At 37.6% G+C, this 57,671-nt stretch carries 61 protein-coding genes and 2 pseudogenes (2 of these 63 cut by a window edge); 48 read left to right on the top strand and 15 right to left on the bottom strand.

Features of this window, described 5'->3' with window-relative positions; genetic code table 11:
• A protein-coding gene (locus tag BLR36_RS10245) for a DUF47 domain-containing protein (RefSeq protein WP_093061649.1) crosses the window boundary here: on the bottom strand, positions 1-540 show its 5' portion. Its footprint begins 81 nt before the window's first position; 540 of the gene's 621 nt are visible here — the first part of the coding sequence; the start codon lies at positions 538-540; the stop codon falls past the left edge of the window.
• Positions 541-841: 301 nt separating this feature from the next.
• On the opposite strand from BLR36_RS10245, the gene BLR36_RS10240 reads away from it, so the two are divergent.
• The 18 genes and pseudogenes from BLR36_RS10240 (at position 842) to BLR36_RS10155 (ending at position 15,849) form a co-directional block, all read left to right on the top strand.
• Entirely contained in the window at positions 842-1,351 is a 510-nt protein-coding gene (locus tag BLR36_RS10240) for an NfeD family membrane protein (RefSeq protein WP_371326716.1), read from the top strand.
• 18 nt (positions 1,352-1,369) lie between these two features.
• Positions 1,370-2,881, top strand: a complete 1,512-nt coding sequence (locus BLR36_RS10235; protein WP_093061647.1) for a flotillin family protein — start codon at positions 1,370-1,372, stop codon at positions 2,879-2,881.
• A 126-nt stretch (positions 2,882-3,007) separates the two neighbouring features.
• Complete coding sequence (locus tag BLR36_RS10230; protein ID WP_093061646.1) at positions 3,008-3,943, top strand: HD-GYP domain-containing protein; 936 nt, start codon at positions 3,008-3,010, stop codon at positions 3,941-3,943.
• Between the two features lie 14 nt (positions 3,944-3,957).
• A complete protein-coding gene (gene fumC, locus BLR36_RS10225; RefSeq protein ID WP_093061645.1) occupies positions 3,958-5,334 on the top strand; it encodes a class II fumarate hydratase in 1,377 nt (458 codons plus the stop codon).
• A 38-nt stretch (positions 5,335-5,372) separates the two neighbouring features.
• Positions 5,373-5,864, top strand: coding sequence for a PCYCGC motif-containing (lipo)protein (locus BLR36_RS10220; RefSeq protein WP_093061644.1), 492 nt, complete (start codon positions 5,373-5,375; stop codon positions 5,862-5,864).
• A gap of 213 nt (positions 5,865-6,077) precedes the next feature.
• The gene (locus BLR36_RS10215; RefSeq protein WP_093061643.1) at positions 6,078-6,767 is read left to right on the top strand and encodes an ABC transporter ATP-binding protein; all 690 of its coding nucleotides are present in this window, start codon (positions 6,078-6,080) and stop codon (positions 6,765-6,767) included.
• Positions 6,767-8,053 (top strand): ABC transporter permease, encoded by a 1,287-nt coding sequence (locus tag BLR36_RS10210; RefSeq protein ID WP_093061642.1) that lies wholly within the window; start codon positions 6,767-6,769, stop codon positions 8,051-8,053. The genes BLR36_RS10215 and BLR36_RS10210 overlap by 1 nt, the downstream gene beginning before the upstream one ends.
• Before the next feature lie 122 nt (positions 8,054-8,175).
• A pseudogene (locus BLR36_RS10205) lies at positions 8,176-9,867 on the top strand (FAD-dependent oxidoreductase).
• A 41-nt stretch (positions 9,868-9,908) separates the two neighbouring features.
• Entirely contained in the window at positions 9,909-10,940 is a 1,032-nt protein-coding gene (locus BLR36_RS10200) for a TlpA family protein disulfide reductase (RefSeq protein WP_093061641.1), read from the top strand.
• 92 nt (positions 10,941-11,032) lie between these two features.
• The gene (locus BLR36_RS10195) at positions 11,033-11,293 is read left to right on the top strand and encodes a metal-sensitive transcriptional regulator (RefSeq protein WP_093061640.1); all 261 of its coding nucleotides are present in this window, start codon (positions 11,033-11,035) and stop codon (positions 11,291-11,293) included.
• 49 nt (positions 11,294-11,342) lie between these two features.
• Positions 11,343-11,819, top strand: a complete 477-nt coding sequence (locus tag BLR36_RS10190; RefSeq protein ID WP_093061639.1) for a DsrE/DsrF/DrsH-like family protein — start codon at positions 11,343-11,345, stop codon at positions 11,817-11,819.
• Between the two features lie 10 nt (positions 11,820-11,829).
• A complete protein-coding gene (locus BLR36_RS10185; RefSeq protein WP_093061638.1) occupies positions 11,830-12,171 on the top strand; it encodes a rhodanese-like domain-containing protein in 342 nt (113 codons plus the stop codon).
• Positions 12,172-12,184: 13 nt separating this feature from the next.
• Positions 12,185-12,481, top strand: a complete 297-nt coding sequence (locus tag BLR36_RS10180; protein ID WP_093061637.1) for a rhodanese-like domain-containing protein — start codon at positions 12,185-12,187, stop codon at positions 12,479-12,481.
• A gap of 54 nt (positions 12,482-12,535) precedes the next feature.
• On the top strand, positions 12,536-13,096 hold the full coding sequence (locus BLR36_RS10175; RefSeq protein ID WP_093061636.1) for a sulfurtransferase TusA family protein: 561 nt from the start codon (positions 12,536-12,538) through the stop codon (positions 13,094-13,096).
• A gap of 1 nt (position 13,097) precedes the next feature.
• On the top strand, positions 13,098-13,493 hold the full coding sequence (locus tag BLR36_RS10170; RefSeq protein WP_093061635.1) for a DsrE/DsrF/DrsH-like family protein: 396 nt from the start codon (positions 13,098-13,100) through the stop codon (positions 13,491-13,493).
• A gap of 111 nt (positions 13,494-13,604) precedes the next feature.
• Complete coding sequence (locus BLR36_RS10165) at positions 13,605-14,732, top strand: MBL fold metallo-hydrolase (RefSeq protein ID WP_093061634.1); 1,128 nt, start codon at positions 13,605-13,607, stop codon at positions 14,730-14,732.
• A gap of 39 nt (positions 14,733-14,771) precedes the next feature.
• A complete protein-coding gene (locus tag BLR36_RS10160) occupies positions 14,772-14,999 on the top strand; it encodes a sulfurtransferase TusA family protein (RefSeq protein WP_093061633.1) in 228 nt (75 codons plus the stop codon).
• Between the two features lie 70 nt (positions 15,000-15,069).
• On the top strand, positions 15,070-15,849 hold the full coding sequence (locus tag BLR36_RS10155; RefSeq protein ID WP_175454050.1) for a sulfite exporter TauE/SafE family protein: 780 nt from the start codon (positions 15,070-15,072) through the stop codon (positions 15,847-15,849).
• A 64-nt stretch (positions 15,850-15,913) separates the two neighbouring features.
• Here the strand turns inward: BLR36_RS10155 and BLR36_RS10150 are convergent, their stop codons facing one another.
• From BLR36_RS10150 to nhaC, 3 genes are read right to left on the bottom strand one after another with little or no spacing between them, the layout of a single operon-like run.
• Positions 15,914-16,177, bottom strand: a complete 264-nt coding sequence (locus BLR36_RS10150) for a hypothetical protein (RefSeq protein ID WP_093061631.1) — start codon at positions 16,175-16,177, stop codon at positions 15,914-15,916.
• A gap of 36 nt (positions 16,178-16,213) precedes the next feature.
• Positions 16,214-17,377 carry a class I SAM-dependent methyltransferase gene (locus BLR36_RS10145; RefSeq protein WP_093061630.1) on the bottom strand — a complete coding sequence of 388 codons (1,164 nt, stop codon included), beginning with the start codon at positions 17,375-17,377 and terminating at the stop codon, positions 16,214-16,216.
• A 52-nt stretch (positions 17,378-17,429) separates the two neighbouring features.
• On the bottom strand, positions 17,430-18,809 hold the full coding sequence (nhaC, locus tag BLR36_RS10140; RefSeq protein WP_093061629.1) for a Na+/H+ antiporter NhaC: 1,380 nt from the start codon (positions 18,807-18,809) through the stop codon (positions 17,430-17,432).
• Positions 18,810-18,983: 174 nt separating this feature from the next.
• On the opposite strand from nhaC, the gene BLR36_RS10135 reads away from it, so the two are divergent.
• The 4 genes from BLR36_RS10135 to hflX all read left to right on the top strand — a co-directional run bounded on the left by BLR36_RS10135 (position 18,984) and on the right by hflX (position 23,312).
• Entirely contained in the window at positions 18,984-20,615 is a 1,632-nt protein-coding gene (locus tag BLR36_RS10135; protein ID WP_371326715.1) for an AMP-binding protein, read from the top strand.
• A gap of 69 nt (positions 20,616-20,684) precedes the next feature.
• Positions 20,685-21,203, top strand: coding sequence for an RDD family protein (locus tag BLR36_RS10130; protein WP_093061628.1), 519 nt, complete (start codon positions 20,685-20,687; stop codon positions 21,201-21,203).
• Positions 21,204-21,284: 81 nt separating this feature from the next.
• Positions 21,285-22,028, top strand: a complete 744-nt coding sequence (locus BLR36_RS10125) for a VOC family protein (RefSeq protein ID WP_093061627.1) — start codon at positions 21,285-21,287, stop codon at positions 22,026-22,028.
• 12 nt (positions 22,029-22,040) lie between these two features.
• The gene (hflX, locus tag BLR36_RS10120; RefSeq protein ID WP_093061626.1) at positions 22,041-23,312 is read left to right on the top strand and encodes a GTPase HflX; all 1,272 of its coding nucleotides are present in this window, start codon (positions 22,041-22,043) and stop codon (positions 23,310-23,312) included.
• Positions 23,313-23,496: 184 nt separating this feature from the next.
• On the opposite strand, the gene BLR36_RS10115 is transcribed toward hflX, so the two are convergent.
• Positions 23,497-25,215, bottom strand: a complete 1,719-nt coding sequence (locus BLR36_RS10115) for an ABC transporter ATP-binding protein (protein WP_093061625.1) — start codon at positions 25,213-25,215, stop codon at positions 23,497-23,499.
• A gap of 321 nt (positions 25,216-25,536) precedes the next feature.
• Here BLR36_RS10115 and BLR36_RS10110 point away from each other — a divergent pair, with 321 nt between their 5' ends.
• From BLR36_RS10110 to zupT, 10 genes are all read left to right on the top strand, one after another.
• Positions 25,537-27,024, top strand: coding sequence for a peptide MFS transporter (locus tag BLR36_RS10110; RefSeq protein ID WP_093061624.1), 1,488 nt, complete (start codon positions 25,537-25,539; stop codon positions 27,022-27,024).
• Between the two features lie 74 nt (positions 27,025-27,098).
• Entirely contained in the window at positions 27,099-27,944 is an 846-nt protein-coding gene (locus BLR36_RS10105; protein ID WP_139185085.1) for a DUF6612 family protein, read from the top strand.
• Between the two features lie 256 nt (positions 27,945-28,200).
• Positions 28,201-29,151: an ABC transporter permease gene (locus BLR36_RS10100; protein ID WP_093061622.1), complete on the top strand. Its 951-nt coding sequence runs from the start codon at positions 28,201-28,203 to the stop codon at positions 29,149-29,151.
• On the top strand, positions 29,144-30,097 hold the full coding sequence (locus BLR36_RS10095) for an iron chelate uptake ABC transporter family permease subunit (protein WP_093061621.1): 954 nt from the start codon (positions 29,144-29,146) through the stop codon (positions 30,095-30,097). The genes BLR36_RS10100 and BLR36_RS10095 overlap by 8 nt, the downstream gene beginning before the upstream one ends.
• The gene (locus tag BLR36_RS10090; RefSeq protein WP_093061620.1) at positions 30,094-30,855 is read left to right on the top strand and encodes an iron ABC transporter ATP-binding protein; all 762 of its coding nucleotides are present in this window, start codon (positions 30,094-30,096) and stop codon (positions 30,853-30,855) included. The genes BLR36_RS10095 and BLR36_RS10090 overlap by 4 nt, the downstream gene beginning before the upstream one ends.
• 19 nt (positions 30,856-30,874) lie before the next feature.
• Positions 30,875-31,873, top strand: a complete 999-nt coding sequence (locus tag BLR36_RS10085; protein ID WP_093061619.1) for a siderophore ABC transporter substrate-binding protein — start codon at positions 30,875-30,877, stop codon at positions 31,871-31,873.
• 1 nt (position 31,874) lies between these two features.
• On the top strand, positions 31,875-32,183 hold the full coding sequence (locus BLR36_RS10080; RefSeq protein ID WP_093061618.1) for an antibiotic biosynthesis monooxygenase: 309 nt from the start codon (positions 31,875-31,877) through the stop codon (positions 32,181-32,183).
• Positions 32,184-32,334: 151 nt separating this feature from the next.
• The gene (locus tag BLR36_RS10075) at positions 32,335-32,946 is read left to right on the top strand and encodes a phosphatase PAP2 family protein (RefSeq protein ID WP_093061617.1); all 612 of its coding nucleotides are present in this window, start codon (positions 32,335-32,337) and stop codon (positions 32,944-32,946) included.
• Positions 32,947-33,028: 82 nt separating this feature from the next.
• Positions 33,029-33,643, top strand: a complete 615-nt coding sequence (locus BLR36_RS10070; protein WP_254771381.1) for a uracil-DNA glycosylase — start codon at positions 33,029-33,031, stop codon at positions 33,641-33,643.
• 86 nt (positions 33,644-33,729) lie between these two features.
• Positions 33,730-34,542 (top strand): zinc transporter ZupT, encoded by an 813-nt coding sequence (gene zupT, locus BLR36_RS10065; protein WP_093061615.1) that lies wholly within the window; start codon positions 33,730-33,732, stop codon positions 34,540-34,542.
• Positions 34,543-34,695: 153 nt separating this feature from the next.
• Here the strand turns inward: zupT and thrB are convergent, their stop codons facing one another.
• Together thrB and thrC are read right to left on the bottom strand one after the other, a co-directional pair.
• Positions 34,696-35,607 carry a homoserine kinase gene (gene thrB, locus BLR36_RS10060; RefSeq protein ID WP_093061614.1) on the bottom strand — a complete coding sequence of 304 codons (912 nt, stop codon included), beginning with the start codon at positions 35,605-35,607 and terminating at the stop codon, positions 34,696-34,698.
• On the bottom strand, positions 35,607-36,665 hold the full coding sequence (gene thrC, locus BLR36_RS10055) for a threonine synthase (protein WP_093061613.1): 1,059 nt from the start codon (positions 36,663-36,665) through the stop codon (positions 35,607-35,609). The genes thrB and thrC overlap by 1 nt, the downstream gene beginning before the upstream one ends.
• A 182-nt stretch (positions 36,666-36,847) precedes the next feature.
• Between thrC and BLR36_RS10050 the strand changes: the two genes are divergently transcribed.
• The 4 genes from BLR36_RS10050 (at position 36,848) to BLR36_RS10035 (ending at position 40,556) form a co-directional block, all read left to right on the top strand.
• Complete coding sequence (locus BLR36_RS10050; protein WP_093061612.1) at positions 36,848-38,050, top strand: MFS transporter; 1,203 nt, start codon at positions 36,848-36,850, stop codon at positions 38,048-38,050.
• A gap of 94 nt (positions 38,051-38,144) precedes the next feature.
• Complete coding sequence (locus BLR36_RS10045) at positions 38,145-38,702, top strand: DNA topology modulation protein (RefSeq protein WP_093061611.1); 558 nt, start codon at positions 38,145-38,147, stop codon at positions 38,700-38,702.
• Positions 38,699-39,970: an acetyl-CoA hydrolase/transferase family protein gene (locus BLR36_RS10040; protein WP_093061610.1), complete on the top strand. Its 1,272-nt coding sequence runs from the start codon at positions 38,699-38,701 to the stop codon at positions 39,968-39,970. The genes BLR36_RS10045 and BLR36_RS10040 overlap by 4 nt, the downstream gene beginning before the upstream one ends.
• 1 nt (position 39,971) lies before the next feature.
• Entirely contained in the window at positions 39,972-40,556 is a 585-nt protein-coding gene (locus BLR36_RS10035; protein WP_093061810.1) for a DNA-3-methyladenine glycosylase, read from the top strand.
• Positions 40,557-40,590: 34 nt separating this feature from the next.
• Here BLR36_RS10035 and BLR36_RS10030 read toward each other — a convergent pair whose 3' ends face one another.
• Both BLR36_RS10030 and hmpA read right to left on the bottom strand, forming a co-directional pair.
• A complete protein-coding gene (locus BLR36_RS10030; protein ID WP_093061609.1) occupies positions 40,591-41,391 on the bottom strand; it encodes a GNAT family N-acetyltransferase in 801 nt (266 codons plus the stop codon).
• Between the two features lie 467 nt (positions 41,392-41,858).
• Positions 41,859-43,046 (bottom strand): NO-inducible flavohemoprotein, encoded by a 1,188-nt coding sequence (gene hmpA / locus BLR36_RS10025; RefSeq protein ID WP_093061608.1) that lies wholly within the window; start codon positions 43,044-43,046, stop codon positions 41,859-41,861.
• Between the two features lie 155 nt (positions 43,047-43,201).
• Between hmpA and BLR36_RS10020 the strand changes: the two genes are divergently transcribed.
• From BLR36_RS10020 to BLR36_RS10000, 5 genes are all read left to right on the top strand, one after another.
• Positions 43,202-43,651 carry an RrF2 family transcriptional regulator gene (locus BLR36_RS10020; RefSeq protein ID WP_093061607.1) on the top strand — a complete coding sequence of 150 codons (450 nt, stop codon included), beginning with the start codon at positions 43,202-43,204 and terminating at the stop codon, positions 43,649-43,651.
• Positions 43,652-43,690: 39 nt separating this feature from the next.
• Positions 43,691-44,620, top strand: coding sequence for a manganese-dependent inorganic pyrophosphatase (locus BLR36_RS10015; RefSeq protein WP_093061606.1), 930 nt, complete (start codon positions 43,691-43,693; stop codon positions 44,618-44,620).
• A gap of 379 nt (positions 44,621-44,999) precedes the next feature.
• Positions 45,000-45,647, top strand: coding sequence for a DsbA family oxidoreductase (locus tag BLR36_RS10010; RefSeq protein ID WP_093061605.1), 648 nt, complete (start codon positions 45,000-45,002; stop codon positions 45,645-45,647).
• 242 nt (positions 45,648-45,889) lie between these two features.
• On the top strand, positions 45,890-46,255 hold the full coding sequence (locus tag BLR36_RS10005; RefSeq protein WP_093061604.1) for a DUF5412 family protein: 366 nt from the start codon (positions 45,890-45,892) through the stop codon (positions 46,253-46,255).
• A 242-nt stretch (positions 46,256-46,497) separates the two neighbouring features.
• Positions 46,498-46,947 carry a YflT domain-containing protein gene (locus BLR36_RS10000; RefSeq protein WP_093061603.1) on the top strand — a complete coding sequence of 150 codons (450 nt, stop codon included), beginning with the start codon at positions 46,498-46,500 and terminating at the stop codon, positions 46,945-46,947.
• A 159-nt stretch (positions 46,948-47,106) separates the two neighbouring features.
• Here the strand turns inward: BLR36_RS10000 and BLR36_RS09995 are convergent.
• Together BLR36_RS09995 and BLR36_RS09990 are read right to left on the bottom strand one after the other, a co-directional pair.
• Positions 47,107-47,208 (bottom strand): annotated as a pseudogene (locus BLR36_RS09995) (LysE family translocator); the annotation flags it as partial.
• Between the two features lie 12 nt (positions 47,209-47,220).
• Positions 47,221-47,577, bottom strand: a complete 357-nt coding sequence (locus BLR36_RS09990) for a DUF2500 domain-containing protein (protein WP_217631737.1) — start codon at positions 47,575-47,577, stop codon at positions 47,221-47,223.
• A gap of 97 nt (positions 47,578-47,674) precedes the next feature.
• Here BLR36_RS09990 and BLR36_RS09985 point away from each other — a divergent pair, with 97 nt between their 5' ends.
• From BLR36_RS09985 to BLR36_RS09965, 5 genes are all read left to right on the top strand, one after another.
• Positions 47,675-49,216 (top strand): FAD-dependent oxidoreductase, encoded by a 1,542-nt coding sequence (locus tag BLR36_RS09985; protein WP_093061601.1) that lies wholly within the window; start codon positions 47,675-47,677, stop codon positions 49,214-49,216.
• A gap of 131 nt (positions 49,217-49,347) precedes the next feature.
• Positions 49,348-49,809: a PadR family transcriptional regulator gene (locus BLR36_RS09980; RefSeq protein WP_093061600.1), complete on the top strand. Its 462-nt coding sequence runs from the start codon at positions 49,348-49,350 to the stop codon at positions 49,807-49,809.
• A 13-nt stretch (positions 49,810-49,822) separates the two neighbouring features.
• Positions 49,823-51,565, top strand: a complete 1,743-nt coding sequence (locus BLR36_RS09975) for an ABC transporter ATP-binding protein (protein WP_093061599.1) — start codon at positions 49,823-49,825, stop codon at positions 51,563-51,565.
• Between the two features lie 118 nt (positions 51,566-51,683).
• Positions 51,684-53,375 (top strand): ABC transporter ATP-binding protein, encoded by a 1,692-nt coding sequence (locus BLR36_RS09970; protein WP_254771380.1) that lies wholly within the window; start codon positions 51,684-51,686, stop codon positions 53,373-53,375.
• A gap of 141 nt (positions 53,376-53,516) precedes the next feature.
• Positions 53,517-53,822, top strand: a complete 306-nt coding sequence (locus BLR36_RS09965; RefSeq protein WP_093061597.1) for a DUF4288 domain-containing protein — start codon at positions 53,517-53,519, stop codon at positions 53,820-53,822.
• A gap of 59 nt (positions 53,823-53,881) precedes the next feature.
• On the opposite strand, the gene BLR36_RS19150 is transcribed toward BLR36_RS09965, so the two are convergent.
• From BLR36_RS19150 to BLR36_RS09950, 4 genes are all read right to left on the bottom strand, one after another.
• Positions 53,882-54,004, bottom strand: coding sequence for a hypothetical protein (locus BLR36_RS19150; RefSeq protein ID WP_256371027.1), 123 nt, complete (start codon positions 54,002-54,004; stop codon positions 53,882-53,884).
• Positions 54,001-55,287, bottom strand: a complete 1,287-nt coding sequence (locus tag BLR36_RS09960; RefSeq protein ID WP_093061596.1) for a helix-turn-helix domain-containing protein — start codon at positions 55,285-55,287, stop codon at positions 54,001-54,003. Before BLR36_RS09960 ends, BLR36_RS19150 begins: the two co-directional genes overlap by 4 nt.
• A 190-nt stretch (positions 55,288-55,477) precedes the next feature.
• Positions 55,478-55,771, bottom strand: coding sequence for a hypothetical protein (locus BLR36_RS09955; RefSeq protein ID WP_093061595.1), 294 nt, complete (start codon positions 55,769-55,771; stop codon positions 55,478-55,480).
• A 157-nt stretch (positions 55,772-55,928) separates the two neighbouring features.
• Positions 55,929-56,456 (bottom strand): YceI family protein, encoded by a 528-nt coding sequence (locus BLR36_RS09950; protein ID WP_093061594.1) that lies wholly within the window; start codon positions 56,454-56,456, stop codon positions 55,929-55,931.
• A 252-nt stretch (positions 56,457-56,708) separates the two neighbouring features.
• Here BLR36_RS09950 and BLR36_RS09945 point away from each other — a divergent pair, with 252 nt between their 5' ends.
• Complete coding sequence (locus BLR36_RS09945) at positions 56,709-57,014, top strand: winged helix-turn-helix transcriptional regulator (RefSeq protein WP_093061593.1); 306 nt, start codon at positions 56,709-56,711, stop codon at positions 57,012-57,014.
• Between the two features lie 79 nt (positions 57,015-57,093).
• Positions 57,094-57,671: the 5' portion of a UDP-N-acetylmuramate dehydrogenase gene (gene murB, locus BLR36_RS09940; protein WP_093061592.1), read on the top strand. Its footprint extends 340 nt past the window's final position; the window shows 578 of its 918 coding nt (coding positions 1-578); the start codon lies at positions 57,094-57,096; its stop codon lies off the right edge, out of view.

The following is a 57,671-nucleotide window of genomic DNA, read 5'->3' as shown; positions in this document are numbered from 1 at the left end:
AATATCTTTAAATTGAATAATGCGAATCGGGTCTTTCTCGTTTAAAAATAACTGTTTGATTGATGAACGAAGCACTTCATCACATTTTCTTTCGTAGTCTTTAATAAGGATAGAATGTTCGTGCATCTTCAGAAGTTTTTTGCTTGCAAGTAACTCCATTGCCTTAACGATTTCATCTGTACTTTTCACAATATAACCTAAAAATGTGCGCATCGACTCATCAATTTCGATTAATGAAAACATTTCTAAATGCGCAGTGAAATTATCAATTCCGTCCAAAATATCATCCATACGAATCGCAAGCTCAAGGATATCTTCACGTTCAATCGGAGTCATAAAGGATTTGTTTAACATCACGATTAACTCATGTATTAAAGTATCTCCAGCTGTTTCGTAATTTTTTAAATGCACGCTGATCTCTTTTAAATCTGCAACAGTATTGATGCGAAAATCATCGGCGTAGTGAGCTCCATCACGAACGTTTTCGGCAATTTTTAATAGAGATACGAAAAATGGATCTGGTTTTTTTGAACTAATCATAAAAGCCTCCTGGACTTAATTAATGTGTTTACTTTTTCCTAAAATAGCATACCAAAAAATTTACTAAATCAACACAGTTTTTACTTTAGATTTTCAAAATTTACATTCCTGTAACATGAAAGGGCGAATTTGAACGAAATATCGCGTTTTTAGTCGGAAAACATCGCTTTTTGTCAGAATTTAATGAATTATACAGGAAGTGAAACGAAGTTTTTTATTATTTTTATAAAAAAGGAAAAATATGAAACTTTCAGAAAGTATTGCCGTATATATTATTAACACAATTTATTAGTTGAAAGGGGTGAGTGATATAGAGCAAGTATTTTTATATGGGTTAATTGGTATTGGGTTAATCACTATTTTGTATGTGTTGTTTGCAGATGCAATTGATGGGATGGATGGTGGCATTTTCAATCCTACGACCATTCTTTCCTTTCTATTATTTATATGTGCATCTGGATTTATCTTATTAAAGCTAACCGATTGGGACGAAAAAATTATAATTGTTGCAGCACTTTTAATTTCCGGAATTTTAACGTTTCTCTTGTACTTTTTCATATTGGTTCCATTGGCATCTGCAGAGGTTTCCACAGCCTACACAAACGAATCTTTACAAGGTCAAATTGGCAGAGTCATCGTTCCAATACCATCAGATGGATTTGGGGAAATAGTAATTGAAACTGTAAGTGGGGTAATTTCAAAACGAGCAGCAGGCTATGATAAAGAAGAAATTGAGTACGATAAGCAGGTGCTCATAATTGATGTGGAGGATGGAACTTTTTTAGTAAAGGAATACGTACCATTAGTATAGAATGTAGGGGGAATAAAAATGGAAATGTTGGTCGTTATTGGGATAGTAGTGTTTGTGTTAGTCGTCATATTAGCAGTGTTTATAACGAAGTATCGTACAGTTGGTCCAGATGAGGCATTAATCGTAACAGGAAGCTATTTGGGCTCTAAAAATGTACATACAGACGAATCAGGCAATCGAATTAAAATTATTCGTGGTGGAGGTACATTTATCTTTCCGGTATTCCAGCAAGCAGAGCCACTTAGTCTACTTTCTAGTAAATTAGAAGTTACTACGCCTGAGGTATACACGGAACAGGGTGTTCCAGTAATGGCTGATGGAACTGCGATATTTAAAATTGGCGGTTCTATTTCAGAAATCGCTACAGCAGCCGAACAGTTTTTAGGGAAATCAAAGGCGGATCGCGAAAACGAAGCGAAGGAAGTACTAGAAGGTCATCTACGTTCTATCTTAGGCTCCATGACCGTCGAGGAAATTTACAAAAATCGAGACAAATTCTCGCAGGAAGTACAGCGTGTGGCATCTCAAGACCTAGCTAAAATGGGATTAGTAATTGTATCTTTTACTATTAAAGATGTTCGAGATAAGAATGGCTATTTAGACTCGCTAGGAAAGCCTAGAATTGCGCAAGTTAAACGTGATGCCGATATCGCTACAGCAGAGGCAGAAAAAGAAACACGTATTAAACGTGCAGAAGCTTCTAAGGATGCACAGAAAGCTGAAATCGAAAGAGCTACAGAAATTGCGGAAGCGGAAAAAGATAACCAGCTGAAGGTAGCCGAATACCGCCGTGAGCAAGATATTGCAAAAGCTCGTGCCGACCAAGCGTATGAACTAGAAACTGCTAGGTCGAAGCAAGAAGTAACTGAACAGGAAATGCAAATCCAAATTATTGAGCGCCAAAAACAAATAGAGCTGGAAGAAAAAGAGATTCTACGTCGCGAGAAGCAATATGACTCTGAAGTGAAGAAAAAAGCCGATGCAGATCGTTATGCTATTGAACAGAATGCAGAAGCTTCCAAGTCACGTGAAATAGCCGAGGCAGATGCAGAGAAGTACCGAATTGAAGCTAAAGCAAAAGCAGATGCAGAGAAGGTACGCCTAGATGGTCAAGCAAAAGCAGATTCACAACGGGCACAAGGAGAATCAGAGGCGGATGTTATTCGATTGAAAGGTCTTGCAGAAGCAGAAGCCAAACGTAAGATAGCGGAAGCTTTTGAAATGTATGGCCAAGCGGCTGTTCTTGACATGATTGTTCATATGCTTCCAGAATACGCGAAGCAAATTGCAAGCCCACTTTCTAATATCGATAAAATTACGGTTGTCGACACTGGTGGAGGAGAAGGGGGAGGGGCTAACAAAGTAACCTCTTACGCAACGAACTTGATGTCTACTCTTCAAGAAACGCTTAAAGCATCCTCGGGCATCGATGTGAAGGAAATGCTAGAAAGCTATGCTGGTAAAGGGAATATTCGCCCAAGTATAGAGCGATTGACAGAAGAAATAAAAGTGGTAAATGAAACTCCATAACGTTTTAGTCAAAAAAACCTATGAAAATGTTCATAGGTTCTTTTAATTGTGTTTCTTTTAAGTTGATTGAATTGTATAATAAAAGCAGAAAAAGCCGAACGTTGTCAAAGGTATGGGGGGTAAAATGTGCTAACAGCTGAACAGATTAATGACATACGAACGAAAGCATCTCTGCCTAGAGTATTTACAGATCAATCAGTTACAACATATCTTGGACGTGCAGAAAATATTTCTTACTCGTTATATACATTGCTCCCTAATACAACAACTTGGGTTTATAATAATTCAAATAATTTGGCTGATTTTGTGGAGCGTTATACTATTTTAAGCGGGGACCTAGAAATAGATAGCGAGGGTCAAAAGTCTATACTACATCGTGGGGATGTAATTAATGTTAGAAAGTGTAATGGTGTTGTTACATGTAATGCGGAATCACATGTAGAGATTTTATTTGAAATGACTTCCTCTCTATTTGAAAAAAACTTTACTGAGCGTGAGATTATTCAACGTGACGCTAAACGAATTCAAGAAGTGGATGGCTATACTTATCATCATTGCTCGAGAATTCGAGATTATTCTATTGAACTATGGAAAAGGATGAGACCAGGCAGTCAAGGAGTTGCTATTCTATCGATGGGTTCGTATTTTCATGATATTGGTAAGCTAGCCATTCCCATAGAGATATTGAACAAACCGGGTAAACTAACGGATGATGAATGGAAAATCATAAAAATGCATACTACTTTAGGGGCAGAAATGATGCGCAATCATGAAATAGAAAGAATCCGCAAAGCCGCTTTTATTGTAGAAGAACATCATGAACGTTATGATGGAAAGGGATATCCATATGGTTTAATAGGAAACGAAATTTCTATAGAAGCTTCAATCGTTTCAGTGGTGGATGCGTTCGACGCAATGACTACGAATCGAGTGTACCGAGGGGCTATGACGATTGAGGAAGCCATTCAGGAGATGAAAGATGGAAAGGGCACTCAATTTCACCCAGAGGTAGTGGATGAATTTTTGGCAATGCTTGAAGAAAAACAAAATAAATGGATTTAAAAGGAGCGAGGTTAATGTCTTATCGTATTGAGCATGACTCTATGGGAGAAATTAAAGTTCCAGAAGATAGCCTTTGGGGTGCACAAACGCAACGATCCAAGCAAAACTTTAAAATTGGTACGGAGAAGATGCCAATTGGAGTAGTGCATGGATTGGCACTTTTAAAGAAATCTGCAGCAATCGTTAGTCATTCGCTAGGAAACCTTTCAGAAGACAAAAAAAATGCAATAGCAGAAGCCGCAGATGAAATATTAGCTGGAAAACTAGATGCGCATTTTCCACTAGTTGTATGGCAAACGGGTAGCGGAACTCAATCTAATATGAATGTTAACGAGGTAATTGCTCGTCGTGGGAATCAGTTGTTAGAGGAAAAAGGAAGCGAAGAACGTCTTCATCCTAACGACGATGTGAACAAATCACAGAGCTCCAATGATACATTCCCGACAGCCCTTCACATTGCAGGAGTGCTTGCAGTAGAGAACCAACTATTACCGGCAATTGACGTATTAAAGGAAACATTAGGTAAAAAATCAGAGCAATTTATGGATATTATTAAAATTGGTCGTACACATTTACAGGATGCTACTCCATTGTCACTTGGACAAGAGTTTAGCGGATGGCATAGAATGCTGGAAAAATCAGCGAAAATGATTTCACAGAGTGTAGAAGATATGAAAGAGCTTGCCATCGGTGGAACAGCAGTTGGTACAGGTCTAAATGCACCAAAAGGATTTGGTGACCAAGTGGCTGCTGAAATTTCTAAAGCTTTGGGAATTGATTTCACATCAGCTAAAAACAAATTCCATTCGTTAACCAGCTATGATGATGTTGTATATGTACATGGTGCAGTGAAGGCACTAGCTGCAGACTTGATGAAAATTGCGAATGATGTACGCTTATTGGCAAGTGGACCACGTTCTGGTATTGGCGAAATCTCTATTCCGGAAAATGAACCGGGAAGCTCGATCATGCCTGGGAAAGTAAATCCAACCCAGAGTGAGGCGATGACAATGGTTGTTGCACAAGTAATGGGGAATGACACAACGATTAGCTTTGCAGCAAGCCAAGGGAATTATCAATTAAACGTTTATAAACCAGTCATCATATACAACTTCCTACAATCAGTTGGATTATTAAGTGATGCAATTCTGAGCTTCAATAATAACTGTGCTATTGGAATTGAACCAAATCTAGATACAATTCAGCATCATGTAAACAATTCGCTAATGCTTGTAACTGCATTGAACCCATATATCGGTTATGAAAATGCAGCGAAAATTGCAAAGCATGCCCATAAAAATGGAACAACATTAAAAGAAGCAGCTATTGAATTGAACCTACTGACTGCGGATAAATTCGATGAAATCGTCCGACCTGAAAAAATGATCTAAATAGAAAAGCTCTGGAAGAAAAGGATTGTAATCATATAATGAAAAAAATGTTGTTAACTTTATTTTGCAGTATATTAGTGCTATCCGCTTGTGGACAGGAAACTAAGCAAGTAAATCACGAAGAGCACGAGGATCACGTAACACATCTAGAAAATGGTGATTTACAAGAAACAACAGCATCAACAGACGTATTGCCTGCTTTCTTAGATACTCAGTCTGATGACATGAAACTTGTCTATCAAGCAGCTGCTAAAGCGAATGATGTGCTTAAATGGATACCTTGTTATTGTGGTTGTGGGGACAGTGCAGGTCACAAAGATAATTTCAATTGCTTCGTCCATGAAATTAAAGAAAATGGGGAAGTTGTTTGGGATGATCATGGAACCCGTTGTGCTGCCTGTCTAGAAACAGCTATTACGTCCATCCAAATGATTCAAGACGGTAAGTCATTAGTAGAAATTCGCAATACAATTGATGAAGCTTATAAAGAAGGCTATGCAACACCAACAGATACTCCAATGCCTTCATAACTAAAAAAATGCTCCCTGTCACAAACGTGTGCCAGGGAGCATTTTTTGTGTTGGTTTATATATGAATCGTTCGATTACGCGATCGAATCGTTCGAATCTCCCCAGAATCACCACATTCGATCTAATCTTAAGAATTTCTTCATTTTTATCCCTCTAAAATGTTAAGAAATGGTAGGTACAATAAGAATAATAGTGAAATGGGAGGGTAAAAAGATGATACAAGTTCAGCAAGTGAATCATACATTTCTGATAGGCAAAAAAGGAAAAGAGAAGAAAGTACCTGTTTTAAAAGGTTTATCGTTCGAAGTAAAACAGGGAGAGATTGTGGCTATTGTTGGAAAGAGTGGCTCTGGTAAGTCAACTTTGCTTCATACGATAGCTGGTTTTATGAGTCCTGAACAGGGGTCGATTACAGTAAATGGACAAGAAACAGCTAATTTAAACGAAACGGAAAGAGCAGTATTCCGCTTAAATAATTTTGGTTTCATCTTTCAAAACTTTCAACTGATGCCTGGATTAACCGCTTTTGAAAATGTAGAGCTACCTTTGAAGCTAAAGGGTATATCACCGAAAAAAAGAAAAGAAAGTGTGGAGCAAATGATGGACAAGGTAGGGCTAACGGAGGTTGGAGACCATTATCCAAATGAATTATCTGGTGGACAGCAGCAACGTGTAAGTATTGCACGTGCCTTAATAACAAATCCACCTATATTATTTGCAGATGAACCGACCGGAAGTCTTGATTCGGAAACTGAACAGGATATTTTATTGCTAATACAAAATTTAAATCAAACACTTGGCGTAACATTTGTGATGATCACGCATGATGAGGAAGTGGCAAGTATTGCGCATAGAACATTTAAAATGCGTGATGGGGAATTAGTGAAGGGGGATGCTCTCTAATGTTATTCAAAGATCAGGTAGACTTTGTGCGCCAACACATCAAGAAAAATAAATTACGAGTATTTATGACTATTCTTGCCGCGACGATGGGCTGTGCATTTTTAATAGTATTAGCTTCCATTGGATTTGGTATCCAAGATACGATGCGCAAGGAAATCCTACAGGATCAAGCTATCACGGAAGTGGAAGTTTACCCTAATGAAAATGAAGAATTAAATCTAGAGGAAATCAAATCTGTACCATACATTGGTGCAATCGTTCAAAGAACAAGTATGGATGTTATGACAAGCTTCCACTTAGAGGATCGTTCGATACAAGGAAACTTGCTATTAACTGATATGCAGGAGGAAGAACAATCAAATCTAAAATTATCAGAAGGACGATTACCGCAAAATGAATCGGAAATTGTAGTAGGATATCATTTTGCACAGAACTTATGGACAGATGCAGAACGTGCAAAAGTAGTAGAGGAAGAGGCAGATTTACCAAAGGGTTATGAAAAGTCGATTATAGGTAAAACAGTTACCTTATCATTACAACCATATGATTCGGAAGATGCTTTCTCAGAACAATGGGAATTTACAGTAGTAGGAGTAGTGGATATTCCAGCAAGAGACTGGATTATAGATCAAAGTATTTTAATGGATAAATTATGGCTATCTAAACTAAAAGGAACTTATGAAGAAAATGCAGAACAAATTCCTGAAAACTTCACTTATACAACCACTAAAATCTATACAGATAGTTTAGAACATGTAAAATCAGTGACAAAAGATTTAAAGGATATGGGTTATAACGTTTATTCTGTGTCAGAGCAATTAGAGCAAATCGATGTGTTCTTTATGGCCTTTAAAATTGGACTCATCTTTGTCGGAACAATCGCCGTTCTTATATCATCTATTGGTATTTTTAACACAATGACCATGGCTGTAACGGAACGAACTCGCGAAATTGGTGTGATGAAGGCAATTGGGGCTAGTCCTAAGCTAATTCAGCGATTGTTCCTAATGGAAAGCGCATGGATTGGAATCATTGGTACCGTCCTTGCAGTCATTATTTCATATGCAGTGAGCTACCTTGCTAACTGGATATTGCCAATGGTTGTTGGGACTTCATTAGGGGAGGATGGTCTTCAAGACTTATCTATTACATTTTCATTAATCCCTTGGCAGCTTGTGGTTTTAGCTTCAACTATTAGTATTGGCGTCGCGATGATTTCTGGTTGGAGACCCGCACGCAAAGCAACAAAAATTGATGTGATTCAAGCATTACGTCAGGAATTATAAAAATAAAGAGTGAGCGTGTAGTGTCCTAAGACATTTCAAGCTCACTCTTTTTCGTTGACAATATACCTAAGGGGGTATAGTATGTGTTGTAGAAATGTCATTATGGCTAAGGAGGAGTATTCATGAAAAAAGTAGTTATAATTGGTGGCGTTGCTGGTGGTGCTTCCGCAGCAGCTAGAATTCGCCGTTTAGATGAACAAGCAGAAATTGTGATGTTTGAAAAAGGACCGCATGTTTCATTTTCCAATTGTTCTTTACCGTTTTATTTGAGTGGTGTAGTTGAAGATAGTAAGCGTTTATTAATGATGACTCCAGATTCATTTGAAGCAAAGCATAATATAGATGCCCGAGTAAATAGTGAAGTAGTTGCGATTAGTCGTGATAAAAAAGTAGTGACTGTGAAAAATGTTCTTACAGGTGAACATTCTGATGAATCATATGATACATTAATTTTGTCTCCGGGGGCTAGCCCAATTGTGCCTAAACTTCCGTGAACTGATTTGCCACATGTGTTTACGGTTCGAAATGTAGTAGATATCGAACGTTTAAACAATGCGATAATTGAAAAGCAAGCAAAGAACATTGCTGTTATTGGTGGTGGTTTCATCGGTGTAGAAGTGGCAGAGAATTTGCGGATGGCAGGACGTGAGGTTTCGTTAGTCGAATTTGCCCCACAAATTTTAATGCCATTCGATGAAGATATGGTACAAATTTTGCATAAGGAACTGGTCGATCAAGGCGTTGATTTAATTGTTGGGGATGGATTAGCAGAAATCACAACCTCTACTATTGAGTTAAACTCTGGTAAAGAAATTAAAGCAGATATTGTTGTACTAGCTATTGGAGTTCGACCAGAGACTTCATTAGCAGCTGAAGCAGGGCTTGAAATTGGTGAAACGGGTGCAATTAAAGTGAATCAAAATTACCAAACAAATGATGCGAGTATTTATGCGGTAGGGGATGCAATTGAAGTGTATCACCGCATTATGAACAAGCCTACTCGTTTAGCATTAGCTGGACCAGCGCAGCGTCAGGCACGTGCAGCAGCGGACCATATTTATGGTATTCCAACGTCAAACAAAGGCGTCATTGGTTCTTCAAGTATACAAGTATTTGATTATGCAGCAGCTGCTACAGGTTTAAATGAATGCACTGCGAAACAAATCGGTATACCTGTAGATGCCGTGTACATTATTGCACCAGATAAAGTAGGCTTAATGCCTTCAAGCAATCCTTTACATTTTAAACTAATCTATGAAATGCCAACAGGACGTATTATCGGTGCACAAGCGATAGGAAAAGGAAATGCAGATAAGAGAATTGATGTTATTGCAACATTGATTACGATGAATGGAACAATTGAAGATTTGAAAGAGTTAGAGCTTTCTTATTCACCAATGTTCTCTACTGCTAAGGATGTTGTGAATCTAGCTGCACTTGTTGCAACAAATATCATGGCAGGACGCTTTAAACAAGTACGTGTCAGCGAAGTTCGTCCGTTAGTTGAATCTGGAGCGGTTATTATAGATGTACGTGAGCCGAATGAGTTTGCAAATGGTGCAGTAAAGGGCGCAAAAAATATTCCTTTAAGTCAGCTGCGTGAACGAATGCATGAAATTCCAAAGGATGTACCCGTATACGTACATTGTCGCTCTGCACAACGTAGCTATAATGCAGTAATGGCTCTCAATAATAGTGGATACGATAACGTAACGAATATCTCAGGCTCCTTTTTAGGTATTTCTCTATATGAATATTTCCAGGATAAAGCTTTGAATAGGGCTCCAATTGTGACACAGTATAATTTTAAATAAAAATTTAAAGAGCCCTCTGCTAGGTGAAAAAGGAGTTTAAGATGGATTATCTTTCAATCGGACAAATGAATATTCCAGTAGCAGGGCTCGCCTTTTTAATAGCGATTCTTTTTAGTGATTTACGAAGCAGGCGAGCTGAAGCCTTCACAAGCAAGGCAATTGAACAGATTTTCTTTCTGTATGTAATCATTTGGAAAAGCAGTTATATACTTTTCTCTTGGAATGATTTTGGAAAAGCCCCTTTATCCATTCTCTATTTTGACGGAGGAGAAAAAGGACATGTATTAGCGCTCGTAGTAATTGCGATAGTCCTATTTTATAAAAGGAAATCAATGGATTGGCAAATGTTCTGGCATTACTGGAGTCGCTTTATTGCTGTCTACCATATAATCATTTTCAGCTTTCAAGAACAATGGTTTGTTGTGGCTCTTTGGCTGGCACTACTAGTCATCGTGGAGTTTAGTTATAACAATTGGCTCATGGTCGCGCAGTGGTTATTGCTCGTATGGTTAGGTGGATTTGGAGATGGTTTTACGCAAGTGCATGGCGGTATATTATTGACATTGCTGCTAAAAACTAAGCAAGTACAGTACCTTGCTGCTACCGTCATTGTAAGCTTAGTTGCCATGATGCTAACAGATATCCAGCAAACAAATACAGCACCGGACAGGGAAGATATTGATTTGCGGACAACGACAGGTGAGCACTATCGTTTATCTGAGCAGGAGCAGTCACTAACGGTTGTTAACTTTTTCGCAACCTGGTGTCCGCCGTGTAAAGCAGAGATGCCCCATTTACAAAGCTTCTCGGAAGATTTGCCGAGTGAGGTTGCAATTGTAGGTATTAATTTGACTGCTCGTGATGATGGAAGGAAGGCTTTAACACAATTTATGGACACGTTTGATGTTACGTATCCTATTTTATTAGATGAAAACGATGCTTTTGGTGATGCATACCAGGTGCTATCCATTCCCACAACTGTGCTATTAAATCAAGAAGGACAGGAAGTAGAGCGAATTGTAGGCCCTATAAGCGAACATGCTTTACGTAAATTAGTAGAACAATATCAATAAATGACTAGTGGAAATTAATTAGTTGACTTATACCCCATAGGGTAGTAATATACGTTATAGAGATTGAAGACGAATCAAAAAGAGGTGAGATAATGCAATACGATGCAAAGGTTACAGCACGGATGAAAAAGATTGAAGGTCAGCTTCGAGGAATCTTACGGATGATGGAAGACGAAAAAGATTGTAAAGAGGTAATTACACAATTAAGTGCCGTTCGTTCTGCAGTGGATCGTACAATAGGTGTTATTGTGACAGATAATCTCATCGAATGTATTTCAAAAGAAGATGCAGAAACGCTTGATAAAAATGCAATGGTGAAACAAGCTGTAGATTTATTAGTAAAAAGTCGTTAAGACTTTTTATTTTTAAAATAAACTATACCTATACAGGTAGGGGGATATTATGGAAAAGAAAAGAACAACAATCGTTTTATTCAGTGGAGATTATGACAAGGCAATGGCAGCTTATATTATTGCAAACGGAGCAGCTGCATACGATCATGAAGTAACAATTTTTCATACGTTCTGGGGTATCAATGCACTTCGCAAGCAAGAACCAGTAACGGTGCAAAAGGGATTTTTGGAAAAGATGTTTGCAAAAATGATGCCACGTGGAGCAGAAAAGTTAGGCTTATCTAAAATGCAAATGCTAGGAATGGGACCAAAAATGATTAAGCATGTGATGAACAAGCACAATGCATTAACACTGACACAGCTAATTGAAATGGCACAGGAGCAAGATATTAAACTTGTAACATGTACAATGACCATGGATTTACTTGGACTCCAACAAGAAGAATTACTAGATGGAATTCAGTACGCTGGTGTAGCAGCTTATTTAGCAGATGCAGAAGAAGGTAACGTAAATTTATTTATATAAGAGGTGACTTATGGAAACAGTAATTATTATAGCCGTGATTGTGGCATTTCTTGCTTGGCGCATGATGCCGACAAAGGGGGTAAATAATATATCTACAGCGCAACTAAAAACAATTATTAACGATAAAGACAAAGTATTTGTGGATGTACGCACACCTGGTGAATATAAGGCGCGCAATGCAAAGCAATTTAAAAACATTCCACTTGGATCAGACTTTACAAAGTTACCAAAGGATAAAGAAATTGTAGTGATTTGTCAAAGTGGCATGCGTTCGAAGCAAGCTTGCAAGCAACTAAAAATATTAGGTTATACTCGGGTCACAAATGTTCGTGGTGGCATGAGTGCATACTAAGGAGGAAATTAATATGAAAACTATTTTACCAGAAGAAGTACAAGCGAAATTACAAGCCGGAGAAATATTAAATTTCATCGATGTACGTGAAGTAGCGGAAGTAGAAGCGGGTCATATACATGGCATTACAAATATTCCACTGGGACTACTTGAATTCCGTATGCATGAATTAGATAAGAAAACACCTTATATTATGATATGTCGTTCAGGTGGACGTAGTGGCCAAGCAACAGCGTTTTTAGAATCGCAAGGTTTCGATGTCACGAATATGTCTGGCGGAATGTTAGAGTGGACCGGGGAAGTAAAATAAAGTGATGTTTTTTAAATAAAATAATACCCCTACCGGTATAGATGGAGGATTCATATGATTAAATCAGATGTACAACTAGATGCAAAAGGCTTAGCTTGCCCAATGCCGATAGTGAAAACGAAAAAAGCAATGAGTGATGTTGCTGAAGGACAAGTGTTAGAAGTGCAAGCAACAGATAAAGGGTCCGTAGCAGATTTAGCTGCCTGGTCCAAAACAGTAGGGCACCAATATATTGGCACAAGTGAAGACAATGGTGTGTTCTATCACTATATTCGTAAATGTAATCTAGAAACAAGTGAAGCAATGGAAAAGTCGTTTGAACCTACAATTTCAAATGAAGAAGCAGTAGCTGGGGAAGGATTAATTTTAGACGTGCGAGAAGTGGCGGAGTATGCATTCGGACATATTCCAGGTGCTAAGTCCATTCCAATGGGTGATTTAACTAACCGTCTGAATGAACTTGATCCATCTCAAACTATTTATGTCATTTGCCGTACAGGCACACGCTCAGACTTAGCAGCACAACAATTAAAAGCAGCAGGCTTCACAAATATTTATAACGTCTTACCTGGAATGACAGGTTACACAGGCGAATTACAGAAAGAGGTACAATAATATGTCAAACAAAGTAGCAATTATCGCAGCAAATGGTGGTCTTTTCGATGCTTATAAAGTATTTAATATCGCAACTGCAGCAGCAGCTTCCGATAAAGAAGTAGCGATCTTCTTCACATTTGAAGGCTTAAACTTAATCCATAAACAAGGTATGCAAGCACTTGAAATGCCAGCTGGTAAAGAGCATTTTGCAGAAGGTTTCGCAAAGGCGCAAATACCAGCAATTCCAGAGTTAGTTGAAATGGCTATTGAGCTAGGTGTGAAATTCATCGCATGTCAAATGACAATGGATGTAATGGGATTAACGAAAGAAGATTTCGTTGATGGTATCGAAGTAGGTGGCGCTGTGACATTCCTAGAATATGCGAAAGACGCAGCACCAACTTTAACCTTCTAATGAGTAGTAATGAACTTTCTACTATTTAGCATGCTAATCGTTTGGTTCCGGTAGCAACTTGCCAGAGCCAAAAAATTTTAACATAAATTATACCTATGGGGGTTTATATAGATGACAGTAACAGCATGGACAGCGGCACAAGTTGCACGCAAAGTAATTGACAACAAGGACTTATTCATTTTAGACGTACGCAATGCAGATGCATTCGAGGATTGGAAAATTGAAGGGCACAAATTCGAATATTTAAACATTCCATATTTCGAATTATTAGATGGAGTAGAAGAAATCTTACCGCAAATCCCTTCAGACAAAGACGTATTAGTCGTTTGTGCAAAAGAAGGATCATCCATTATGGTGGCTGATATGCTTTCAGAGGCAGGCTATACAGTTGGTTACCTAGAAGGTGGCATGAAGTCTTGGTCCATGTATCTTGAACCAATTAAAGTAGGCAATCTTAACGGTGGCGGTGAACTATATCAATTCGTTCGTTTAGGAAAAGGTTGTCTTTCTTACATGGCGATTAATGATGGCGAAGCAGCAATTATTGACGCTGTACGTTTTACAGAGATCTTCACAAAATTTGCAGAAGAAAAAGGCGTTAAAATTAAGCATGTATTCGATACACACTTACATGCTGACCATATCTCTGGCGGTCGTCACATCGCAGCTGCAACTGGTGCAACATATTACTTACCACCAAAAGATGCAGAAGAAGTTGTATTTGATTACACACCATTAACAGATGGTTTAACTGTGCAACTTGGTTCATCGGAAATTGAAGTAGGTGCACTTTATTCTCCTGGTCATACTATTGGTTCAACGTCGTTTGTAATCGACAAAAAGTATTTGTTAACAGGTGATATTCTATTTATCGATTCCATTGGTCGCCCTGACTTGGCTGGTCTTGCAGAGGATTGGGTAGGTGACTTACGTGAAACATTATACAGTCGTTACCGCTCACTAGCAGAAGACTTAATAGTGTTACCTGCACACTTTATGATTATTGAAGAGTTAAATGAAGATGGTACAGTAGCGAAACGTTTAGGTGACCTATTTGCTGAAAATCATGGTCTAAATGTAGAGGATGAAGAAGTCTTCCGTTCAATGGTAACAGATAACTTACCACCTCAACCAAATGCATACCAAGAAATTCGCATTGTTAACATGGGTAAAGTTACACCAAATGATGAAGAGCAAACGGAAATGGAAATTGGTCCAAACCGTTGTGCAGTACGTTAATTTAATCACTACAAAAAACGATGGGAAGAGGAAATTAATATGAACATTACAAAAACATTAGACGTAAAAGGCTTAGCTTGTCCAATGCCAATAGTACGCACGAAAAAAACAATCGACACAATTAACTCAGGTGAAGTATTAGAAGTACTTGTAACAGACAAAGGTGCATTAAGTGACTTCGCAGCTTGGGCTAAAGCAGGCGGTCACACAATTTTAGACCAAAAAGAAGAAGCAGGCGTGCTTTACTTCTATATTCAAAAAGCATAACAGTGTTTATAGCGAGTAGAGCCATTTCTACTCGCTTTACTTTTTACGAAAGAAGGAAAACAAAATGGAAATCGATTTATCTTTCACATTTCTAGCTGTCATTTTCGCACTCGGATTTATTGGATCATTTCTTTCAGGGATGTTAGGGGTTGGGGGTTCGATTATTAAATACCCAATGCTGTTATATATTCCACCTCTATTTGGTCTTGCAGCGTTTACAGCTCACGAAGTATCAGGTATTAGTGCAATTCAAGTATTGTTTGCTTCCATTGCTGGTGTGTGGGCATATCGTAAAAGTGGATTACTGCACAAAGATTTAATCATTTATATGGGTGGTGCTATTTTACTTGGTAGTTTCATCGGTAGTTATGGCTCAGGCTACCTATCAGAAAATGCGGTCAATATCGTATATGGTGTACTCGCGCTGACTGCTGCAGTGATGATGTTTATCCCTCGTAAAAACGTGGAAGAAACTACTAATATTTCGTTTAACAAGGTTGTAGCAAGTAGCCTAGCATTAATTGTTGGTATTGGCTCGGGTATCGTTGGAGCAGCAGGCGGTTTTTTGCTAGTTCCAATTATGCTAACGTTGTTAAAAATCCCAACTCGTGTAACGATTGCGACAAGTTTAGCGATTACATTCATTTCATCCATCGGTGGTAGTATTGGGAAATTCATGACAGGACAAATTGAATATTGGCCAGCGTTAATAATGATCGTTGCGAGTTTATTAGCTGCTCCACTTGGTGCAAAAGTCGGGCAAAAAATGAACGTGAAAATTTTACAATGGTTGCTTGCTATTATGATTGGTGCAACGGCTATTAAAATTTGGTTTGATATTCTAACTTAATAAGTTAATTATAAAAGAAAAGAGTGGCCAAGGAGTGTCAAAAGACACATTGGTCACTCTTTTCTTATCCTGAAATTGCAAAGTAAGCTATAAATAGTACAAGTACAACTACTGCATTTATTAAATTATAGTTTGTCCTAGAAATCGTTTGATTGAATCTTCCAGATTTATTGATAAATGCAATACTAAGATAGGTGATAAATATCGCCAAAAATAATGCGAAGATAGGTGGCATTGCATAAACGCGAGCATCGATAAAATGCACAATGATAATTGCAATGGCCATTGCTATACCATAAGCAACTTTTTTAATTGTTGGTTCTTTCATTATAGATCCTCCGCTGGCATAGTATTTCAATCGATATCAATTCAGATAATCCTTCAATTCATTCTCCAAGAATGGTTTTGCGTTTAGCATCTGTTTAAATTGCTCATATCCTGCCATTTGTTCATTAGTAGGTTTTTTACCCGTTTTATAGGCACGTATCAATATGTTCTTCGGTGTATTTTCCATATCGATAAACTCTACTAGTTGAGCCTCGTACCCGACCATGTTCAAGATTTCTGCTCGAATAGAATCCGTTGCTAAAGCAGCAAAACGTTCTTTTATTAGCCCGTGTTTAAGCATAATATCGAGGCCAGGAGCATCTAGCTGAGTATTTAATTCGTGCTGACAGCAAGGTACACTTAATATTACGCTCGCATTCCATTTAACCGCTCGTGCAAGTGCCATATCAGTTGCAACATCACATGCATGTAACGTGACTACCATATCAACAGTTGTTTCGTCATTGTAGTCATTAATATCTCCTACGAGAAATTCTAACTGCTCATATCCTAAATCATCTGCAATTTGTGCGCATTCCTCAATGACTTCCTTTTTCAAATCAAGTCCAGTGACCCGAATATCAAGTCCTTTTTCGATTTTCAAATAGTGATACAAAGCGAATGTCAAATAAGATTTGCCTGAGCCAAAATCGAGAATTCTAACTGTTTTATCCTTTGGCAAGTAGGCAAGTGTATCATCTATAAATTCGATGAAGCGATTGATTTGTTTAAACTTGTCATACTTTTGTTTTTTAATTTTTCCATCAGGTGTCTGCACGCCTAATCGGATGAGAAAAGGATAGGGTGTATTTTCATCCAACAAATAATTCTTTTTTCGATTATGGGAGAGGTCTACTGTTTTTGTAGTTACAGCCTTCTCTGATTTCCACATAACTTTGTTTTTCTTTGAAAGCTGGGCCTGTACTTTTTCCGCTTTGAAATCTATATGAAGCTGTCGGAACTGTTCTAAGAGTTGATCTAATGTTTCTGTAAATGCATCTAGTGCAATATTTTCGTGCTTCAATATCCGTTCATGTTGGTATTCTAGTTGGATATGATACGTATTCTTTATTTCAATTGGTTTCAATTTTACACGTTTCACTTCATTGGACTTTGTGCGTGGTTGACTAATAGTTGCAGTGACTAATTGCTTCGTTACTATTTGCTCAAGCAAGTAATCTTTCATTTCCTGAAATTCCATCATATCGCCTACTTTTTCGTAATATACTTGGAAATAGTGTATCACATCAACATCATTTATTATAAGTAAGTGTTTTGCCAGTCACCCCAAACAATATAGTGAGCACTGGACACAGTAAACAGAAAAAGGCGAATGGCAGGTAATCGATTGTTGAGATGGAAAGTACATCTGTGATGAATATTCCACATACACTCCAAGGAACCAGTGGATTTACTACAGTGCCTGCATCCTCCATCACACGAGCTAGGTTTTTATTGGCCAATCCGACTTTTTGGAAATGAGCTTGAAACGTTTCACCTGTCAATAAAATCGATAAATATTGTTCTCCGATAAGCACATTTACTCCGATTGCCGTAAAAGCTACAGCTGAAATGACCTTCCCAACACTTGTCAGTAAACTCTCCACTTTTTGCAGTAAACTTTGGACAATACCTAAAGTAAACAATAGCCCACCCATGCTCAAAGCGAGTAAAACCAGTGAGATAGTGAACATCATACTAGTCATTCCACCTCTAGAGAGTAAGGAGTCGATTACATCTATCCCAGTTTCAGATGTGTAGCCACTAAACAAAATTTGCAATACCACACTTGCTGGGAAAAACTGATGAAAGTAAGCTACAGCTATAGCACTGACAGAGGTCAAAGCAAGTGCTAACATTGCTGGTACTTTTTTTGCTGAGAGCACGATAAGAAAAACTAAAGGAAGTAAAGAATACCAATGAATCATACCGGTTTGTAGTAGACCATCTTTAAGTACATTTATTTGTTCCAGCTGCTGTATTTCCTTGCTAGGAGAAAGTAAAGCATAACCTACAATTGCGATAACAAAAGCTGGGATGGTCGTCCAGCCCATATTACGTATATGTTCAAATAGATCCACCCGTACAATTGCCGATGCTAAATTCGTTGTATCAGATAATGGTGACATCTTATCACCGAAAAACGCACCCGAGACAACAGCCCCTGCTGTTATAACAAGTGAAATATCCATCGCGCTTGCAATCCCGACAAAGGCAACACCGACTGTTGCGACAGTTGTTAAGGAGCTTCCTATGGCTAAACCAATGATACAAGTTATTAAAAAGACAATGGCAAAGAAAAAATGCGGTGATATGAATTGAAAGCCTAGATAAATTAGCGTTGGAATAGTTCCACCGATCATCCAACTACTTATTAAAATTCCTATAAAGAAAAAGATAAAAACTGCTCCGAGCCCCGTTTTAGCTCCCTCTATAAGACCTTCCTCCAATAAATTGAATGGTACTTTTTTTATGAACCCATAAAGGATTAAAAGTAAAATAGAAAATAGAATAGGCATATGTGGAACAGCTTCTAATTGTATAATGCAAACTGCCATTAAAGTAATGATTACTAAGATAAGAAATAATGCCTCTCGAAAAGGAGGCGTAATTGTAGATGAAATTCGAAACATAATAGATCCTCCTAAACTCGTTATAACGCTTTCGCAATTCAACGCTTTCAATCACGAAAGTAATTAGGATTTTACCACGTTTCAACAAACTGTCAATTGATAAAGTAAATGTCTATTTCGTCTGAATTTTATGATAAAATAGAGTGCATATAAACAATCAAAGGGGTGATTGATTTGTTAAATGAAAAAACAGTTGGGGAAATTGTGAAAGAAGCAGCAAGAAAATTTCCAGACACAGAAGCATATGTGTATCCGGAGCATGGGATTCGAAAAACCTATAAGGAATTTGATGAAGAAACAGATGAACTAGCGAAAGCTTTTATCGGTATGGGTATCCAAAAAGGTGAGCATGTGGCCATATGGTCGGATAATAAGAGGGAGTGGCTACTTAGCCAGTTTGCGACAGGGAAAATGGGTGCAGTTCTAGTGACGGTAAACACGAATTATCAAGAGAAGGAACTAGAATATTTATTGCAACAATCCGATGCTACGACTCTCATATTATGTGAATCTTATAAAGGAACTTCCTATTTAGATATAGTACGTGCTATTTGCCCGGAAATCCCTCAATCAGAAAAAGGCAGTCTTCATTCCGAAAAGTTCCCACATTTTAAACGTGTCATAGTAATGGGTGAGAACGAGCATAAAGGGATGTATAGATGGTCAGAGCTGTTAGCATATGCCCAGGCGGTTACGGACGAGGAGCTGGAGAACTCTCTAAATTCTCTTCACAATGATGAGGTTATAAATATCCAATATACTTCAGGGACAACAGGCTTTCCTAAAGGTGTGATGCTCTCTCATAAAAACGTAGTAAATAACGGACAGCTCGTTGGTGATTATATATATTTGACAGAACAAGATCGTCTTTGTATTCCAGTACCATTTTTCCACTGCTTCGGGTGTGTAATGGGCACAATTGCATCTGTAACACATGGGACTACAATGGTCATTATTGAACAGTTCGATCCTGAAAGGGTACTTCAAATGGTTCAGGATGAAAAATGTACAGCATTACATGGGGTACCGACTATGTTCATCGCCGAATTGAACCATCCAGATTTTGAACAATTTAAATTGTCTACGCTTCGAACAGGAATTATGGCTGGTTCTATTTGTCCAATCGAAGTGATGAAAAAAGTGATGAATGATATGGGTGCAACTGAAATTACAATTGCTTATGGACAAACGGAAGCATCTCCAGTCATTACCCAAACGAAAACGGATGATCCGATTGAAAAGCGAGTGTCCTCGGTTGGTCAGGCACACCCAGGAGTAGAGGTGAAGATTATAGATCCGATAACTGGAGAAGATACACCAACAGGAGTTCCGGGAGAACTTTGTACTAGAGGTTATTTAGTTATGAAAGGCTATTATAAAAACAAACAAGCGACTATGTCGGCAATCGACAGCAATGGTTGGCTTCATACCGGTGATATAGCAGTAATGGATGAGGAAGGTTATATCGATATTACTGGTCGCATTAAAGATATGGTCATTCGTGGCGGAGAAAACATATATCCAAAAGAAGTGGAGGAATTCTTGTATCAGCATCCGATGGTACAAGACGTACAGGTAGTTGGAGTACCTGACCCAAAATACGGCGAAGAGCTTATGGCATGGGTTATCCTAAAAAGTGGACAGCATTTAACTTCAGATGAATTGAAGGAATACTGCAAAGGGAAAATTTCATTTCATAAAATACCAAAGTATATTGAATTTATAGAGGCATATCCAATGACAGCTTCTGGGAAAATTCAAAAGTTCCTTCTTCGTGAAATGTCTAAGGAAAAAGTAGAGGCATAATTCGAATTATTTCCTGGGAAATCGACAAATTTCGTGAAAAAGTCAACCCTAATTGGAGGAGTAACTTAAGTGAATGCAACTTTTCTTATGCGATTCAAAGCATTTATGCTGGATTACTTACTTATATTTGCCTACTTGGTTGTTCTAGTTATCATTAATGTATTTCTATTTCCATCTATACAGGTTTTTTTTAATGAATCACTTGTAGTAGCACAATTTACAGGATTTCTAATGGTGACTTTGCCGGTTTCACTCTATTTTGTTATTAGTGACTCCGTATTGGGAGGACAGTCATTTGGAAAGAGAAGAATGAGGATAAAGGTCGTCAATGAGAAGGAAGAACCTCTTCGGGTGCTGCATGCAATCTGTCGAACAGCCCTGAAATTTCTACCCTGGGAGCTTTCGCATTATCTTGTGTATCGTCTAATTTTTCTTGGAGAAGCAGAAGTACCGTTTAATTACTATGTCATTGGTGGTATTATTTATGCGCTTATGCTTGCGTATATTCTAACCTCTATATTTACTAAAAAGAAAAAATCACTTTATGATATTGTGGTAAAGACACATGTTGTTAAGTTAAGATCATAGTAAAACGTAAGGCATCGATTTTCAATCGATGCTTTTGCACTTATTGGTATACTAATGAAAAGAGAAGTAGGAGGGTCTGCAATGTATTTGGATCATATTGTACATAGCGTGATGAAAAAGCCGCAAGAAGTCGCTAAGGTTTGGACGGATAAAGGAATACATGCAGTGGTGGGTGGCCAGCATACGAATTGGGGAACCTATAACGCACTTCTTTATACGAAAACAAGCTATGTTGAATGGCTTGCAGTAGAACATGAAGAAGTCGCTAAAAAAGCTAATCATCCATTAATAGACCTCATGATTCATGATTTGGATACGAGTGGAGCAGGGTTCAGTACTATTTGTATTCGCACAACAGAGATTGATGGACTTAATCTTCAGTTACAGGAGCAGGGTATAAAAACATCCGGAGTTTTACATGCTGAAAGAAAGACGGTTAGTGGGTTCGTGCGTAAGTGGAAGATGCTATTTGTAACAGAAGAGATAAGTGATTCTCTGCCTTCTCCATTTTTCATTGAATGGGAGGAAAGCGATGAGGAAAAGTATCGCTTGCTAGAAGAGGATGGAACAATAGAAAAAAGTAACTTAGAATTATCGATCACTGTCTGTGAGTTTCATGTGCGAAATCCACGGGAAGTGATGGATAAGTGGAAAAATTATTTCCAACTGGTCGAGCAGGATGAGCAAACTTTACTGTTGGAAAATACACGTTTAGTATTTAAACCAAGCAACAATACAAAGGAACGACTGGCTAGCATCGAAATAGCTGGAGCTAAGAAACAAGAAGAAATCATATACGAGCAAGCTACCTATCGCTTTCTATAAAGGAGAAATTAGATGGATGAATTAATAGAAAAGGCCATACTCGTTGCAGTTAAACTGCAAAAGGATGAGCATTTTGAGTATGAATTAGAAGAGCTTCACAATTTAGCAGAGGCATTAGATGTAGAAGTAGTAGGTGAAGTAACACAGAACCTTGAACGAGTGACTACATCTCATTATGTAGGTACAGGGAAGGTAGAGGAGATTAAAAACCTCTATGACGAGACCGGCGCTAATCTAGTTATCTTCAACGATGAGCTATCTCCCTCCCAAATAAGAAACCTAGAACGTGATCTGGAATGTAAGGTTATTGACCGGACGATGCTGATCCTCGATATCTTCGCTCGTCGTGCAAAATCGAATGAGGCCCGTATGCAAGTAGATTTGGCGCAGCTTCAATACATGCTTCCTCGTCTTGTGGGACTTCGAGCATCTCTTGGTCGACAGGGTGGAGGAACCGGCGGTGGATTCAAAAACCGTGGTGCTGGTGAGACAAAGCTAGAGCTGGATAGACGTAAAATCGAGGACCAAATCGCAAAGCTTAAACGCGATCTCGATCATGCCAAAGATCAAAGAGAAACACAGCGAAAGCAGCGTAAGAAAAATGCTATACCAGTAGTATCCCTTGTAGGCTATACGAATGCTGGGAAGTCTACGATTATGAACCAATTGCTTCAAAAGGTTGGTCAAATGGAATCGAAGCAGGTATTTGAAAAGGACATGCTTTTCGCTACTTTAGAAACTTCGGTTAGACAGATTAAACTTCCCGACCAAAAGGAGTTTTTATTGACGGATACGGTTGGTTTTGTAAGTAAGCTTCCCCATCACTTAGTAAAAGCTTTCCGCTCTACGCTGGAGGAAGCTCGTGACGCGGACTTGCTTTTACATGTTGTCGACGTCTCCAATGATGAGCACCGATTTATGATGGATGTTACGAATGAAACATTACAAGCTGTAGGTGTAGAGGACGTACCAACAGTTTTTGTATACAACAAATCGGATTTAGCCGATATGAAATACCCACATGTTGCTGGAGATAATATTTGGATTTCTGCGAAAGAGGGAGCAGGGCTGGATGAATTATTAGACATTATTAAAAAACATATTTTCTCTAACTATGTTCGCTGTTCACTTCTGATTCCATTTGACCGCGGAGACATTGTATCTTACCTCAATGAAAATGCGTCTGTTGCCTCCACTTCCTATGAAGAAGAAGGGACAGTTGTCCAGGTTGAATTGAAGAAATCCGATTATGATCGCTTTCAAGAATACCTATTTGTTCAATAAAAGAGGGAGAAGGATCAATCACCTGAATGTTGAGCAGAATCACCGCAATGTAGCAGGGAATCATCCGAATACCGCAGGAAATCACCGCAATGTAACAGAGAATCACCCGAATACCTTAAAGCCATAAGATAAAAAAGTTGTCTCCCTAGTAGTTTCCTACAGCGAGACAACTTTTTAATTCGTTTTAAACCTCTTGAAACTGTATATTATGCAGTCGCGCAAATATCCCATCTTGTGCTACTAACTCACTATAAGACCCATCCTCTGCGATGCCGTCCTCAGTTACGACAAGAACACGATCCGCATCGCGAATAGTTGCAAGTCTATGAGCAATGATAAGGGTAGTCCTATTTTCAGCAAGTTCCATTAATGATTTCTGAATGAATCGTTCAGTTTCAGTATCAAGCGCCGATGTCGCCTCATCCAAAATTAAAATCGGAGGGTTTTTCAAGAACATACGGGCAATCGCTAGACGTTGCTTCTGTCCACCCGATAACTTAAGTCCTCGTTCACCGATTTGTGTATCATATCCTTCTGGAAGAGAGTCGATCATGTCCTCTAAATGTGCTTTTTTGGCAGCGTCTCGGATTTCTTCTTCACTCGCATCTTTTTTACCGTATGCGATGTTTTCACGAATAGATCCAGTAAATAAGAAAACGTCTTGCTGCACAATGCCAATTTGGGATCGCAATGATTTCATCGTAATATCTTGTATATTCAAGCCGTCCACAGTAATGGCACCTTCTTGGACATCGTAAAACCTTGGGATAAGTGAACAAATAGTAGTTTTTCCTGCGCCAGATGGTCCAACAAATGCGATGGTTTCTCCAGCTTTAATAGACAAATTAATATTGTCTAGTACAGGTTTATGCTCGTCGTATCGGAAGCCGACTTGCTCAAAAGTTATGTCTCCTTTTAAGCGCTCAACCGTAAGTGCATCAGACTTGTCCAAAATTTCCGGTTCCTGTTCCACAAGCTCTAAGAAACGTTTGAAGCCAGCCATCCCTTTTGGATACAACTCCAGTAATGCAGTAATTTTATCGACAGGTTTGATCAACACATTGACATATAGTACAAAACTCACAAGCTCTCCATAAGAAAGTGCTCCCTTAATGGTAAACCAAGCACCGACAACTAGTACCACCAATGTTACAAGCCTAGTTAACATATAAATACTGGAATGTGTACCAGCCATCACTTTATAGGCAACCAGCTTAGCTAAACGGAATTGTCCATTATCTTCTTTAAAACGAGCTATTTCAAAGGTTTCATTGGTAAAAGATTGAACAACTCGAACGCCGGAAACACTATCCTCCACTCGTGCATTGACATCGGCAATTTTACCGTACATATTCTTCCAAGCCTTATTCATCATAATGTTACCGTATGTAGCGACAATAGATAAAAATGGCACCATGACAATAGCGATAACGGCAAGCTCTGGATTGATATTGTACATAATCGTAAATGCACCGATTACGGTCATTATGGCGATGAATAAATCCTCGGGACCATGGTGGGCCAGTTCACCAATATCAAATAAGTCATTGGTTATTCGACTCATGATATGACCAGTCTTTGTATTATCAAAAAATCGGAATGATTGGCGCTGAACATGCGTGAATAGTTGCTGTCTCATATCGGTTTCAATATTAATGCCGAGTTTATGTCCGAAATAACTGACAACATACTGTAAAAAAGTACTGAGTATGTAGACTGCTAATAATAGAATGCTGACTCGCGTAATCATGCTCCAGTCACCAGTAGGTAACAAATCATCGATAAACCATTGAACCGCCACTGGGAACGCAAGCTCTAAAATTGCTACAAAAACAGCACTGCCAAAATCAATGATGAAAAGCCGTTTATGTGGCTTGTAGTATGAAAAAAACTTCTTGAGCACTTAAATCGCTCCTTTCTCCTTCATACCGACTATTATAACGAACAATTTCAAAAGTCGAAATAAATATATGAATTTAAGTTAATTAATAATTCCAATTTTCGGTAATTATAATGCAAGGATATATTGAAATTCGTTTATATAAAGGTATTTCGAATACTTTTCCTCCTAATTGAAGATGAATAGGTTTTTTGACAATAGAAAATGGGAAGTTTATAATATGTGTCTTGTAAGTGCAAGGGCTTTAGGGAAATTTTCAGCTGCTAAAAGTATTGTAAAGAATTTCGGTACCTATAGCATTTAAATTAGAAAAGAGGTAAAAAGATGCCAACAAGAGAGGAAATAGTTAAATCCGTCCCCCAAAAGGGATTTTTTGGTCACCCGAAAGGATTACTATCATTGTTTTTCACGGAGTTTTGGGAACGTTTTTCTTATTATGGAATGCGCGCAATTCTAATCTACTATATGTATTACGAAGTGACACAAGGTGGACTAGGTTTAGAACGTTCTACTGCTAACTCCATTATGGCTGTCTATGGTTCACTAGTGTACATGTCGGGGATTATAGGAGGTTGGATTGCTGACCGTCTATTTGGTACGACGAAAACCGTATTCTACGGTGGTGTCCTCATTATGTTTGGTCATATCTTCTTAGCATTCCCTGGAGGGTTGACTACTTTGTTTGTGTCGATGGCCTTTATCATCATCGGGACAGGCTTACTGAAACCAAACATATCAAGTATTGTCGGTGATTTGTATTCTAAAGAGGATACTCGCCGTGATTCAGGCTTTAGTATTTTTTATATGGGGATCAACATGGGAGCGTTTATTGCACCATTCATCGTTGGAACAATAGGTCTAGAATATAATTTCCATTTAGGTTTTGGGATTGCTGCAGTAGGTATGGCGGTAGGATTAGTCGTATTTTTAATCACAAAAAAGAAATACTTAGGTTTAGCCGGTATGTACGCGCCAAATCCTATGTCTATCGAAGAACGTAAAAAGGTCTTGACGAGAATTGGATTTGCGATAGTTCTAATTCTAATTGTTGGATATATTTTAATACAGCAAGGTATTTTAACGATTGATGGATTCATCATGACTGTCTCGATTCTAGGTATCGTAATTCCTACTCTGTACTTTATCGTAATGTATAGAAGCAGTAAAACAACAGAAGATGAAAAGTCTCGATTATTAGCCTATATTCCCCTTTTCGTTGCAGCTATGATGTTCTGGGCTATTGCAGAACAAGGATCGAACATTTTAGCTCAATATGCGGATGAACGAGTAGATTTAATGATTGGATCATTTGAGATTTCACCTGCTTGGTTCCAATCGTTAAATCCATTATTTATCATTACGCTTGCACCGGTGTTTGCTTGGATGTGGTTTAAGCTTGGGGATAGACAACCGTCTACTCCGAAGAAATTCTCGTTTGGTTTGTTCTTTGCAGGAATGTCCTTTATCGTCATGATTATTCCAGCTTATTTCAATGGAACAGACTCTTTAGTTAGTCCTTTCTGGCTTGTACTGAGCTTTTTCCTTGTAGTATTAGGTGAATTACTATTATCACCAGTAGGATTATCTGCTACGACCAAGCTTGCACCAGGAGCATTTGCAGCTCAAACGATGAGTCTATGGTTTATGACGAATGCATCTGCTCAAGCGATCAATGCTCAAGTAGTTAAATTTTACACGCCGGAAAATGAAATTATTTACTTCGGTGTCATCGGAGCAATAGCTCTAGTTATTGGTTTATTACTGTATTTTATGACTCCTTTGATTCAAAAATATATGCGTGGCGTCAAGTAATTCCATAATAATGAAACTTTTTAAATAGCCATCCCGTAAAGTAAGTATCTTACTGAGAAGGGATGGATATTTTTATGAAAAAATGGACGATACTATTATCATTAGTAACCTTATCATTAGGTTTGGCTGCTTGTAATGAAACTGCAAAACCGGTACAAGAAAAAGATGTAACAGAAACGAGTAAGCTCACTTTACAAGAAGTATATGACAAGTCAATGGAAGCTTCAGAAGAGTTAAAAAGCGTAAAAGGTACAATAGATATGAAACAGACGATGAGTATTCCGAGTGAAGAAATGACATTTGATATTAAATCTGTGATGGATATGGAATATATAATAGAACCTATGCAAATGCATCAAAAAGGTACAACCACTTTGATGGGCGTTGGCGAAGGTGGGGAATCTCAAGAGACTGATATGGAGACTTATATTACGGAAGATGCAATGTATGTGTATGAAGGTAGTACTGCACAGTGGATGAAGTTTCCTCAGGAAATGGTTGATCAAATGATGGGTGCTACGACCCAAACTGATCCGACAGCTCAACTGAAGACTTTACAAGAGTATTTAGAACAACTGAAATTTGAACAAGACGACGATAACTATATATTAACACTTGAAGGTAGTGGTGAAGAGTTTACGAGTCTTGTACAAAACCAGGTAGATGAAGCGCTTCAAAGTCTTACTGGAGGAGAAAATGTTAACATGGACTTTACTATTCATTCGGTCAACTACCTAGTTTATATTGATAAGCATACGTTCCAAACAAACAAATTGGATATGGTTATTGATATGGATATGACAATGGATGGAGAAACAATTAACTTGAAAATGGATGCTAGAACCGACTTTTCTAAGTTCAATGAGGTAGATGAAATTGTCGTCCCTCAAGAGGTTATTGATAGTGCTACTGAAATTTAAATATATGTGTCAAAAAGACTATTGCAATTGTTGCGAAAAAGCAACAATTGCAATAGTCTTTTTGAATTAAGGTTATAATGTAGTAAGATAGAATTGGACTAAAATAGGTTGAAAAGGCATATATGTGTATTGTCAATTGAAAATCATTTTCATTTAATCGTTGACATGAATTGTCAAGGTGCTATAATTGGACTTGTGAGTAATTGATAATGATTTTCAATATCGCCCTTTCACAAAAAGAATGACGAGGATAGTTATGAAAAAAAGATATCTTGTAATTGCACTAGTAGCACTTTCTCTCTTATCTCTCTTTGTTGGTGTATCAAGCATTTCACCAATTGATCTGTTAGATTTTAAGTCAGAAGAGACAGAAATTTTCCTTATAAGTAGAATACCTAGATTAATAGCGATTATTCTTGCGGGAGCAGGAATGAGTATTGCAGGTCTAATCATGCAAAGTCTAAGTAGAAATAAGTTTGTGTCTCCAACTACAGCAGGTACACTTGATGCTACTCGCTTAGGAATTTTAATCTCGATGCTTGTATTTACAAATGCAACGTATTTTCAAAAGATTTCCTTTGCATTTATCTTTGCTTTAGCAGGTACCTTGCTTTTCATGCAAATCTTGAATCGAATTAAATTTAAAGATGCAGTATTTGTTCCACTTGTCGGGTTAATGTTTGGGAATATTTTAGCCTCTATTACGACGTTTTTTGCATACAAATCAGATATTATTCAAAATATCTCGGTTTGGTTACAAGGAGATTTCTCCTTAATATTAAAAGGCAGATATGAACTACTTTACATAAGTGTACCAGTACTAATTTTAGCCTATATTTTCGCTAATCGCTTTACTGTTGCCGGGATGGGTGAGGATTTTGCAAAAAATCTTGGTCTATCGTACAACAAAGTGTTAAATCTAGGTCTAGTACTAGTCGCTTTAATCTCTACGACTGTTGTTTTGACGGTCGGAATGATTCCATTTTTAGGATTAATCATCCCGAATATTGTCTCCATCTTTAAAGGGGATCATTTAGAGAAAACATTACCACATACAGCATTACTAGGAGTTATTTTCTTATTGATTTGCGATATTTTAGGTAGGGTTATTATATTCCCTTATGAAATTCCGATTAGCATGACGGTTGGTGTAATCGGAAGTGCAATCTTCCTATTCTTGTTGTTTAGGGGGAAAGCATATGCGTAACAGTACGAAAATGATGATATTAATTGCTTTAGTTTTAGTTTCTATAGCACTTTATTTATTTCAAGGATTAAACGGAAGCTATGATTATGCATTACCACGCCGTGGGATTAAAGTATTGGCAATGGCGCTAACAGGAGTAGCGATAGCATATTCAACGGTCATCTTCCAAACAATTACACATAACAAGATTTTAACTCCAAGTGTAATGGGACTTGATTCTCTTTATATGTTAATCCAAACGGTTATTTATTTCTTCTTTGGCTCCATGTCCATTCTGGTTATTAACAAAAATATAAATTTTGCCATATCAGTTATTGGAATGATTGTATTTGCTTTGTTACTATATAAATTTTTGTTCAAGGCAGGAAAACGTCCTATTTATTTCTTACTGCTTGTAGGGATAATACTTGGGACATTTATGGGAAGTATTACAACCTTCCTTCAAGTACTTATAGATCCAAACGAATTTACAAGCTTACAAAACAAATTATTTGCAAGCTTTAATAATGTAAACGGTGATTTAGTGTGGTTAGCATTAGTTATTATTACACTAACGGTTATATACGGCTGGCGAAGCATACGAGAATTAGATGTACTTTCTTTAGGTCGAGACAATGCCATTAACCTTGGTGTGGATTATGATAAAATCGTCAAAAAAATGCTTGTATTGTCATCAATATTGATCGCAACTTCTACTGCACTTGTTGGACCTATTACGTTTTTCGGTCTAATTGTTGCCAACTTATCGTATCAGTTCTTTAATACATTCAAGCATTCTACACTTATAATCGGAGCAAGTTTGATGAGTTTAGTAGCATTAATCGGAGGTCAGTGGATTGTAGAACGTATCTTTACGTTCGACACAACACTGAGCGTCATTATTAACTTCATCGGAGGAGTTTACTTCATCTATTTACTATTAAAGGAGAGTCGAACTAAATCATGATCCAAGTAAAAGAGGTTTCTAAGTATTTTGCTAAAAAGCCAGTTGTGGATAATGTAAGTGTCAATATTCAGTCCGGGAAAATAACTTCGTTTATTGGACCTAATGGAGCTGGGAAATCCACGCTATTATCTATGGTCAGTCGCTTATTGGATGCAGACACAGGTGAGGTTCTATTAGATAAATCAGATGTACGTAAATGGAAATCGAATGATTTTTCAAAACGCATATCTATTTTAAAGCAATCGAATTATATGAATGTACGTTTAACTATTCGTGAATTAGTGGCATTTGGACGTTTTCCATATTCGAAGGGACGCTTAAATGCGGAAGACGAGAAAATGGTCGACCAAGCAATTGAATATATGAATCTAGGTGATCTTGAGGACAGTTATTTAGATGAACTTTCCGGTGGTCAGCGCCAACGGGCATTTATAGCCATGGTTATTGCCCAGGATACGGAATACATTTTACTAGATGAACCCTTAAATAACTTGGATATGAAGCACTCTGTTCAAATTATGAAAATCTTACGTAAATTGGTTGAAGATCTTGGTAAGACAGTAGTAATCGTTTTACATGATATTAACTTTGCTTCCGTTTATTCAGACTTCATTGTAGCTTTAAAAGATGGTCGTGTTATTAAAGACGGGCCAACTCATGAAATTATTAACTCCGATGCATTAAAAGAAATCTATGACATGGATATTCCTATCCAAGAAATGAATAGTTGTCGTATCTGTGTATATTTTAACTCATAAGAAAAGAGGAAAAAGACAAATGAAAAACTGGAAATTACTATCGGTTATATTTGCTTTACTAGTATTACTTTTAGCAGCATGTGGTACAGAGGATGAGGCTACTGAAAAGGCGTCTACTGATGAAAAAGCTACAGAGGAAACAAGTGGTGCTGGAGATTCATCTGTTTACCCATTAACAATTCCTCAGCCTGAAGGTTATGCAGAAGTGACATTAGAAGAAAAACCTGAAACAGTTGTAGTATTTGACTATGGTTTCCTTGATACATTAGATTATTTAGGTGTAGACGTAGCTGCGGTTTCGCAAGCTAATGTTCCAAGTTACTTAGAGAAATATGAGGATGAAGCTGCTTACAAAAATGCTGGTGCATTAAAAGAACCAGATTTCGAAGCAATCGCTGCTATGAACCCAGATGTAATTTTTATCTCTGGGCGTCAAGCAGACGCATATGAAGAATTAAGTAAAATTGCCAAGACAGTTTATGTTGGTGTGGATACTATGGATTATATGAATTCATTCAAAGCTAATACAGAATTAGCTGGTAAAATATTCGGTGAAGAAGAAAAAGCAACAGCAGCATTAGAAGAATTGGACGCTAAAATTGAAGAGATGAAAGAAGTAACAAATGGTATGGACGAGAAAGCCTTAGTCGTTCTTGCATCTGAAGGTGAGTTAAGTGCATATGGTGCGGGTTCACGTTTCGGCATCATCCATGACGTATATGGTTTTAAACAAACAGATGAGAATCTAGAAGTTTCTACTCATGGTCAAAGTGTTGCTTACGAGTATGTTCTGGAGAAAAATCCCGATATTCTATTTGTAGTGGATCGTGATGCAGTAGTTGCTGCTGGAGGCGAATCTGGTACAAAAGCTGCAATTGAAAATGATATAGTAAATAAAACAAACGCTGCTCAAAATGATAACATTATCTACTTAGATCCTGAAGTTTGGTACTTAGCAGGTGGTGGTATCGAATCAGAAAATGCTAAAGTTGATGCTGTATTAGAGGCACTTAAATAATATGTTTTATCAAATAAAGCGAATGATTGTGACAGAGGGATCTGCCCAAACGGTAGTTGAACGATTTCAAGGAGAAGGCAAGATAGAGAAGCAACCAGGCTTTGAAAAGCTAGAAGTTCTCGTGAAAAAGGTTCGCCGTGGTGAAGAGGAAGTTCTTATCGTAACAGGCTGGAACTCCGAAGAGGATTGGAAAAATTGGGAAAAGAGCCCCGAGCACATTGCAGGTCACAAAGCAAAGATCGGTAAGCCAAAGCCTGATCATATTATCGAAGTTAGTCAAAGTGTTTATGAAGTGAAAGTAAGTAAATAAAATAATAAGCAAATGGAGAAAAACATTAAGTTTTTCTCCATTTTTTAAATTTAGAAACTATGAAAAGGTAATTTCTTTCCTATATTAATGTATCCATTGTACAACCTTAATCTTCTAGCTTATAATTTTGTTAATGGATAGGGGGGATTTTGTGAAAAAATTATTTTATCCACTTGGAATGGTAACGTTACTAGGATTTGCAGCACTTTTTTTATATTTTGAAACGGAAGAAATAATACAGTTTGATTCCCAAATGGCTCAGTTATTTGGCGACAACAAAGTAATAGTGTTATTTCACTACTTAGGGGAAACTAAATTTATAATTTTTATTTCGCTTCTATTAATAGCTTTTTTGTGGTTTCGTTCGAACAATTATCGTGGAATGCTCTTTGTTGTCTTTACTGTAGGGCTTGGTAATGTGATGAATCAATCACTGAAAAAGTGGGTAGAAAGAGAGCGTCCTGATGTGCCACAACAATTAGAGACTTTTAGCTTCCCTTCTGGACATGCGATGGTGGGAATATTGTATTTGTTTACGATTGCTTATTTTTTAACAGAACATCAATCCAACAAATTCGTTCGATTATTAATATGGATAGCCACTGTTTTTATCACCTTCCTTGTAGGACTTTCCCGAGTTGCGGAAAATAGACATTATGCATCGGATGTCTTAGCAGGATGGATGATTGGGTATACTTGGTTTGTACTTGTCGCAATGTGGTATGAATATAGAAGCAGAGCTTTTAAAAAGCATACATTGTAAGAACCTTTCCTCGTTAGGAAAGGTTTTTTTAAAAGGAGTGAATACCTTGTTCGAAATACCAGAAGAGCTAATCAAACTAGGAATGGAACGTATTGAGGGGTATCCGGTTGAAGGATTTGTCAAAGGCAAAGGACCAAAAAATCCAAGTATTCTACTCATAGGCGAGGCACCAGGGGAGAATGAGGCAATAAAAGGAGTACCATTTATAGGTAGAGCAGGAGATGAATTAAGTAAGTCATTGGCAAGTATAGGATTGACTCGAGATAATGTATATATGACAAGTGCTGTGCGGAGCCGTCCGTATGTATGGAGAGAAAAAAGGGGGAAAAATGGGGAGCTGACACAGAGAAAGTATAACCGTCCTCCTACCCAATCGGAAGTAATAGCCCATGCACCGATATTAGATTTTGAATTAAAAAATATCGTTCCACAAATTATTGTTACATTAGGAAATGTAGGTCTACAACGACTTTTAGGAAAGGAAGCGAAGGTATCCATGCTACATGGGCAATTGCTTGAGCAGCCTATACGGCATTTATATGCACTAGATTCGAAAGAGTTTGTATGGTCCAAAGAAAGCTATTTGCTCATACCTACTTATCATCCTGCATCTGTATTTTATCGTCCCTCCAACAGGGATTTTCTTGAACAGGATTGGAAAAATATTGGGAAGTATTTAGCTGAAAGAAAATTTTAATGTTTTCACTTGCAAAAAAGAGTTGCGCTCAGGAAACTTTCTGCGTATAATAAATGAAAATCGATTAACAGAAAGAAGTTGGGTCAATGGATGGAAATGTAGCCTTTGCTTTATTACTTACATTATTTGCTGGTCTTGCAACTGGGATTGGTAGTCTGCTATCTTTATTGACATCTCGCACAAATACAAAGTTTTTATCAGTTGCACTAGGTTTCTCCGCGGGTGTCATGATTTATGTGTCCTTAGTAGAAATATTTGTGAAGGCTAAGGATTCTCTCGTAGCAGAACTTGGAGCGACAAATGGTTATTGGATGACAATAGTTGGTTTTTTCGGTGGGATGTTTGTAATTGCGATAATTGACCGATTAATACCTACTCTCGGTAATCCCCATGAAGTTAAAAGTGTAGAAGATATGGATGTGAAATTAAGTAACCCAGAGCATACAAAATTGATGAAAATGGGTGTCTTTACTGCTCTTGCAATTGGAATCCATAACTTTCCTGAGGGGATTGCAACTTTTGCATCTGCCTTACAGGATCCTAGTTTGGGTATTGCAATTGCGATAGCGGTAGCTATTCACAATATACCGGAAGGAATTGCGGTAGCAGTACCTATATACTATGCAACAGGAAGTAGAAAGAAAGCATTTAAATTGTCCTTCTTATCTGGTTTAGCTGAGCCTGTTGGAGCGTTCGTTGCTTATTTAGTACTGATGCCATATTTAAATGGAGTTGTATTTGGAGTAGTATTTGCAGCAGTAGCGGGAATAATGGTCTTTATTTCATTGGACGAATTACTACCAGCAGCGAAAAAATATGATGAAACTCATTCATCTATTTACGGAGTCGTTGCAGGAATGCTTGTAATGGCCTTAAGTCTTGTACTACTAACTAAATAAGAAAAGTGACAGCGTCTATGTAAGCCTCGAAAAGCAGTGAAATCCTAAAGTTACTCGAGTAGTTTGGCGCTAGAGGCTAATGAATAAAAAGAGTTTTCTCTTGTCGTTAACTATAAAAGGCAGTGCAACTTCAAATGAGGTTGCACTGCCTTTTTATCGAGCCCTTTCTGTATCTTTTACTGTAACAACAATGCCCGTCCGATTCATAGGAACTACGGCGAGGTCGAAATCAGGGAACTGTCCTTTTAACTTAGAGATGAATTCCTCTTCTGTCCCTTTTCCAATAAGCGAAAGCAGGGTTGGTCCCGCACCACTAATACAAGTTCCATAAGCGCCTGCATTTTTGGCGGCAAATTTTATATTCTTACTCTGTGGGATCAAGTCGAGTCGGTATGGCTCGTGAAACAAGTCCTGTTCCATATAAGTTCCGGCTTGTTCAAATGCTTGGGATAGAAAGGCTGCAGTGAACAAGTTTGCTGTTGCGCTTGCCTGTGCTGCCTCCCTACGAGAATAGCTGTCTGGTAGCACTTGTCTAGCTTTAGCAGTTTTTAACTCGAAGTTAGGGATAAACAATACAAAAGAGGCCTCGATGTGATTGGCATGAAATACATTGATTTCTCCATTTTCTGCATTAGAAGAGATTGTAAAGCCACCGTAAATGGAAGCAGCTGCGTTATCCGGATGCCCCTCCATTAATGTTGCAACCTTCAATTTGTCCTTATCAGTTAGATGCAATTCCATTATTTGATTGGCTAGCTCAACTCCCGCCACAATTGCAGAAGCACTACTTCCCATCCCACGTGCTAATGGAATTTCACTCTTTACTCGCACTGTGCATGGTGGAAGTGAAAACCCATGTAAGTCGGCAGTTTTTTCAGCAGCTTGGACAATTAAGTGCTCCTGTGGATTTGGAACATTCGGAAGATTGCTAGACAGGTTGATAATTTTCCAATCGGACGCTAACTCTACCTCAAGCTCCAAATACTTATCTAATGCAATCCCAATGGAATCAAATCCGGGTCCAAGGTTTGCTGTACTTGCTGGAACTGAAATGCACCAAACCATTACGCGAGCACCTCCTCTATAAATGCACTAAGAGCTGGTGCACTACTTTCCAATTTATGTGGCTCAGCAACTTTTACGTCAATTGCAGTTTGTGGATCCTTTAAGCCATTACCAGTTAATACAGCAACTACCTTGCTTCCTGCTTTAATTTTTCCTTCTTTTACAGAACGTAATAGACCTGCAATAGATGCACACGAGCCTGGTTCTGCGAAGATACCCTCTCTGCTTGCAATTAGTTTATACGCTTCAATAATTTCATCATCAGTTACAGCCTCAATAACACCATTAGATTCATCACGTGCTGCTTCTGCACCTTTCCAGCTTGCGGGGTTTCCGATACGAATGGCAGTAGCAATTGTTTCAGGAAACTCAATAGGTTTTCCTTGGACGATGGCAGCAGAACCCTCTGCTTCAAAGCCAAAGATTTGAGGTAAACCTGTTTGTTTTTTCTCATTATATTCTTTAAACCCTTTCCAGTAAGCAGTGATATTACCTGCGTTTCCTACTGGAATTGCTAGGTAGTCAGGTGCGGTACCTAATACATCACAAATTTCAAAGGATGCTGTCTTTTGCCCTTCAATACGATATGGGTTAACGGAATTCACTAGTGTAATAGGAGAGGTTTCGCTAATTGCTCGGACCATATCTAGTGCAACATCGAAGTTTCCTTCTATTTGAATGACTTCTGCTCCGTACATATATGCTTGAGCTAACTTTCCAGCAGCAACTTTTCCTTCTGGTATAACAATAACTGCTCGCATTCCAGCACGAGCCGCATAAGCAGCTGCTGCAGCCGAGGTATTACCTGTTGAAGCACAAATAACAGCTTTGCTTCCTTCTTCTTTTGCTTTTGCAACTGCAAAAACCATGCCTCTATCTTTAAAGGATCCAGTCGGATTTGCACCCTCGACCTTCACATATAATTCAATCCCTAATTCTTTTGATAAATTTTCTAGCTTAATAAGAGGCGTATTACCCTCCAGTAAAGTCAATTTAGGTGTTTTTTCTGTTACTGGTAAAAACTCTTTATACTCTTCAATTAATCCTTGCCAAGCCATGATATATTCCGCCTCTCTGTTCTTCTTGAATAAACATATGTATTTGTATAAAGGACATTTTACTCTAATAAAGTGTAAAAAACAAGATAAAATTTATATTGTAACTTTCCTTATACATGCGTATACTAAACAAGTAAACTAAAAACTTTACAGGTGTAAAGACAGAGGAGAAAAACACAGCTATGAAAGAACAAAAAAAGATATCTAAAAATAAATTATTAGGAATAGCGGGACTTGCTTGGATGTTCGATGCAATGGATGTTGGAATTCTATCCTTTGTCATTGCAGCTCTAGCGGTAGATTGGAGTTTATCTCCAGAACAGATGGGGTGGATTGGTAGTGTAAACTCAATAGGGATGGCGGTAGGAGCCCTTCTATTTGGAGTTTTGGCAGACAAAGTAGGGCGAAAAAAAGTATTTATGATTACTCTATTAATGTTCTCCATTGCAAGTGGACTTTCGGCTTTAACGACAACTCTAGTTGCATTTTTAATCTTACGTTTCTTTGTCGGGATGGGTCTTGGAGGAGAGCTTCCAGTAGCTTCAACTTTAGTATCTGAAAGTGTAGAAGCAAAAGAACGTGGAAGAGTAGTTGTTCTATTAGAAAGCTTCTGGGCGGCGGGATGGATTATTTCTGCAATTATTGCCTATTTTGTTATTCCTGAACATGGTTGGAGAATTGCTTTGATAATTACAGCGCTACCTGCGTTCTATGCAATTTATTTACGATTAAAATTACCGGACTCCCCTAAATACACGGAGAAAAAATCGGAATCCAGAAGTATTATACAAAACATGAGCGAGGTTTGGTCAAAGAAGTATGCGAAGCGAACGTTAATGTTATGGATTGTCTGGTTTACAGTCGTATTTTCCTATTATGGAATGTTCCTATGGCTACCAAGTGTAATGGTCATAAAAGGATTCACACTCATTAAAAGCTTTGAATATGTATTAATCATGACTATTGCTCAATTACCAGGTTATTTCTCAGCAGCGTGGTTAATAGAGAAAGCAGGACGTAAATTTGTACTGGTTACTTATTTATTGGGAACTGCTGCAAGTGCATTGGTCTTTGGTTCTGCCGAGACGACTACATTATTAATTGTTTCAGGAATTCTCTTATCATTCTTTAACCTTGGGGCATGGGGAGCGCTCTACGCATACTCACCAGAGCAATATCCAACAGTTATTCGTGCTACCGGTTCAGGTATGGCGGCAGCTGTTGGACGTGTAGGAGGTATTTTAGGACCGTTATTAGTTGGTACTCTTGTCATGCAAGGCTATGAAATTGGATATATCTTCACGATTTTCTGTGTGGCAATCGTTATCGGAGTATTAGCAGTACTGTTCTTAGGTACAGAAACAAAACAAGTAGAATTAGAATAGAAAAGCAGCCTGTTCCTGAAGCGGAGCAGGTTTTTGTTTTGCCTAAAGCTGAAAACATAGTAAAATGAAGAATGGCAAACAAAGGGGGTAGGAGATGTATCAGTTTAAGCATAAACGTATACTCATCATCGGTTCCAGCGGGGCAGGTAAATCTACCTTATCGAAACGATTGTCTAAGAAATGGGATTTGCCTCTATTCCATCTAGACGCACTTTTTTGGAACGAAGGATGGGTACCTACACCAAAGCCAGAGTTTAAAGAAAAAATCCAAACAGTTCTAGAACAGGATGCGTGGATTATGGATGGTAATTTTGATTCAACGCTAGAACTACGTGCATCCTATGCAGATTTAATCATATTTTTGGATTTCTCACGAGTATTATGCACGTACAGAGTTTTTAAAAGGGCATGGATCTTTCGAGGCAAAACACGTCCAGATATGGCACCGGGCTGTAAGGAAAAAATCGATGTGGAGTTTGCAAAATGGGTTTGGCGTTTTCCACAGAATGTACGCCCACATACACTTAACATATTAAGAAACGTAAAAAATACAGATATATGCGTTTTGCAAAATCCTAAAGAAGTAGAAGGATTTCTAATGACCGCACCAATTATAAAAAATATCGAACATCATAGGAGTATAACAACATGACTAACAAACAACTAACAGCACAACAGGTTATCGATCTAATTCAACAGAATGCAGATATTATTCTTCCACTTACAAATGGAGAACCGCATAAACTGTTAGATATTTTAGAGGATCAAGCACATCAATTAAATAATGTGAAAATACATCAATTACTTGCTCTCCAATCACGAGAGTATATGAATGGTGCCTTTCCTGGAAAGCTACATCATGTCTCTTACTTTTTAAGTGGAGCAACAAGAAAACAGTTCCACCAAGGATTAGTAGACTTAGTACCAAATCATTTTCATGAGATGCCTCGTATTTTAAAAAGTGCTACAAATCTTTCGATGGTGATGGCTGTAGCTTCGCCAATGGACGAGTTTGGTTACTTTTCCCTAGGGACACAGGCAGATATCGTGAGTGAGTTTATCGGTACGGTTCCGTTTATATTAGAAGTGAACCAACATATGCCTCGAACTTTTGGTCAAAACCAAATCCATATTAGCCAAATCGCAGGATTTGTTGAAAATGATCGTCCTCTATTCGAGGATGTGTCAGTCGCTATTGGTGAAAAGGATATGAAAATTGCCGAGTATGTAACGGATACGATAAAAAATGGAGATACATTGCAAATAGGTATAGGGTCTATTCCAAATGCAGTAGTGAGTTTACTAAAAAGTCATCGTCATTTGGGTATTCATACAGAAATGTTCGTCGATGGAATCGTGGATTTAGTACAAGCAGGGGCAATTGATGGAACACAAAAGTTTACGAATAAAGGTAAGATTATTGCTACTTTTGCACATGGATCAAAGAAAATGTATGACTTCCTTGACAACAATCCTTCTGTACAGTTTTTACCTGTGAGCATTGTGAATGATCCACGGGAAATTGCTAAGGAAGAACGTATTGTTTCGATTAATGCGACGACAGAGGTCGATTTATTTGGACAATGTGCATCCGAAACGGTTGCTGGAAAGTATTATTCGTCTACAGGTGGGCAAGCCGATTTCGCTCGAGGAGTTCGTTTTGCAAAAGAAGGAAAAGGCTTTGTTTGTATGACTTCAACAGCTAAAAATGACGAAATCTCTCGTATAAAACTAAGTCTTACTCCAGGCTCTGTTGTCACTACTTCTAAAAACGATGTCGATATGATTGTAACGGAATATGGAGTAGCTAAAATGTTTGGGAAACCAATTTCAGAACGTGCCAAACAGCTTATTTCCATTGCACATCCGAAATTTAGAGAAGAGCTAACATTTGAAGCAAAAAAAATGGGGTTTATCTAATATGAAGCCGATTGATGGTCGTTTTTTTCATCAGCCAACCTTAGAACTTGCGCGCAATTTATTAGGAAATTATATCGTCCATGAACATCCTAGCGGGTTACTCATTGGTAAAATCGTTGAAACCGAGGCTTATATGGGACCTGAAGACCAAGCAGCTCATAGCTTTGGAAATAGGAGAACGAAACGGACAGAGGTAATGTTCGGTGAGCCAGGTTTAATCTACACTTATCAAATGCATACCCATACGCTCATCAATGTTGTTTCAGCCCCAGAGGACGTTCCCAATGCGATATTAATACGTGCTGTGGAGCCAGTAGAGGGCTTAGAACTGATGAAGGAATTCCGTAACGATCTTCCGATGAAACAGTGGACGAATGGACCAGGAAAACTAACAAAAGCTATGGGTATATCGATGGAACACTATGGTTCACATTGGACGGATAAGCCTTTGTACATGGCAGAAGGCGAGCAACCAACTTCTATTTCGACTGGACCAAGAATAGGCATTGAAAATAGTGGAGAAGCTGTCCATTATCCATATAGATTTTGGGAGACAGATAATGCATTCGTATCGAAAATGAGATAAACAGAGGTTGTCCACTTAAGGACAACCTCTGTTTTTAAATCTGTTTCCCCATATAATATTCATCTACAAATTGGTCATGAATAATTAAAGCATTTTTTCGTGTACCCTCTAACTCAAAGCCGAGCTTCTTATACAGCTTTTGCGCATTTATATTTTCTTTGATAACAGTAAGCTCTAGCTTAGAAATTCCTGATCCCTTTGCCCATTTTTCTCCTTGCAGCATGAGTGAAGAGGCGATTCCCTTCTTAGAGAAAGCTTGCTTAACACCAATAACGACTGAAGCCCGATGAACTGCTCGTGGAGCCGGACCTCCTATAAATTGTACATAGCCAGCATATTGGCCGTTCATAATAGCTAAAAGTAAAATCGAGTTAGGTGAAGTTTTCCACGTATTCATGCTTTTGCGGATACTTTGAACGGTCAATTGTCTATCCGATTTCCCGAATAACATAAAATCAGTTTCTGCAAAAATCGCTTCCTGTAAGTTTATAAAGGGACGTGCATCTTCTAAATCTGCCTCTCGAATAATAAGGATGTCTTTATTGTCATTATTATCCGACTGTCGTTCGTCTGTGTCATGTAAAACACTATGAAAATGAATGGCCTTTCCAAGTTCCACACTTTTTACGGAATAACCAGAATCTGTCCATGCAAAATAATGGAGTGCCGGTGGCTTCGTCTTTTTCCACCAGCTACTACTCAAATAGGCGGCATTTGGAAGAACATGCCCAATGATTGCTTCAATTTCTGTGTATGTTAATGTAATTTCTTTAGTAGTTGATTGTTTAAAAAAGTGAGCCAATGGAATGTATTTACTTTCGGAATTCTTAGTCATTCGGCGATTTCACTCATTTCTAGTTAAAGTATGTATAATATCCTAATTATAACATTATTGTTGAAAAGTGAATACATCCGAATATTTATTTCTAAGCTAAAAAGGTACTGCTGAACTAAGTTTAGTTGGAATTTTGAATGGCTTAGTTGGAAAAACAAGAGGGATAATTGGAAGAATATAAAATTACTCAGTAAGCAAGTAGTCAGCTACTTTGTAAAAGATGTGAAAAAATAAATGAGGTACTGGAGTAAAACCCTTTCAAGCTTCGCTATATTAGTTTTCCGTTACGACGGATGCTTTCCGCGGGCACGGTTCAAACCTGTGGTCTCAAATTCTGCTCGCTAGCAGTCGTCTTCACTTACATAAAAAAACGTGAAATCAGTTGTCCGATTTCACGTTTTAAGATATAAAATCATTTTTCGAGCTTCTTTATTCTCGAAATTGATTAGGCAGCCAAATTAATAATATTAAGCATTTGCTAACTCTAATTGCATTGCTGGTCCAAAGAATTCATAGTGAATATTTTCGTTTGGAACTCCTAGTTCCAATAAATAGTTGATCATCGCTTCCATAAATCCAACTGGTCCACAAACGTACACATCACCGTTTGCAATAGCGTATTCCTTAAGAACGTCTTTCGTGATAAAACCATCGCCACTTTCAGAGTAAAGTGTTACATATTTTGCATCATCCATGTTTTCCATCAAAGAGCGAATATCTTTGTCGAATGGATGTAAGTTTTCATTACGGGCACTATAGATAAAGGATACAGGGCGACTAGGATTATTTTTCGCAACTGTTTCAAACATACTCATCATTGGTGTGATACCAACCCCACCACTTACGAAAGTAACAGGTGTAGTTTTGGCAGGATCTAAAACGAAATCTCCAGCTGGAGCAGTAAGCTCTACTTTGTCTCCAACATTCACATTATTGTGAAGGTGAACAGAAACTTTACCTTCTGGATTATTTTCATCTTCTTTTTTCACTGAAATACGGAATGATTCGTTATCAGCAGCTTTTGATAAGCTATATTGTCTGTTCATCAAGTATTTTTCGCCAGGGATACTTACGCGAATCGTAATAAATTGACCTGGCTCATAAGTTGGTAACATTGATCCATCAACAGGTTTCAAGTAGAAAGAAGTAATGTTATCGCTTTCTTGTACTTTGTCAGCAACAACAAAATCCTTAAAGAATCTCCAACCGCCTTGTTTAGATTCAGTAGCCACATACATTTCTTCTTCAATGCCGATAAATGCATCTGCGATTACTCCGTATGCCTCAGCCCAAGCGTTGATGATATCATCTGTTGCTGCATCATCTAATACTTCTTTGATAGCTCCAAGTAAGTGTTCTCCAACGATTGGATAATGCTCGGCTTTGATGCCTAGGCTCACATGTTTTTGACCAATTTGTTTTACTACTGGGATAATGGCTGCAAGATTATCAATATGAACAGCAGCAGCGTATACTGTGTTCGCTAAAGCAGTTTGTTGACGTCCTTTTGCTTGGTTTGCGTGATTGAATATATTTAATAGTTCTGGATGAGCTTCGAACATATTTTTGTAAAAAGCTGTAGTAATAGCTACACCATGTACTTCTAAAACTGGTGCTGTAGATTTTACGATATCTATTGTTTTTTGAGATAACATTTATACACACGTCCTTTTCTATTGATTACAACCACAATATACTCCTCATAATATTTAAAAGCAATATATGAAATACATCTTTAATAATTCAGACACATTTATACCACAATCTTGTCAAAATCGTTATAATTATATGTAAGAATGGCGGTGGCAATATGAGAATGACTATGTATACAGATTTCTCACTTCGCGTGTTAATATACCTTGGTGCAAAGGAAAAAGATAAACTTTCCACAATACAAGCTATATCCGACGCATATGGTATATCAAAAAACCATTTGATGAAAGTGACACATGAACTTGGGAAATTAGGTTATATAGATACAGTAAGAGGAAGAGGTGGCGGCATCCGTTTAGCAATGGAGCCAGAAGCTATTAACATAGGACAAGTAGTTCGACATACCGAAGACGATTTTCATCTTGTAGAATGCTTTGATTGTCAAACGAATAGCTGTGCAATTACATCAGTTTGTGGATTACGAGCAGCACTTCGCTTAGCTTTGAATGCTTATCTACAAGTATTAGACGGATATACTCTGGCGGATTTTCTACATCAAAAGCATAAATTAGCAGATTTACTTTTCATTGACGCACAAGATGTATGATAAAATATAGTCGGAAATAGATTTTTAGGAGGATTATTCATGGAAAAAGTACTCGTTTTTGGACATAAAAACCCTGATACAGACACAATTACATCTGCAATCGTATATGCATACCTAAAAAATCAGATTGGTGTGGAAGCAGAAGCGGTTCGTTTAGGTGATTTAAATAACGAAACAAAATTTGCATTAGAAAAATTCGGTTTTGAGGCACCAAGATTGATCGAGAGCGTATCAACAGAAGCGAATAAAGTTATTTTAGTTGATCATAACGAAAAACAACAAAGCGCAGATGGTATTGAAGAGGTTCAAGTAACAGAAGTAATCGATCATCACCGTATTGCAAATTTTGAAACAGCTGACCCACTTTACTACCGCGCAGAGCCAGTAGGTTGTACTGCAACTATTATCAACAAAATCTATAAAGAAAAAGGCGTAGAAGTACCTGCAAATATTGCTGGATTAATGCTCTCTGCTATCGTATCAGATACATTATTATTCAAATCACCTACTTGCACAGAGGAAGACATCGTAGCTGCAAAAGAGCTAGAGAAAATTGCAGGAGTCAATGTAGAAGAGTACGGTCTGGCAATGCTAAAAGCAGGAGCAGATTTAAGCGATAAGAGCTTAGAGGACCTACTTACGCTAGATGCAAAAGAATTTGCTATGGGCGAGTCCAAAGTTGTTATCGCACAAGTAAACGCTGTAGATGTGAATGATGTGATGAATCGCCAAGAAGAACTTGAGGAATTGATCACTCATGAGATCCAAGAAAAAGAATTGGATCTGTTCTTCTTTGTCGTAACAGATATCCTGAACAACGACTCAGTAGCATTAGCACTAGGAAAATTAGCATTAAAAGCCGAAGCTGCATTCGATGTGAAGTTCGAAAACAATACAGCTCTACTAAAAGGCGTAGTGTCACGTAAAAAACAAGTAGTACCAGCATTAACAGAAGCATTAGCTGAATAAGACATAGAAAAAACGGTGCAACTTGCATCGTTTTTTTTTTTTTTTTGAAAGGTAAGAGTCAGTGAACACTGGGTTTAAGGGATTTGTAACTATGTAACTTTCCTTATATAGTAGACGCTATTGTTGATTGTAGCGCAAGTCGGCGACTCCTGTGGAAACAGCACGAGGGAGAGACTATAGGCTCGAGCCGTGCCCACGGAAAGCGTCCGACCGAAGCGAAAATCAGTGGCATTACTACGATTTTCTTTAGATCTAGAATTAGTTACTTAATTAAGATGTCGATTTACTTGAGTAACCGAACTTTTATTCCCTATATACAAGCAATAATTTTGAGTTTGAGATTTATTCCTATTACAATATAGCAGAGGTGATGATGGAGATGAAAATTGAAATTTGGTCAGATTTCGTTTGTCCTTTTTGTTATATTGGGAAAAGACGATTAGAAGAGGCTTTAGAGAAAACAGGTTTCGCTTCTCAAGCTCAAGTAGAATTTAAAAGCTTTGAATTAGATCCACATTCACCAAAGCAATCGGATAAAACCATGTATGAAGTGCTTGCAGAAAAATATGGTTCTACTGTGGAAGCAGCGAAAACGATGACAGCTGGGGTAGTAGAACAAGCTAAAACAGTTGGTCTCGAATATAATTTTGATGCTATGAAACCAGCTAACACTTTAGATGCACATCGATTAGTGAAATGGGCATCTGCACAAGGTAAAGCAAAAGAGGCTAATGAGTTATTGCTGCATGCTTACTTTATCGAAGGAAAAGATATTGGAAATAATGAGGTATTGCTTGACCTGATTGAATCTCTAGATTTGTCACGTGAAGAAGCACAAAAGGTGCTTGACTCGAAAGAATACTTAGCAGATGTGCGTATAGACATTGCGAAGGCAGGACAAATCGGCGTTCGCGGAGTACCTTTCTTTGTTATAAACGATAAGTATGCTATTTCAGGTGCTCAACCAACAGACACATTTGTAGGTGCGTTACAAAAAGTAGCTGAAGAAGAAGGATTACAAGGTTAAAAGTTAAAGTGAAATCTTACATAAAAACGTGCAGCTCTATCCGAGGCTGCACGTTTTTATTTTATCAAGACCTTGTTAAAGTAAAAAATGATTTTGTGGATATTTTAGTTAAATAGAAATTTTGGAAACCTATTAGTATTGAAGAAAAATCGAAACATCTCGAATGATGATAACGTCTTAGGATAAAATGGTAAATTAGTATTGAATTCAAAGGTGAATCTTTTCTGGAGAGGATTTATAAAATGAGTAAGATAATAACAATTTCAATAATGGTTTTTACAGTCACCATTTTGTTTGTCATCATTGTGTTGTATCAAGGATTAAACCCCACTTTAAGTAATATTCAAGTAGTTGAGGAAAATGAAGGAGGCATTTATTTTTCACCAGATGGTGAGAAAAGGATAACTGTCTATTTTAACGGAGGACTACTATTCTCTAACGACGTAACATATGTTGGGGTGCTTGAAGATTCTACCTCGGATTTAAAAAAGAATATTTTTCTTGTGGCTCCAGATGTTAAAGAAGTTCGATGGTTAAATAATGAAATGATTGTTGTTAATGGACAGGAAATTTCTATTGACGATACTTATGACATTAGGAATGAATAAAATATTGAAATATAGAGTTCTTGTTTAACTTACAAGTTGCTCTAATTAATTTTACTTTACCATCATTCGATGGCTTTTTTTATGTCCAAAACATACAGTAGATTCCCGTTATGATGTGCATTAAAATTTTTTTTGAAGTAATTCACCGCTAGAAAAGAATGAAGCTTGAACAGAAATATGTCTAGAAAAACTAAAAAACGGGTAAAGAAGTAGTTAGATGAAGCAACAGGAGGTAATTTTTTATGAAGAATCATGTTATTGGCGTATACGAAAATGAACAACAAGCTGCGGAAGTTGTTAAAGATTTGAAAGAGAAAGGTTATACAACTGGAGAAATTTCAGTTATTGCCAAAAATACAAAAGAACTATCCGAAATTACACAGGAAGTAAAACCCTCCACTAAGGATGGGGCAATTGCAGGAGCTCTAACTGGAGGAGCAATTGGAATAGCTGGCGTACTAGCAGGGTTATCCACTATATTGATTCCAGGATTTGGCGCTGTGTTGGCTGCAGGTCCTATTCTTACAACGATCGGAGGAGCAGTAGTAGGAGCAAGCACTGGTGCTGGTGGACTAAAGCATGCTCTTATGGAAATTGGAATACCGGTTGATGAGGCTGAACGCTATTCTAATGACGTCCAGGATGGTAAAATCCTAGTATTTCTTCATCCCGAAAGAGTGAGTACGGATTGAATGGTCTGCTGTTTACATATATATCACATAGTCATTATAGTTAAAGTCGCATAATCACTTGATGTAATATTACTTACAATATAGATAAATAATGTCCTGGTTAAAACTTTGTGTTTATGAAAAAAACCCTTGCCGGAATACAAGGGTTTTAAACGCGTTCTAATTATTAGCCTTTTCAAGAGCCAGTTTAACACCAAAACCTATTAGTATAGTCCCTGTTATTCCTTCGATAAACGTTTGGGTACTAGGTTTTTTCATAAAGAAGTGCTGTGCTTATTTTCTTTCAAATGAATGGAATCTCGTGCCCTGGAAAGTCAATAAACCTAAATCATCCTCTGCTAGCATTCCATATTCAGTTCCACTAAGTTGTAACTCCAATCGGTCACCACTATCAAACTGAAAAGTAACATAGTAGGAAGTCGAAGCCCTGCTATCACCGGCACCGCCACTTGTATTAGTTCGTTTAGTCACTACCTGAGCGGGTACGGATAACTTAGGGGAATTATTGTTTTTATTCCATTGCTTTAACCCACTAATAATTGCGAAGATAATAAACCCAAATACTATGATAAACACAGCGCTAATAAAAATAGGTGCAGCCCCTACAAAAAAGAACCCAAAACTATCCATGTTCATACTCCTCACTAAAACTGTTTTTCTGTTATACGCAAAATATTGAATAAAGTTTCATCAATAGATAGACACTGTATAAAAAGGAGGAAATACATTGTCCGATCAAATTTTACCAAAAGAAGCTAAATCCTACTGGAGAGCAACAAATGACCTACCGCAATTCCCTAAAATAAATGATAATCTCGAAACAGATATTGTCATTATCGGTGCTGGACTTACTGGAATTACCGCAGCGTATTTACTAAGTAATAGTGGTCGCAAGGTGATAGTCGTGGAAGGTAGTAGAATACTGGAAGGAACTACTGGATTTACAACAGCTAAAGTGACAGCCCAGCATGGTCCCATCTATCAGCAACTAATTACTACCTTTGGAATAGAGGACGCTCGATTATACTATGATGCAAATACGGAAGCGAAAAATTTTATCAAACAAACAATCGAACAATTAGGTATACACTGCGACTACGAAACAATGCCTGCCTATATTTACGCAGATACCGAAGTTGGTGTAGAAACAGTTGAAAAGGAAATGGAGGCCTATAACAAGCTTTTCATAGAAGGAGCAACCCTAACAAAGGATACGGGGCTCCCCTTTACAGTGAAGCAGGCACTGAAGCTAGAAGGCCAAGGACAATTCCATCCGGTAAAATACGCTAAGGCCTTAATGGATAAAGCAATCGAAAATGGTGTGCAATTTTTTGAAGAGTCTCGTGCAAAGACGATTAAGTCAAACACCGTAGAATTAATGGAAGGTCAGCAAATTCGGGCAAATAAAATACTAGTATGCAGTCATTTCCCATTTAATGATGGAGATGGAATATACTTTGCGAGGATGCATTCAGAGCGTTCCTACGCTTTGGCTTCCATTGCTCCGTCTAATTATCCAAAAGGGATGTATATAAACGTAGAAAAGCCAACGAGATCGGTACGAACGGCACTTGGACAGGATGGGAAAAGGTATTTGCTGCTCGGAGGAGAAGGTCATGTAACAGGTCGTTTTGAAGGAGATACAATGGAAAACGTTGAAAACCTAGCGGCTTTTGGGCGGGAGCAGTTTAAAGTGAAAAATTATGATTATCGCTGGTCTGCTCAGGATTTAGTCACGTTAGATCAGCTACCATATGTAGGTACGATGACAACAGGAATGAAGGATGTATTAGTAGCTACAGGATATGCTAAATGGGGTATGACAAATAGTACGGTTGCGGCGAAAATAATGGCCAATCTTGTACTAGACAAGGAAAATCGTTATATAGATTTGTATAATCCAACCCGCTCTAAAATGAAAAAAGAAGATATCACAAGTTTCGCAAAAACAAATGCAAGTGTGGCAAAAGAGCTTATTAAAGGAAAAACAGAGCTACTTGACTTGAAATTAGAGGACTTAAAAAATGGTAGTGGTGATCTAATAATGCTAGATGGCAAAAAGGTTGGAGCTTATAAGGATGACCAAGGAAAAGTATATTTAGTAAAACCAGCGTGCACTCATATGGGCTGTAATGTGTCCTTTAATAATGCAGAAAGGTCTTGGGATTGTCCATGTCATGGTTCAAGATTTAATTTTCAAGGAGATGTACTAGAGGGGCCAGCATTTGAACCATTAGAAAAAGTAGAATATGTCGATGAGAGTAGCTGACATATTCGCAACAAATTAAATAAGTTTTATCAAAGAGGAGTTGCCTAATGATTATTGGGCAACTCCTTTACTATTGTTTTTAATCGATATATCGGTTAAAGTTGTCGATATAGAGTGAGGAGCTGGTTTACATGAAAAGACGCAGAGGATTTGTGCAAATGGCCATCTTGCATTTATTGGATGAGGCTCCGATGCATGGATATCAAATCATGAAAGAATTAGAAATTAGGTCAGGGGGACATTATTCTGCCAGTGCGGGAACGGTATATCCTGCTCTCCAAGAGTTACTGGAAAAGGAAATGATTGGTCTTGAGCCTTCGTCCGATAAAAAAACTTATTTCATTGAAGCAAAAGGAAATAGTCGATTAGTGGAATTTGCTAATCGAAAAGAAGGTGAGTTTTGGAGTAACTGGGAGGATCGGTGGAGCTGGCAAAACTCTGAAGAGGCCATTCGGTTAAATGAGACAATCGATTTGTGGGAGCTTGAATTGAGAAAAGCGATAAAGCAAACTCGTAGCATTCCTGAAAATTCCCCGAGGCTTATTGCGTTTATAAAAGAAATAACAGAACGATTACAGCAAGAGAACTATTAGGGAGTGGAATTCGATGAAATCTTTTATAAAATTACTTCCTTATGTTAAACCATATATGCTTTTTGCTCTTTTAGCACCTATCTTGATGTGCATTGAAGTGGTGATGGATTTACTCTCGCCAACGATAATGCAACACATTATAGATGACGGTATAGCCAATGACGATACAGCTTATGTCGTGAAGCTTGGTGTTCTAATGCTGGTTACTGCAGTCATTGGGCTAATAGGTGGGGTAGGGTGTACGATATACAGCACTAGAGCAGCTGTAAATTTTGCAGCGGATATTCGAAGAGATGTATTCAAAATGACAGAGCGTTTTTCTAGTAATAATATGGACAATATTCGCGTCGGAAAGTTAATAACGATTGTGACAAGTGACATTACTGCTGTACAACAAGCTCTAATGATGACCTTGCGTGTTTTTGTCAGAGGACCGCTTTTGTTTATAGGAGCAGTTGCGATTGTCTGGTTTACAGCTAGAGAGCTGTTTCCTGTGTTGTTGGTCGTTATTCCTATCTTGATGGTTTTAATCTACTTTTTCTCATATAAGACAGGTAAATTATTTGCGAGAGTCCAAAAAGCTATGGACAAAGTGAATACGAAGCTGCAAGAAACATTCGCAGGCATTCGTGTAATTAAAGCATTTAATAGGCAAGCTTATGAAATAAATGCATTTAAACGTGTGAATGAAGCGTTAACGAAACGTAATATTTCAGCAGAACAAGTAATTCTTACACTTATGCCTGCAATGCTATTTGTAGTTAACATTGGAGTAATTATTGGAATGTGGATGGGCGCTATTAAAGTTAATGAGGGAACACTACAGGTAGGTGTTATTTTAGCATTCATCAACTATTTAACAATTATTATGAATGGGTTAGTATCTAGTAGTCATGTATTGATGCAAATTACGAGGTCGTTTACTTCCGCTGGTCGAATTCAACAAGTTTTAGAAACGAAAATTGATATAACGGACCCTGTAATACCTATATCGGACAATGATATCAAGGGAGAAATAGAGTATAAATCAGTCAACTTTAGCTATAGTAAAAATGGAGAATATGTATTAAAGGATATTTCCTTTCGTGTGAACAGTGGAGAAACAATTGGAATAATAGGACCTACAGGAAGTGGGAAGTCAACACTTATCAAACTCCTTCCTCGATTATACGACCCAGATTCGGGTGAGGTATTGATCGATGGAATAAATATAAAAGAGTTTTCTATTGAGAAGTTACGAGGGTTAATTGGGTTTGTACCGCAGAATGCAAAGCTATTTGCAGGATCAATCGAGGAGAATATACGCTTCGGAAAAGAAGAGGCGACTTTAGAAGACATGGAGAAAGCAGCTAATTCAGCAACTGCAAGTGAGTTTATAGACAAATTAGATGGTCGGTTTACGCATGAGCTAATGCAGGGTGCTACAAATCTATCTGGAGGACAAAAGCAGCGATTATCGATGACTCGTGCATTTATTCGTCAGCCGAAAATATTAGTTTTAGATGATTCGACTTCTGCGATAGATGCGATATCTGAAGTTCAGGTACAGCAAGCACTTGAACAGAATCTAGCCGATACAACTGTATTCATCGTATCATCCAAGGTATCTTCCATTATAAATGCAGATCGTATTCTAGTACTGGAAGATGGAATGATTGTAGCAAGTGGTAAACATGAAGAGTTGCTTAAAACGAGTGAAGTTTACCGAAGTATTTATGCAACACAAAGTGGAAGGGGGGTCCTTTCCTATGAGTAAAATATCAGCTCAACCAGCTTCAAATGCAATAGGTCGTGCAAGAGGACCAAGAGGTTTTGGTGGACCAGTAGAGAAGGCAAAAGATAAAAAAGGAACGATAAAACGAATCTGGAGATACATGGAAAAACAAAAAATTGCTATTGTAGTATCGATTATATTAGTAATAATTTCTACTCTACTAAACTTGTTAGTTCCTTATATGATTGGTGTCACCATTGATGAGTATATTATTCCTAAGGACATGGACGGAACACTTCGTTTCTTAGTTATACTGGCAATTGTGTACACAGCAGCTGCTGCGTTTACTTGGCTACAGAACTTTTTAATGGTAAGAGTGTCCTTGAAAACAATTAGGTCATTACGCCAAGAATTATATGAAAAGTTTCAAACATTATCTTTACGCTTTTTCGATAAACGTACGCATGGAGATCTTATGAGTCGCGTGACGAATGATATTGAAAGCTTGAATAACGCATTAAGTCAAAGTGTGATTCAAATTATTTCTACTATTATGATGGTGACAGGTGTAACGATAGCGATGCTTATACTTAACTGGGTGCTAGCAATCGTGTCGCTGTTAGTAGTGCCATTGGTTATTTTTACTACGAAAAAGATTATTACATATAGTAGTAGCAATTTTATCAAAAGACAACGTGATTTAGGCGAGCTAAATGGGTTTATAGAGGAAACCATTTCAGGAAATGAAGTAATAAGCCTTTTTGGACAGGAAGAAAAGAATTTCAACAAGTTCTCGATTGTCAATGAACGACTTCGAAGGTCAGCAACTGCTGCTGATACTGTATCGGGATTTCTTGGACCTATCAACAACTTTATCAACAATTTAGGTCTAGCACTAATCATTGGGATAGGGGCAGTGATGACGGTACATGAATTGGCAACTGTCGGGATAATTGCCGCATTTGTTAACTATTCAAGACAATTTTTCCGACCTATTAATCAACTTTCCACATTATTGAATACTTTTCAGTCTGCTATTGCTGGAGCGGAGAGAGTATTTGAAATTATGGATGAAACGCCCGATCTTCACGATCACGAGAAAGCTCATGCAATAGATAACTTAAAAGGAGACGTTGAGTTTTCCAATGTTGATTTCTCCTATGAGAATGGGAAACCAGTTTTGAAGAATATTAGCTTTGAAGCTAGAGCAGGAGAAAAGATTGCTTTAGTAGGTCCAACAGGATCAGGGAAAACGACCATTATCAATTTGCTTATGCGTTTTTATGAGATAGACTCTGGAAGCATTAAAATTGATGGGAGATCTATTAAGGATTATCAAATAAGTAGGCTTCGAGAAAAAATTGGTATTGTGTTGCAGGATACATTTCTATTTTCAGGCTCCATATTAGAAAATATTCGTTACGGTAGACTAGAGGCAACTGACGAGGAGGTAATGGAGGCTTCGAAGCTTGCTTCTGCTCATCGGTTTATCAAGCATTTACCTGATAAGTATGACACTCAGATTACGGGCAATGGATCAAATTTAAGTCAAGGACAACGTCAATTGTTAGCTATAGCTCGTGCCGTTTTAGCAGATTCGGATATATTGATCTTAGATGAAGCAACTTCCAGTATTGATACGAAGACAGAGATCGATATACAGCAAGGGCTCAATAGACTTTCAGAAGGACGCACTAGTTTTGTTATAGCGCATCGCTTAAAAACGATTGAAAATGCAGATAAAATAATAGTCATCCATCAAGGTGAACTAATAGAAGCTGGGACACATAAAGAGCTCCTCAAGAAAAAAGGTTTTTATTATGAATTATATGAAAGTCAGTTTAATATTTGAGGGAACATTTTATTGTAGCACCTATGAAAGTAAGAATAAAAATATTCGTTTAAATGCATAATTGGCACGTTACATTCACACATAAAATATATAGTATTCTATGTGCTCACATAATAGAGTTATAAGTAAGAGGTGAGCAAAATGTATAAAATTTTTTCTGTCAAATTATTGTTCGAACACATTTCTTTATCCGATATTATGGCCAACAAAATATACGAAGAAACCATTAATATCATACGTGCTGTAAAATTGGAGGATGTCGATCCTCTTGTTAAAGCTCATTATAAAGACGTCACGTATAAAAACATCTTTGGAGAAGACACGACGATAAGGCTAGTTATGATTCTAGATGTTTTTGAACTAGTGGATAATATTGAAGAGTCCTTAGAGTTTGTAGAAGTATATAGCCAGCATATTATTGTCGACGAAGAAGTGTCCGTAGAATAGTGGTTTCTCCTATAAAAACGAGTCCATCTTTTAAAGAGGACTCGTTTTTAGCAATTTATTCAGATTAAATCACCAATATCTGTGATTTTTGGTTTGTCATCCTCTGCCAAATGACCCGAACTAAAGACTGGAAGTGCGAATAGAACCAAACACAGTAGGACCCCAAATACAGCTTTTTTCACGACAATTCCTCCCAACTAGATACTTTTGATCGCTTCAAATGAAACTGAAAACCTAAATCATAGTAAATTGACGCTTGCTTATATTGTTTCGTTTCAGCTAATCGCTTAGCTAATACGTGACAATAAATCATACAGTGCTTATAATCCTGCTTACTTTCAAAATAATCTAAAGCTTTCTTGAAAGTGGGGATAAGCTCTTGTTTCCCAAGTAATATTGCTCCATATATGGAGAAGTGGTTTGTATATAAATCCTTTTTGTTTGCGGAAAGATGTTCGGAAATTTCATGCCCTTTTTGCAGCCATACTAAAGCATTCTGCAGATCACCATTTTTGTGATGCTCTTTTAAAATGGATAAAATGGTTACCACTTGATCATCAGCGCTATGCTTTGCTTCCAAACTGTATAAAAAGTGTTGCAGGGCTTGTGGAGAATCTTTTTGTAACGAGTAGCAGGAGCCTAAATTATGTTCAATCATGCCATTGAACTCCTTAGACTCTATTTTTAAGTTAATTTGATTTGCTCTTTCAAAAGTAGCAAGTGCTTCCTTTAACGCACCGGAATTTTTTTGAGCAATACCTAGAATTATTAAACACTCAATTGAGCGTTCGATTAATATTTCTTGATTGAAATAGGAAATGGCTTCTTTTACATAATCAATCGCGAGCATGTAACGGGATTCGGATAATAGTGATAACCCCGATATGTAATATAATTCTGCCATCTCCCAGTCGTCCATGCGATAACCTTTAATTAACTGGAAAACTTCTTTAAAAAAATGAGAGGCTTGGCTAAATAGATTATCCTGATAGGCCGAAATACCTTGAATAGTGTAGAGATAAAATAGCTGTTCAATCGTCATTTCTTTTTTGAAATCTTCTAAGATAGCAATGCTCCTTTGTATCTCTAATACTTCAGGTAACATAAGCATCAAACGAGCTTCCCATAAAAGCAATGTTAGTCGTTCTTCTCCCAGTGGATGCTCTTCATTATAGAGCTGAATATCAAGTAGAAGCTTTTTAGCTAGCTTTTTATCTCGAGAATTTAGAACTTGCTTTAACTGTAATTTAAACTTAACAATCATATTTTGATTATGATTGATATTAGACGAGTCCACTGGAATATTCAATCTCGCAAGAATATGATGCCTTATCTCTTCACTTGGAATAACTAAGCCATTTTCAATTCTACTTAAGTAAGAGGGAACGCATATTCCAGAAGCTAAAGCCTCTTGTTTAATATTTTGTCTCTGCCGCTCTAACTTGATCACTTGACCTAGGTTCATCTAATCTCCCCCAACTCCTAACCCAATAAATAGGAAAACAAATCCAATTATATAAATAACATACCATATTCTATTGAGAAAAACAGAGAAAGCTTACATTAAGAAAGTAGTTGTAAAAAACCACTTAAAATTACTCGATTTCACTAATTGCTTTCACAGGGTTCTGTAGAGTTTAGGTTTCAGAATAGTTTTAATAAGATATAGTTTGCGCTTCATTTGCCGATCGCTTTTGTAAATCTAAAACTAAAGGATCTGTCGATTCTAAAAGACTAGCCTGCTTCGATTGAAGGTCTAAACGCATTTTTTCTGTTTCGACTAAAAAATTGTTGTATCGAAGTTTTTCAAGTTCGATTTCGTCCTTTACAATTTGAGCTCGTATTTTTTGAGATTTTCGTAAATGATTTGTCCAAATTGCCGAAAGTGGTATGGAAAAAGTCAAAATAATAGCAACAAAACCGAGGCCTAACCCTAATAAATCTTCCATTTATATCCCTCCAAATCTTCTTCTATAGTATATACGATTTATAGGGAAAATAGTTTCAAAAGTCAGAAAACAAAATAGGTAGATTTGTCTGTTCAAGATATCTATGTATGAATCAAAAAAAGCTATCCATAAGGATAGCTTTTTGTAATTTCTTCATTTATTGAGCTGGGTTTAATTCAAGTTCAACGTTAATTTTAATATCTTCTCCAACAAGAACTCCACCAGTTTCTAATGCTTGGTTCCAAGTTAAGCCAAATTCTTTACGGTTAACTTTAGTATCAGCAGAGAATGCTACAACTTCTTGGCCCCATGGATTAGTACCTTTACCACCATATTCAACGTCAAATGTTACTGGTTTTGTAACGTCTTTAATTGTAAGGTCACCAGTTACGTCATATTCACCGTCTGCTTTTTTCTTAATATCTGTAGCAACAAATTTGATGCTTGGGTAAGTTTCGATATCAAAGAAATCTGCAGAACGTAGGTGGTTATCACGATCTTCATTGTTTGTGTTAATTGACTTTACGTCAATGTCAAAGCTGATTGTAGCGCCTGTTAAATCTTCTGTATTACCTTCTAAATCAGCAGTGAAATTAGTGAAAGATCCTTTTACTTTTGAAACCATCATGTGTTTTACAGAAAAGTCGATCATAGAATGTGCTGCGTCAAGATTAAATTTTGTCATTGTGTAATTCCTCCTAATGGATTGTTTTTTTTAGTATATAACAACATTATTTCGAAATCAAGAGTTTTTGTTTCGAAATAATTTAATAAAACCATATATTACTTTACCTGTTATCTTAAAATATAAACATAACAGGTTACTTTATGTAACTAAATATAGTTTAATATATTGGTTACGTCAAGTAATTTAATTACTTTTATTTTACAAAAGAAGTAAAAAAGATTATAATAGGAAGTGATAGAGGTGAATCAGATGAAAGAAACGTTATTATGTCCGCGTTTGTCAAAGGCAATGGAGTTGCTCGGAAAAAGATGGACTGCCCTAATCGTTTACCAGCTAATCGGTGGTGCAAAACGATTTAATGAAATTGAATCGTCACTTCCTATAAGTGGTCGTTTGTTATCAGAGCGTTTAAAAGAGCTTGAAAAAGAGGGAATAGTAGAAAGAACTGTCTTTTCCGAAGTGCCTATACGGGTAGAGTATAACCTGACGGACAAAGGTCTTGCGCTAAAAGAAGTAGTTAGTGAAATCGAGACTTGGTCTAAAGAATGGTTATAGTATTGTTACTTGATATATTCAGAGTAAAAATGCATACTATGTAAGGGTAACAGGTTAAAGCAGAAAGGATTGTCTCTCTTTGAATAAACAAAAATGGTTTCAAAATTTAACGGAAAAACTAAATCCAGCGAATATTAAAATAGATGAAGCATTGAATTTGCATACAGTAACTAAAATGGGTGGGAAGGCGGATCTATTTGTCACACCTTCTACTCAGGACGAGGCAGCCTTTGTTGTCCAATATGCATGGGAGCATAAAATACCGTTGTTATTACTAGGGAACGGGTCAAATATGGTTGTTCGTGATGGTGGCGTACGAGGAATTGTACTCCGATTAGAGAACTTGAACAAAATCATCATTGATGGTAACCGTGTGATTGCTGAAAGTGGTGCCGACATTATTGATGTGTCAAAGGCCGCTGCCCAGGAATCCCTCACAGGTTTAGAGTTTGCCTGTGGTATTCCCGGATCTATTGGTGGAGCAATGGCGATGAATGCAGGAGCATATGGCGGAGAAATCCAAGACGTCATTGTGCAGTGCACCGTGTTAACTCCAGCTGGAGAAAAACTTGTTCTTTCGAAGGAGCAATTAGAGCTAGGATATCGAAAAAGTATTATTACAAAAAAAGGCTATTATGTGTTATCGACGGAGTTTTT

The sequence above is a fragment of the Psychrobacillus sp. OK028 genome, from assembly GCF_900103605.1.
Taxonomy (GTDB): Bacteria; Bacillota; Bacilli; order Bacillales_A; family Planococcaceae; genus Psychrobacillus.
Note: the sequence above shows the minus strand (reverse complement) of the source record. Positions and strands in the feature narration are given on the sequence as shown.

Bases quoted from the DNA above. Each gene is read 5' to 3' on its own strand.
- hmpA (WP_093061608.1), bottom strand. From the start codon at position 43,046: ATGTTATCTCAAAAAACAATAGATATCGTAAAATCTACAGCACCAGTT.
- BLR36_RS10125 (WP_093061627.1), top strand. From the start codon at position 21,285: ATGTATTTGGATCATATTGTACATAGCGTGATGAAAAAGCCGCAAGAA.
- BLR36_RS10100 (WP_093061622.1), top strand. From the start codon at position 28,201: ATGAAAAAAAGATATCTTGTAATTGCACTAGTAGCACTTTCTCTCTTA.
- thrC (WP_093061613.1), bottom strand. From the start codon at position 36,665: ATGGCTTGGCAAGGATTAATTGAAGAGTATAAAGAGTTTTTACCAGTA.
- BLR36_RS10220 (WP_093061644.1), top strand. From the start codon at position 5,373: ATGAAAAAAATGTTGTTAACTTTATTTTGCAGTATATTAGTGCTATCC.
- BLR36_RS10095 (WP_093061621.1), top strand. From the start codon at position 29,144: ATGCGTAACAGTACGAAAATGATGATATTAATTGCTTTAGTTTTAGTT.
- BLR36_RS10190 (WP_093061639.1), top strand. From the start codon at position 11,343: ATGGAAAAGAAAAGAACAACAATCGTTTTATTCAGTGGAGATTATGAC.
- BLR36_RS10070 (WP_254771381.1), top strand. From the start codon at position 33,029: ATGGAACGTATTGAGGGGTATCCGGTTGAAGGATTTGTCAAAGGCAAA.
- BLR36_RS10200 (WP_093061641.1), top strand. From the start codon at position 9,909: ATGGATTATCTTTCAATCGGACAAATGAATATTCCAGTAGCAGGGCTC.
- BLR36_RS10015 (WP_093061606.1), top strand. From the start codon at position 43,691: ATGGAAAAAGTACTCGTTTTTGGACATAAAAACCCTGATACAGACACA.
- BLR36_RS10175 (WP_093061636.1), top strand. From the start codon at position 12,536: ATGATTAAATCAGATGTACAACTAGATGCAAAAGGCTTAGCTTGCCCA.
- thrB (WP_093061614.1), bottom strand. From the start codon at position 35,607: ATGGTTTGGTGCATTTCAGTTCCAGCAAGTACAGCAAACCTTGGACCC.
- BLR36_RS10050 (WP_093061612.1), top strand. From the start codon at position 36,848: ATGAAAGAACAAAAAAAGATATCTAAAAATAAATTATTAGGAATAGCG.
- BLR36_RS10080 (WP_093061618.1), top strand. From the start codon at position 31,875: ATGTTTTATCAAATAAAGCGAATGATTGTGACAGAGGGATCTGCCCAA.
- BLR36_RS10035 (WP_093061810.1), top strand. From the start codon at position 39,972: ATGAAGCCGATTGATGGTCGTTTTTTTCATCAGCCAACCTTAGAACTT.
- BLR36_RS10110 (WP_093061624.1), top strand. From the start codon at position 25,537: ATGCCAACAAGAGAGGAAATAGTTAAATCCGTCCCCCAAAAGGGATTT.
- BLR36_RS10145 (WP_093061630.1), bottom strand. From the start codon at position 17,377: ATGGAATTTCAGGAAATGAAAGATTACTTGCTTGAGCAAATAGTAACG.
- BLR36_RS09970 (WP_254771380.1), top strand. From the start codon at position 51,684: ATGGAAAAACAAAAAATTGCTATTGTAGTATCGATTATATTAGTAATA.
- BLR36_RS10170 (WP_093061635.1), top strand. From the start codon at position 13,098: ATGTCAAACAAAGTAGCAATTATCGCAGCAAATGGTGGTCTTTTCGAT.
- BLR36_RS10040 (WP_093061610.1), top strand. From the start codon at position 38,699: ATGACTAACAAACAACTAACAGCACAACAGGTTATCGATCTAATTCAA.
- BLR36_RS10195 (WP_093061640.1), top strand. From the start codon at position 11,033: ATGCAATACGATGCAAAGGTTACAGCACGGATGAAAAAGATTGAAGGT.
- BLR36_RS10090 (WP_093061620.1), top strand. From the start codon at position 30,094: ATGATCCAAGTAAAAGAGGTTTCTAAGTATTTTGCTAAAAAGCCAGTT.
- BLR36_RS10210 (WP_093061642.1), top strand. From the start codon at position 6,767: ATGTTATTCAAAGATCAGGTAGACTTTGTGCGCCAACACATCAAGAAA.
- BLR36_RS10160 (WP_093061633.1), top strand. From the start codon at position 14,772: ATGAACATTACAAAAACATTAGACGTAAAAGGCTTAGCTTGTCCAATG.
- BLR36_RS10180 (WP_093061637.1), top strand. From the start codon at position 12,185: ATGAAAACTATTTTACCAGAAGAAGTACAAGCGAAATTACAAGCCGGA.
- BLR36_RS10000 (WP_093061603.1), top strand. From the start codon at position 46,498: ATGAAGAATCATGTTATTGGCGTATACGAAAATGAACAACAAGCTGCG.
- BLR36_RS09950 (WP_093061594.1), bottom strand. From the start codon at position 56,456: ATGACAAAATTTAATCTTGACGCAGCACATTCTATGATCGACTTTTCT.
- zupT (WP_093061615.1), top strand. From the start codon at position 33,730: ATGGATGGAAATGTAGCCTTTGCTTTATTACTTACATTATTTGCTGGT.
- BLR36_RS09980 (WP_093061600.1), top strand. From the start codon at position 49,348: ATGAAAAGACGCAGAGGATTTGTGCAAATGGCCATCTTGCATTTATTG.
- BLR36_RS09990 (WP_217631737.1), bottom strand. From the start codon at position 47,577: ATGGATAGTTTTGGGTTCTTTTTTGTAGGGGCTGCACCTATTTTTATT.
- hflX (WP_093061626.1), top strand. From the start codon at position 22,041: ATGGATGAATTAATAGAAAAGGCCATACTCGTTGCAGTTAAACTGCAA.
- BLR36_RS09945 (WP_093061593.1), top strand. From the start codon at position 56,709: ATGAAAGAAACGTTATTATGTCCGCGTTTGTCAAAGGCAATGGAGTTG.
- BLR36_RS10105 (WP_139185085.1), top strand. From the start codon at position 27,099: ATGAAAAAATGGACGATACTATTATCATTAGTAACCTTATCATTAGGT.
- BLR36_RS09960 (WP_093061596.1), bottom strand. From the start codon at position 55,287: ATGAACCTAGGTCAAGTGATCAAGTTAGAGCGGCAGAGACAAAATATT.
- BLR36_RS10235 (WP_093061647.1), top strand. From the start codon at position 1,370: ATGGAAATGTTGGTCGTTATTGGGATAGTAGTGTTTGTGTTAGTCGTC.
- BLR36_RS09965 (WP_093061597.1), top strand. From the start codon at position 53,517: ATGTATAAAATTTTTTCTGTCAAATTATTGTTCGAACACATTTCTTTA.
- nhaC (WP_093061629.1), bottom strand. From the start codon at position 18,809: ATGTTTCGAATTTCATCTACAATTACGCCTCCTTTTCGAGAGGCATTA.
- BLR36_RS10010 (WP_093061605.1), top strand. From the start codon at position 45,000: ATGAAAATTGAAATTTGGTCAGATTTCGTTTGTCCTTTTTGTTATATT.
- BLR36_RS10185 (WP_093061638.1), top strand. From the start codon at position 11,830: ATGGAAACAGTAATTATTATAGCCGTGATTGTGGCATTTCTTGCTTGG.
- fumC (WP_093061645.1), top strand. From the start codon at position 3,958: ATGTCTTATCGTATTGAGCATGACTCTATGGGAGAAATTAAAGTTCCA.
- BLR36_RS10020 (WP_093061607.1), top strand. From the start codon at position 43,202: ATGAGAATGACTATGTATACAGATTTCTCACTTCGCGTGTTAATATAC.
- BLR36_RS10215 (WP_093061643.1), top strand. From the start codon at position 6,078: ATGATACAAGTTCAGCAAGTGAATCATACATTTCTGATAGGCAAAAAA.
- BLR36_RS10085 (WP_093061619.1), top strand. From the start codon at position 30,875: ATGAAAAACTGGAAATTACTATCGGTTATATTTGCTTTACTAGTATTA.
- BLR36_RS10030 (WP_093061609.1), bottom strand. From the start codon at position 41,391: ATGACTAAGAATTCCGAAAGTAAATACATTCCATTGGCTCACTTTTTT.
- BLR36_RS09955 (WP_093061595.1), bottom strand. From the start codon at position 55,771: ATGGAAGATTTATTAGGGTTAGGCCTCGGTTTTGTTGCTATTATTTTG.
- BLR36_RS10005 (WP_093061604.1), top strand. From the start codon at position 45,890: ATGAGTAAGATAATAACAATTTCAATAATGGTTTTTACAGTCACCATT.
- BLR36_RS09975 (WP_093061599.1), top strand. From the start codon at position 49,823: ATGAAATCTTTTATAAAATTACTTCCTTATGTTAAACCATATATGCTT.
- BLR36_RS10045 (WP_093061611.1), top strand. From the start codon at position 38,145: ATGTATCAGTTTAAGCATAAACGTATACTCATCATCGGTTCCAGCGGG.
- BLR36_RS10165 (WP_093061634.1), top strand. From the start codon at position 13,605: ATGACAGTAACAGCATGGACAGCGGCACAAGTTGCACGCAAAGTAATT.
- BLR36_RS10150 (WP_093061631.1), bottom strand. From the start codon at position 16,177: ATGAAAGAACCAACAATTAAAAAAGTTGCTTATGGTATAGCAATGGCC.